At 68.6% G+C, this 57,009-nt stretch carries 50 protein-coding genes and 1 tRNA gene (2 of these 51 only partly in view); 27 read left to right on the top strand and 24 right to left on the bottom strand.

The features are described from left to right. The 5 genes from ftsH to serA all read left to right on the top strand — a co-directional run. Positions 1–1,792, top strand: the 3' portion of a protein-coding gene (ftsH, locus tag SLNSH_RS00785; RefSeq protein ID WP_106334737.1) for an ATP-dependent zinc metalloprotease FtsH. It extends 134 nt beyond the left edge of the window; the window shows 1,792 of its 1,926 coding nt (coding positions 135–1,926); the start codon falls outside the window, past its left edge; the stop codon is at positions 1,790–1,792. 211 nt (positions 1,793–2,003) lie between these two features. Beyond that, positions 2,004–3,347, top strand: a complete 1,344-nt coding sequence (gene glmM, locus SLNSH_RS00780) for a phosphoglucosamine mutase (RefSeq protein WP_106334736.1) — start codon at positions 2,004–2,006, stop codon at positions 3,345–3,347. 181 nt (positions 3,348–3,528) lie between these two features. After that, positions 3,529–4,350, top strand: a complete 822-nt coding sequence (locus SLNSH_RS00775) for an outer membrane protein (protein WP_106334735.1) — start codon at positions 3,529–3,531, stop codon at positions 4,348–4,350. A gap of 159 nt (positions 4,351–4,509) precedes the next feature. Continuing rightward, on the top strand, positions 4,510–5,682 hold the full coding sequence (locus SLNSH_RS00770; protein ID WP_106334734.1) for a phosphoserine transaminase: 1,173 nt from the start codon (positions 4,510–4,512) through the stop codon (positions 5,680–5,682). Positions 5,683–5,884: 202 nt separating this feature from the next. Continuing rightward, positions 5,885–7,465 (top strand): phosphoglycerate dehydrogenase, encoded by a 1,581-nt coding sequence (gene serA / locus SLNSH_RS00765; protein WP_106334892.1) that lies wholly within the window; start codon positions 5,885–5,887, stop codon positions 7,463–7,465. 144 nt (positions 7,466–7,609) lie between these two features. Here the strand turns inward: serA and SLNSH_RS00760 are convergent, their stop codons facing one another. Further along, positions 7,610–8,518 (bottom strand): DMT family transporter, encoded by a 909-nt coding sequence (locus SLNSH_RS00760; RefSeq protein ID WP_245421925.1) that lies wholly within the window; start codon positions 8,516–8,518, stop codon positions 7,610–7,612. 88 nt (positions 8,519–8,606) lie between these two features. On the opposite strand from SLNSH_RS00760, the gene SLNSH_RS00755 reads away from it, so the two are divergent. From SLNSH_RS00755 to SLNSH_RS00740, 4 genes are all read left to right on the top strand, one after another. After that, positions 8,607–9,464: a type 1 glutamine amidotransferase gene (locus SLNSH_RS00755; RefSeq protein ID WP_106334732.1), complete on the top strand. Its 858-nt coding sequence runs from the start codon at positions 8,607–8,609 to the stop codon at positions 9,462–9,464. 98 nt (positions 9,465–9,562) lie between these two features. Continuing rightward, entirely contained in the window at positions 9,563–11,245 is a 1,683-nt protein-coding gene (locus SLNSH_RS00750; protein WP_106334731.1) for a mucoidy inhibitor MuiA family protein, read from the top strand. A 161-nt stretch (positions 11,246–11,406) separates the two neighbouring features. Further along, on the top strand, positions 11,407–12,699 hold the full coding sequence (locus SLNSH_RS00745; protein ID WP_106334730.1) for an adenylosuccinate synthase: 1,293 nt from the start codon (positions 11,407–11,409) through the stop codon (positions 12,697–12,699). Positions 12,700–12,730: 31 nt separating this feature from the next. Beyond that, complete coding sequence (locus SLNSH_RS00740; RefSeq protein ID WP_106334729.1) at positions 12,731–13,981, top strand: histidine kinase; 1,251 nt, start codon at positions 12,731–12,733, stop codon at positions 13,979–13,981. A 126-nt stretch (positions 13,982–14,107) separates the two neighbouring features. On the opposite strand, the gene rpoH is transcribed toward SLNSH_RS00740, so the two are convergent. Together rpoH and SLNSH_RS00730 are read right to left on the bottom strand one after the other, a co-directional pair. After that, entirely contained in the window at positions 14,108–15,013 is a 906-nt protein-coding gene (rpoH, locus tag SLNSH_RS00735; RefSeq protein WP_106334728.1) for an RNA polymerase sigma factor RpoH, read from the bottom strand. 188 nt (positions 15,014–15,201) lie between these two features. Next, positions 15,202–16,227, bottom strand: a complete 1,026-nt coding sequence (locus SLNSH_RS00730; protein WP_280954441.1) for an RluA family pseudouridine synthase — start codon at positions 16,225–16,227, stop codon at positions 15,202–15,204. A gap of 47 nt (positions 16,228–16,274) precedes the next feature. Between SLNSH_RS00730 and SLNSH_RS00725 the strand changes: the two genes are divergently transcribed. From SLNSH_RS00725 to SLNSH_RS00715, 3 genes are all read left to right on the top strand, one after another. Beyond that, complete coding sequence (locus tag SLNSH_RS00725) at positions 16,275–16,667, top strand: DUF6476 family protein (protein WP_106334727.1); 393 nt, start codon at positions 16,275–16,277, stop codon at positions 16,665–16,667. A 104-nt stretch (positions 16,668–16,771) separates the two neighbouring features. Continuing rightward, positions 16,772–16,847: transfer RNA gene (locus SLNSH_RS00720), tRNA-Glu, on the top strand. A gap of 195 nt (positions 16,848–17,042) precedes the next feature. Then, positions 17,043–18,800, top strand: coding sequence for an ethylbenzene dehydrogenase-related protein (locus tag SLNSH_RS00715; RefSeq protein WP_106334726.1), 1,758 nt, complete (start codon positions 17,043–17,045; stop codon positions 18,798–18,800). 22 nt (positions 18,801–18,822) lie between these two features. Here the strand turns inward: SLNSH_RS00715 and SLNSH_RS00710 are convergent, their stop codons facing one another. Beyond that, positions 18,823–20,130: an Hsp70 family protein gene (locus SLNSH_RS00710; protein WP_106334725.1), complete on the bottom strand. Its 1,308-nt coding sequence runs from the start codon at positions 20,128–20,130 to the stop codon at positions 18,823–18,825. 88 nt (positions 20,131–20,218) lie between these two features. Next, the gene (locus tag SLNSH_RS00705) at positions 20,219–20,668 is read right to left on the bottom strand and encodes an FKBP-type peptidyl-prolyl cis-trans isomerase (RefSeq protein WP_196240195.1); all 450 of its coding nucleotides are present in this window, start codon (positions 20,666–20,668) and stop codon (positions 20,219–20,221) included. Positions 20,669–21,252: 584 nt separating this feature from the next. On the opposite strand from SLNSH_RS00705, the gene SLNSH_RS00700 reads away from it, so the two are divergent. From SLNSH_RS00700 to SLNSH_RS00690, 3 genes are all read left to right on the top strand, one after another. Continuing rightward, positions 21,253–21,753, top strand: coding sequence for a cold-shock protein (locus SLNSH_RS00700; RefSeq protein WP_342587848.1), 501 nt, complete (start codon positions 21,253–21,255; stop codon positions 21,751–21,753). A gap of 99 nt (positions 21,754–21,852) precedes the next feature. Then, positions 21,853–22,287 (top strand): EamA family transporter, encoded by a 435-nt coding sequence (locus SLNSH_RS00695; RefSeq protein WP_106334722.1) that lies wholly within the window; start codon positions 21,853–21,855, stop codon positions 22,285–22,287. Between the two features lie 71 nt (positions 22,288–22,358). Continuing rightward, on the top strand, positions 22,359–22,607 hold the full coding sequence (locus SLNSH_RS00690) for a hypothetical protein (protein ID WP_106334721.1): 249 nt from the start codon (positions 22,359–22,361) through the stop codon (positions 22,605–22,607). Positions 22,608–22,620: 13 nt separating this feature from the next. Here SLNSH_RS00690 and SLNSH_RS00685 read toward each other — a convergent pair whose 3' ends face one another. From SLNSH_RS00685 to SLNSH_RS00675, 3 genes are all read right to left on the bottom strand, one after another. Further along, positions 22,621–22,869, bottom strand: a complete 249-nt coding sequence (locus SLNSH_RS00685) for a hypothetical protein (protein ID WP_106334720.1) — start codon at positions 22,867–22,869, stop codon at positions 22,621–22,623. Next, positions 22,866–23,117: a hypothetical protein gene (locus SLNSH_RS00680; protein WP_106334719.1), complete on the bottom strand. Its 252-nt coding sequence runs from the start codon at positions 23,115–23,117 to the stop codon at positions 22,866–22,868. The genes SLNSH_RS00685 and SLNSH_RS00680 overlap by 4 nt, the downstream gene beginning before the upstream one ends. Before the next feature lie 306 nt (positions 23,118–23,423). Beyond that, positions 23,424–23,678, bottom strand: a complete 255-nt coding sequence (locus tag SLNSH_RS00675) for a hypothetical protein (protein WP_106334718.1) — start codon at positions 23,676–23,678, stop codon at positions 23,424–23,426. Between the two features lie 399 nt (positions 23,679–24,077). On the opposite strand from SLNSH_RS00675, the gene ade reads away from it, so the two are divergent. Then, positions 24,078–25,796 (top strand): adenine deaminase, encoded by a 1,719-nt coding sequence (ade, locus tag SLNSH_RS00670; protein ID WP_106334717.1) that lies wholly within the window; start codon positions 24,078–24,080, stop codon positions 25,794–25,796. A gap of 108 nt (positions 25,797–25,904) precedes the next feature. On the opposite strand, the gene SLNSH_RS00665 is transcribed toward ade, so the two are convergent. The 7 genes from SLNSH_RS00665 to SLNSH_RS00635 form a co-directional block, all read right to left on the bottom strand. Further along, positions 25,905–27,920, bottom strand: a complete 2,016-nt coding sequence (locus SLNSH_RS00665) for an ASKHA domain-containing protein (RefSeq protein ID WP_106334716.1) — start codon at positions 27,918–27,920, stop codon at positions 25,905–25,907. Between the two features lie 165 nt (positions 27,921–28,085). After that, positions 28,086–29,006 (bottom strand): dihydropteroate synthase, encoded by a 921-nt coding sequence (locus SLNSH_RS00660; protein ID WP_106334715.1) that lies wholly within the window; start codon positions 29,004–29,006, stop codon positions 28,086–28,088. A gap of 109 nt (positions 29,007–29,115) precedes the next feature. Beyond that, positions 29,116–30,147, bottom strand: coding sequence for a methylenetetrahydrofolate reductase (locus SLNSH_RS00655; protein ID WP_106334890.1), 1,032 nt, complete (start codon positions 30,145–30,147; stop codon positions 29,116–29,118). A 32-nt stretch (positions 30,148–30,179) separates the two neighbouring features. Then, positions 30,180–30,707, bottom strand: a complete 528-nt coding sequence (locus SLNSH_RS00650; protein ID WP_106334714.1) for a methylenetetrahydrofolate reductase C-terminal domain-containing protein — start codon at positions 30,705–30,707, stop codon at positions 30,180–30,182. A gap of 82 nt (positions 30,708–30,789) precedes the next feature. Next, on the bottom strand, positions 30,790–31,086 hold the full coding sequence (locus SLNSH_RS00645; RefSeq protein ID WP_106334713.1) for a virulence factor: 297 nt from the start codon (positions 31,084–31,086) through the stop codon (positions 30,790–30,792). A gap of 130 nt (positions 31,087–31,216) precedes the next feature. Next, a complete protein-coding gene (locus tag SLNSH_RS00640; RefSeq protein ID WP_106334712.1) occupies positions 31,217–31,840 on the bottom strand; it encodes a DUF1638 domain-containing protein in 624 nt (207 codons plus the stop codon). A 103-nt stretch (positions 31,841–31,943) separates the two neighbouring features. After that, positions 31,944–32,648, bottom strand: coding sequence for a corrinoid protein (locus SLNSH_RS00635; RefSeq protein ID WP_106334711.1), 705 nt, complete (start codon positions 32,646–32,648; stop codon positions 31,944–31,946). Between the two features lie 289 nt (positions 32,649–32,937). Here SLNSH_RS00635 and SLNSH_RS00630 point away from each other — a divergent pair, with 289 nt between their 5' ends. The 3 genes from SLNSH_RS00630 to flhA all read left to right on the top strand — a co-directional run bounded on the left by SLNSH_RS00630 (position 32,938) and on the right by flhA (position 39,373). Continuing rightward, on the top strand, positions 32,938–34,482 hold the full coding sequence (locus SLNSH_RS00630) for a trimethylamine methyltransferase family protein (protein ID WP_106334710.1): 1,545 nt from the start codon (positions 32,938–32,940) through the stop codon (positions 34,480–34,482). Between the two features lie 11 nt (positions 34,483–34,493). Next, positions 34,494–36,920: a GcvT family protein gene (locus SLNSH_RS00625; RefSeq protein WP_106334709.1), complete on the top strand. Its 2,427-nt coding sequence runs from the start codon at positions 34,494–34,496 to the stop codon at positions 36,918–36,920. A gap of 317 nt (positions 36,921–37,237) precedes the next feature. Further along, positions 37,238–39,373: a flagellar biosynthesis protein FlhA gene (gene flhA / locus SLNSH_RS00620; RefSeq protein ID WP_106334708.1), complete on the top strand. Its 2,136-nt coding sequence runs from the start codon at positions 37,238–37,240 to the stop codon at positions 39,371–39,373. A gap of 408 nt (positions 39,374–39,781) precedes the next feature. Here flhA and SLNSH_RS00615 read toward each other — a convergent pair whose 3' ends face one another. Then, positions 39,782–40,825 (bottom strand): lysylphosphatidylglycerol synthase transmembrane domain-containing protein, encoded by a 1,044-nt coding sequence (locus SLNSH_RS00615; RefSeq protein WP_106334707.1) that lies wholly within the window; start codon positions 40,823–40,825, stop codon positions 39,782–39,784. A 125-nt stretch (positions 40,826–40,950) separates the two neighbouring features. Next, complete coding sequence (gene copM, locus SLNSH_RS00610) at positions 40,951–41,313, bottom strand: CopM family metallochaperone (RefSeq protein WP_106334706.1); 363 nt, start codon at positions 41,311–41,313, stop codon at positions 40,951–40,953. A gap of 436 nt (positions 41,314–41,749) precedes the next feature. Here copM and SLNSH_RS00605 point away from each other — a divergent pair, with 436 nt between their 5' ends. Continuing rightward, entirely contained in the window at positions 41,750–42,361 is a 612-nt protein-coding gene (locus SLNSH_RS00605; protein ID WP_106334705.1) for a GNAT family N-acetyltransferase, read from the top strand. 148 nt (positions 42,362–42,509) lie between these two features. Here SLNSH_RS00605 and fliJ read toward each other — a convergent pair whose 3' ends face one another. Further along, a complete protein-coding gene (fliJ, locus tag SLNSH_RS00600; protein ID WP_106334704.1) occupies positions 42,510–42,929 on the bottom strand; it encodes a flagellar export protein FliJ in 420 nt (139 codons plus the stop codon). 63 nt (positions 42,930–42,992) lie between these two features. Continuing rightward, positions 42,993–44,306 (bottom strand): flagellar protein export ATPase FliI, encoded by a 1,314-nt coding sequence (fliI, locus tag SLNSH_RS00595; protein ID WP_425352964.1) that lies wholly within the window; start codon positions 44,304–44,306, stop codon positions 42,993–42,995. 388 nt (positions 44,307–44,694) lie between these two features. Between fliI and ctrA the strand changes: the two genes are divergently transcribed. Continuing rightward, entirely contained in the window at positions 44,695–45,396 is a 702-nt protein-coding gene (gene ctrA, locus SLNSH_RS00590; RefSeq protein WP_106334702.1) for a response regulator transcription factor CtrA, read from the top strand. A gap of 419 nt (positions 45,397–45,815) precedes the next feature. Here ctrA and SLNSH_RS00585 read toward each other — a convergent pair whose 3' ends face one another. The 5 genes from SLNSH_RS00585 to SLNSH_RS00560 form a co-directional block, all read right to left on the bottom strand. Further along, positions 45,816–46,181, bottom strand: a complete 366-nt coding sequence (locus SLNSH_RS00585; RefSeq protein WP_106334701.1) for a response regulator — start codon at positions 46,179–46,181, stop codon at positions 45,816–45,818. Then, positions 46,178–46,702: a chemotaxis protein CheW gene (locus tag SLNSH_RS00580; RefSeq protein WP_106334700.1), complete on the bottom strand. Its 525-nt coding sequence runs from the start codon at positions 46,700–46,702 to the stop codon at positions 46,178–46,180. The genes SLNSH_RS00585 and SLNSH_RS00580 overlap by 4 nt, the downstream gene beginning before the upstream one ends. Continuing rightward, complete coding sequence (locus SLNSH_RS00575) at positions 46,699–49,314, bottom strand: hybrid sensor histidine kinase/response regulator (protein WP_106334699.1); 2,616 nt, start codon at positions 49,312–49,314, stop codon at positions 46,699–46,701. Before SLNSH_RS00575 ends, SLNSH_RS00580 begins: the two co-directional genes overlap by 4 nt. Before the next feature lie 430 nt (positions 49,315–49,744). Further along, positions 49,745–50,392, bottom strand: coding sequence for a histidine phosphotransferase ChpT (gene chpT, locus SLNSH_RS00565; RefSeq protein ID WP_106334697.1), 648 nt, complete (start codon positions 50,390–50,392; stop codon positions 49,745–49,747). Positions 50,393–50,504: 112 nt separating this feature from the next. Then, positions 50,505–50,987 carry a YHS domain-containing (seleno)protein gene (locus tag SLNSH_RS00560; RefSeq protein WP_245421922.1) on the bottom strand — a complete coding sequence of 161 codons (483 nt, stop codon included), beginning with the start codon at positions 50,985–50,987 and terminating at the stop codon, positions 50,505–50,507. A gap of 141 nt (positions 50,988–51,128) precedes the next feature. On the opposite strand from SLNSH_RS00560, the gene SLNSH_RS00555 reads away from it, so the two are divergent. The 6 genes from SLNSH_RS00555 to betA form a co-directional block, all read left to right on the top strand. Continuing rightward, positions 51,129–51,713 (top strand): DUF1134 domain-containing protein, encoded by a 585-nt coding sequence (locus SLNSH_RS00555; RefSeq protein WP_106334696.1) that lies wholly within the window; start codon positions 51,129–51,131, stop codon positions 51,711–51,713. A gap of 121 nt (positions 51,714–51,834) precedes the next feature. Beyond that, a complete protein-coding gene (locus tag SLNSH_RS00550) occupies positions 51,835–52,905 on the top strand; it encodes a coiled-coil domain-containing protein (RefSeq protein ID WP_146140141.1) in 1,071 nt (356 codons plus the stop codon). A gap of 97 nt (positions 52,906–53,002) precedes the next feature. Further along, positions 53,003–54,055 (top strand): GlxA family transcriptional regulator, encoded by a 1,053-nt coding sequence (locus tag SLNSH_RS00545; RefSeq protein WP_245421920.1) that lies wholly within the window; start codon positions 53,003–53,005, stop codon positions 54,053–54,055. Next, complete coding sequence (locus SLNSH_RS00540; protein WP_106334694.1) at positions 54,052–54,456, top strand: GFA family protein; 405 nt, start codon at positions 54,052–54,054, stop codon at positions 54,454–54,456. The genes SLNSH_RS00545 and SLNSH_RS00540 overlap by 4 nt, the downstream gene beginning before the upstream one ends. 393 nt (positions 54,457–54,849) lie before the next feature. Beyond that, a complete protein-coding gene (locus tag SLNSH_RS00535) occupies positions 54,850–56,535 on the top strand; it encodes a formate--tetrahydrofolate ligase (RefSeq protein ID WP_106334887.1) in 1,686 nt (561 codons plus the stop codon). 141 nt (positions 56,536–56,676) lie between these two features. Then, on the top strand, positions 56,677–57,009 hold the 5' portion of the coding sequence (betA, locus tag SLNSH_RS00530) for a choline dehydrogenase (RefSeq protein WP_106334693.1). The gene runs 1,335 nt beyond the window's last position; 333 of the gene's 1,668 nt are visible here — the first part of the coding sequence; it begins with the start codon at positions 56,677–56,679; its stop codon lies beyond the right edge, outside the window.

Here is a 57,009-nt window from a genome sequence, read left to right as displayed (position 1 = left end):
GATCGACTCGGGCCGGGTGTCTAACGTCGTCATCCAGGGGCCCGAGATCCACGGGACGCTCTCGGACGGCCGGCAGTTCCAGACCTATGCGCCGAACGATCCCGGCCTTGTGCAGAAGCTGTCCCAGAAGGGCGTGAACTTCTCGGCCAAGCCGCTGCAGGAGAACCTGCCGTGGTTCCTGGCGCTGCTCGTGAACTGGATGCCGCTGATCGTGTTCATCGCGGCCTGGATCTTCCTGTCGCGCCAGATGCAGGGCGCGAGCGGCAAGGCCATGGGCTTCGGCAAGTCCAAGGCCAAGCTCCTCACTGAGGCCCATGGGCGCGTGACGTTCGAGGACGTCGCCGGCGTCGAGGAGGCCAAGGAGGACCTGCAGGAGATCGTCGAGTTCCTGCGTGATCCGCAGAAGTTCCAGCGCCTCGGCGGGCGCATCCCGCGCGGCGTGCTGCTTGTCGGCCCGCCCGGCACCGGCAAGACGCTGCTGGCGCGCGCGATCGCGGGCGAGGCCAACGTTCCGTTCTTCACCATCTCCGGCTCCGACTTCGTCGAAATGTTCGTGGGCGTCGGCGCCAGCCGCGTGCGCGACATGTTCGAACAGGCGAAGAAGAACGCGCCCTGCATCATCTTCATCGACGAAATCGACGCAGTTGGCCGGCACCGCGGCGCTGGCCTCGGCGGCGGCAACGACGAGCGCGAGCAGACGCTTAACCAGCTGCTGGTCGAGATGGACGGCTTCGAGGCGAATGAGGGCATCATCCTCATCGCGGCCACGAACCGCCCCGACGTGCTCGACCCGGCGCTGCTGCGCCCGGGCCGCTTCGACCGCCAGATCGTCGTCCCGAACCCGGACGTCATCGGCCGCGAGCGCATCCTGCGCGTCCATGTCCGCAAGGTGCCGCTGGCGCCGGACGTGGACCTCAAGACCGTCGCGCGCGGCACGCCCGGCTTCTCGGGCGCGGACCTGATGAACCTCGTCAACGAGGCCGCCCTGCTGGCCGCCCGCCGCGGCAAGCGCATCGTCACCATGACGGAGTTCGAGGACGCCAAGGACAAGGTCATGATGGGCGCCGAGCGCCGCACCCTGGTGATGAGCGAGGACGAAAAGCGCCTCACCGCCTATCACGAGGCTGGCCACGCCATCCTGGCCTTCAACGTCAAGGCCACGGACCCGGTGCACAAGGCGACCATCATCCCGCGCGGCCGCGCGCTGGGCATGGTCATGCAGCTGCCGGAGCGCGACAAGCTGTCCATGAGCTACGAGCAGATGACCTCGCGCCTCGCCATCATGATGGGCGGCCGCGTGGCGGAGGAGCTGATCTTCGGCCATGACAAGGTCACCTCGGGCGCGGCGTCCGACATCGAGCAGGCGACCCGGCTTGCGCGCATGATGGTGACCCGCTGGGGCTTCTCCAGCGAGCTCGGCACGGTCGCCTATGGCGAGAACCAGGACGAGGTCTTCCTCGGCATGTCGGTGTCCCGGCAGCAGAACATCTCCGAGGCGACGGCCCAGAAGATCGACGCCGAAGTGCGGCGGCTGGTCGAGGAGGGCTACAAGGAGGCCACGCGGGTCCTGACCGACAAGCGCGACGAACTCGAGACCCTGGCCCAGGGCCTGCTCGAATACGAGACGCTGTCCGGCGAGGAGATCCGCGACCTGCTCAACGGCAAGCCGCCCGTGCGGGACATCTCCGACGAGCCTCCGAGCCGAGGCGCCCCGGTGGTCCCGACGGCCGGCAAGGGCCGGCCGCGGCCGGAGCCGGACGCCGGTGGCATGGAGCCGCAGCCGCAGACCTGACGGCATTCCACCAGAACCGCATCAAGAACGCCCGGCCCTCGCGCCGGGCGTTGCTTTTAGTGGCTTGCGCGTCCACAAGTTCCCGAGCGCTTTCCGCCGCTTTCGGGCATGTTGCGGTTTGAAAAGATTTGTGAGTCACACTTTTCCCAATCTCGCGCCATAACAGGCGCAATGCTTCGGCCAAGCCGAAGCCACCGGGACAGGGACCAGCATGACCAGGAAGTATTTCGGCACGGACGGCATCCGCGGGCTTTCCAACCGGGTGATCACGCCCGACCTGGCGCTGCGCGTGGGCCAGGCGGCCGGATTGGCGTTCCAGCGCGGCGACCATGCCCACCGGGTCGTGATCGGCAAGGACACGCGCCTGTCCGGCTACATGATCGAATACGCAATGGTGGCGGGCTTCACCTCCGTCGGCATGGATGTGATGCTGCTCGGACCGATGCCGACCCCGGCGGTGGCCATGCTGACGCGATCGCTTCGCGCCGACCTCGGGGTGATGATTTCGGCCTCACACAACCCTTTTCAGGACAACGGCATCAAGCTGTTCGGGCCGGACGGCTTCAAGCTCAGCGACGAGACCGAGCGGGAGATCGAGGCGCTGATCGACGCCGATCTCGCGGCCAAGCTGTCGGCGCCTAAGGATCTCGGCCGGGCCAAGCGCATCGAAGGCGTCCACGCGCGCTACATCGAGTTCGCCAAGCGCACGCTTCCGCGCAACATGGACCTGGACGGGCTCCGCATCGTGGTCGATTGCGCCAACGGGGCGGCCTACAAGGTCGCGCCCGAGGCCCTTTGGGAGCTTGGCGCGGAGGTCATCGAGATCGGTGTTGAGCCGGACGGGTTCAACATCAACAAGGATGTGGGCTCCACCTCGCCGGAGGCGCTGAGCCGCAAGGTGCGCGAGCTGCGCGCCGATATCGGCATCGCGCTGGACGGCGACGCGGACCGGGTGGTGCTGGTCGACGAGAAGGGCCAGGTGGTGGATGGCGACCAGCTCATGGCGGTGGTCGCCAAGAGCTGGCGCGACGACAACCGGCTGACCCAGCCCGGCGTGGTAGCCACCATCATGTCTAACCTGGGGCTGGAGCGGCATCTCTCGGCGCTGGGGCTCACCCTGGCGCGGACGGCGGTGGGGGACCGCTACGTGCTCGAGCACATGCGCGAGCATGGCTACAACCTCGGTGGCGAACAGTCGGGCCACATCATCCTGTCCGACTACGCCACGACGGGCGACGGCCTGATCGCCGCCTTGCAGGTGCTCGCGGTCGTGAAGCAGCAGGGGAGGCCTGTGAGCGAGGTCTGCCACTGCTTCGAGCCGCTGCCGCAGATCCTGAAGAACGTGCGGTTCAAGAAGGGAGAGCCCCTCAAGGACGAGACGGTCGTCAGCGCCATCGAGGCGTCGCGCGAGCGTCTGGGCGCCAATGGGCGGCTGGTGATCCGGCCGTCCGGCACGGAGCCGGTCATCCGGGTCATGGCCGAGGGCGACGATCGCGACCTGGTCGAAAGGGCGGTGGACGACGTGATCGACGCGCTCACGTCCGTGGCCGCGTGAGGCCAGCAGCGGTGAATAAGGCGCCGATCATTGCAACCTTTGCGATTACTGGGGTTGTGTCTGCCTCGTAACCTTAATTCTTAGGGTTAAGCTCGCCTTAACTTTCCCGTGACATCGTCCCCCTGTCGCAGTGCGGCCGGACGGCTCAGGCCTGGTCCGGCCCCAGCAGGGAAATTGAGTCATGGGCAGCGTTAAGGTCATCGCTCTTGTCAGCGCCATGGCGATCGGGGCGATCGGCGTCGCCCAGGCCGCCGACATGCCGCTTCCGCCTCCGCCGCCGCTGGCGCCCACCATCGAGCCGGCTTCTGACTTCAGCGGCTGGTACATTCGCGGCGATGTGGGGGCGGCCTTTGCCCAGCAGTCCAGCTTTGAGGCGATCGCCACGCCGGCTGTCCCGTTCACGCATGATTACGATTCGGTGGGCAACGCCGCTATCTTCGGGATCGGCGCCGGCTACCAGTTCAACAGCTGGTTCCGGGCGGACATCACGGGCGAATACCGGACCGAGATGAAATATCGGGCCACGGACAGCTACGCTGATGCGACCAACTGCACCAATCGATGCCTTGATCTTTACACGGGCAAGCTGCGCCAGTCGGTCTTCCTCGCCAATGGATATTTCGACCTCGGCACCTGGTACAATGTGACGCCGTATGTCGGCGTCGGCCTCGGCACGACCTACAAACAGTTCGGCTCTGTCGATGACTACAATCCGCAAACCGGCGGTCACGGCGTTTCGCGCGCCTCCGACAAGTGGGGTTTCGCTTGGGCCCTGATGGCGGGCGCGAGCTTCTCGATGACGCAAAACCTCAAGTTCGACGTCGGCTATCGCTACCTGAACATGGGTGATTACAGCACGCTGATCGTCTGCGATTGCGGCAACTCGACCCAGGAGCACAAGTTCAAGCTCGCGTCCCATGATGTCCGCCTGGGCCTGCGCTACATGTTCACTGATACGGCGCTGCCGCTGGAGCCCGCTCCCCCGCTCGTGCGCAAGTACTGATCTCAGGAAGGCGGCCAATTAGCCGCCTTCCCAAAGGGCGGCCCGCGGATGCACCGGGTCGCCCTTTTCGTTTGACGACGCGCGCGCGCAGGCCTAACTCCGTCCGCGGGACACTCCTCCCCAACGAGGAGCGCCCATCTGGAAGGATGGAGACAATCAATGGCGAATGTCGCGCCCGGCCAAAAGCCGGCCAATCCCCTTTTCTCGTCCGGACCCTGCGCCAAGCGCCCCGGCTGGTCGCTCGAGGCGCTCAAGGACGCGCCGCTGGGCCGCTCCCACCGGGCCAAGGTCGGCAAAACCAAGCTGAAGCTGGCGATCGACCTCACCCGCGAGGTCCTTCAGGTCCCAGCGGACTTCCGCATCGCCATCGTGCCCGCCTCGGACACCGGCGCTGTCGAGATGGCGCTGTGGTCGCTGCTCGGCGCCCGCGGCGTCGACATGCTGGCCTGGGAGAGCTTCGGCGAAGGTTGGGTCACGGACGTCGTCAAGCAGTTGAAGCTGAAGGACGCGCGCGTCCTCAAGGCCAGCTATGGCGAGATCGTCGACCTGGCCTCCGTGAATTTCGACAACGACGTCGTTTTCACCTGGAACGGCACCACCTCCGGCGTGCGCGTGCCGAACGGCGACTGGATTCCGGCGGACCGCAAGGGCCTGACCATCTGCGACGCCACTTCGGCGGCCTTTGCGCAGCGCCTCGACTGGCCGAAGCTCGATGTCGTGACCTTCTCCTGGCAGAAAGTGCTGGGCGGCGAAGCCGCGCACGGCATGCTGATCCTGTCACCGCGGGCGGTCGAACGGCTCGAGAGCTATACCCCGGCCTGGCCGCTGCCGAAGATCTTCCGCATGACCAAGGGCGGCAAGGTCACCGAGGGCCTGTTCGAGGGCGAGACCATCAACACGCCTTCGATGCTCTGCGTCGAGGACTACATCGACGCGCTGCAGTGGGCGAAGCGGATCGGAGGCCTCGACGGCCTCGTCGCGCGGGCCGACGCCAACACCAAGGTCCTGGCGGACTTCGTCGCCCAGCATGACTGGATCGCGTTCCTGGCCAAGGATCCCGCCATCCGGTCCAACACGAGCGTGTGCCTCCAGTTCGTGGACCCGGCCGTGACGGCGCTGCCGGCCGACGCGCAGGCGGCTTTCGCCAAGGCCGTCGCCGGGGCGATCGAGAAGGCGGGCGCGGGCTTCGACATCGGCGCCTACCGCGACGCCCCTCCCGGCCTGCGGATCTGGTGCGGCGCAACGGTTGAAGCGTCCGATGTCCAGGCGCTGACCGACTGGATCGCATGGGCGTTCGCTGAAGCAAAGGCCGGGCTCAGCAAGGCGGCCTGACATCTTCCTCTCCGGCGCGAGCGGGGAGGGGCAGGGGGGAGGGCTGGTCCGACTGGGCCCGCCCTGGAGGGCTTCGGCCGTTGCGGCTGCCCCTCGACCCTGCCTCTCCCCCACGGGCTGGAGGGGCCCCTCACCTCTTCACAATCCGCAAGGCGCACTGCGCCGCCCCTCCCGCGGTGGAGGGATGAAGGAGACCTGCACCATGGCTCCCCGCGTTCTCATTTCCGACAGCCTGTCGCCCGCCGCCGTCGCCATCTTCCAGGAGAGGGGCGTCGCAGTCGACGTGAAGCCCGGCCTCGACAAGGACGAACTCGCCCGCATCATCGGCGACTATGACGGCCTCGCCATCCGGTCGGCCACGAAGGTCACGGCCAAGCTCCTGGAGGGCGCCAGCCGCTTGAAGGTGGTCGGTCGCGCGGGCATCGGCGTGGACAACGTCGACATCCCGGCCGCCACCGCCAAGGGCGTGATCGTGATGAACACGCCGTTCGGCAACTCCATCACCACGGCCGAGCACGCCATCGCGCTGATGTTCGCGGTGGCGCGCCAGATCCCGGCGGCCGACGCCTCCACGCAGGCGGGCCAGTGGGAGAAGAACCGCTTCATGGGCGTGGAGATCACCGGCAAGACGCTGGGCGTGATCGGCTGCGGTAACATCGGGGCGATCGTGGCCGAGCGGGCTCTCGGCCTGCGGATGCGGGTCATCGCCTTCGACCCGTTCCTGTCGCCCGAGCGGGCGCTCGACCTCGGCGTCGAGAAGGTTGAACTCGACGATCTGCTCGCGCGGGCCGACTTCATCACCCTCCACACGCCGATGACGGCGCAGACGAAGAACATCCTCTCGGCGGAGGCTCTGGCCAAGACCAGGAAGGGCGTGCGCATCATCAACTGCGCGCGCGGCGGGCTGGTCGACGAGGTAGCCCTCCGGGCGGCGCTCGACAGCGGGCATGTGGCCGGCGCCGGCTTCGACGTGTTCACGGTCGAGCCTGCGAAGGAGAACCCGCTTTTCGGCCACCCCAACGTGGTTTGCACCCCGCATCTCGGCGCGTCGACCACGGAAGCGCAGGAGAACGTGGCCCTGCAGGTGGCCGAGCAGATGTCGGACTACCTGATCCGGGGCGCCATCACGAACGCCATCAACTTCCCGTCGATCACGGCCGAGGAAGCGCCAAAGCTGAAGCCCTTTATTGCGCTCGCCGAGAAGCTCGGGTCTTTCGCGGGCCAGCTCACCGAGACGGACATCAAGGAGGTCCGGATCACCTACGAGGGTGGCGTGGCTGGCCTGAAGATCAAGGCGCTCACGGCTGCGGCCATTGCCGGCCTGCTGCGCCCGGCGCTGCAGGATGTGAACGTCGTGTCCGCCCCGATCGTCGCCAAGGAACGCGGGATCGTGGTGGAGGAGACCACGCGGGCGGCCGAGGGCGATTTCGAGTCCCTGATCACGCTCGAGGTGGTCACTGAGCAGATGACGCGCTCCATCAGCGGCACCGTGTTCCACGACGGCAAGCCGCGCATGGTGGCCATCAAGGGCATCAAGGTGGACGCGGAGTTCGCGCCCTCGATGATCTACGTCACCAATGAGGACAAGCCCGGCTTCATCGGCCGTTTCGCGAGCCTCCTGGGCAATGCCGGGGTCAACATCGCCACCTTTGCGCTGGGCCGCGACGCCCAGGGCGGTTCGGCGATCGCGCTGGTGGAAGTGGACGGCGAGGTTCCGGCGGATGTGCTGGGCCAGATTCCCGCCCTGCCCGGCGTGAAGCAGGCCAAGGCGCTGCGCTTCTGAAAAGCAAGCGGCCGGGTCGAACCGTCATCGCGAGGAGCCTGGCGACGAAGCGATCCAGTGGGGCGGACGTCCGCCGCCTGGATCGCATCGCCTTCGGCTCGCGATGACGGAGAGTGGCGCTAGCTGGCCGCAGACGGGCCTGGGCTAGCGCTTGCCGAGCCTTTCGGCGATGAAGATGCCGCCGAGGACCAGGGCGAGGGCGGCGGCGCTGGAGAGGCCGAAGGGCTCGCCCAGGATCAGAACCGCCAGGAAGGCGCCGAACACCGGCACCAGGTTGACGAAGAGCCCGGCGCGGCCGGGTCCTATCAACTGCACGCCCCGCATGAAGAAGATCTGCGCCAGGAGGGACGGGGCGATGCCCACATAGGCGGTCACCAGCCAGCCCTTTGTGGTGGGCCACTGGATCTGGCCGCGCCAAGCTTCGAGTCCCAGCAAGGGGAGGGAGGTCAGGAAGGCGACGCCGGCCATGAAGGTGAAGAGGCCGATGCCGGAGACATTGGGGCGCTGCCGCAGGCCAAGCGTGTAGAAGGCGTAGAACACGCAGGCGACGATCATCCAGAGGTCGCCGATGTTGAATCGCAAGGCCAGCAACTCGTCCAGGCTGCCGCGGCTGGCCAGCACCAGCACGCCCACGACCGTCACCACCATGCCGACCACCTGCATGGGGGAAATCGGAACGCCGAACGTAATCCTCGCGCCGATCAGGACCAGAACCGGGATGGCGCCCTGGATGATCGTGAGGTTCACCGCGCCCGTGTAGTGGGCGGCCTCATAAAAGAGGGCGTTGAAGGCGGTGAAGCCGAGCGCGCCCATGCAGGTCAGCATCAGCCAGCGCGGCTTCAGGGCGGGCCAGTCCTGGATGAACTGCCGGCGGGCGAAGATGAGCAGGATGACGCAGGAGATCACCCACCGGCCGGAGGTGAGCACCATGGGGGAGACCTGGCCGACCGCCATCCGGCCCGCGACGGCGTTCGCGCCCCACATCAGCATGGTGAGGCCGAGCAGCACGTAGGGCCGGCCCCAGAGCAGCCGGTTGACGATCGCCTCCTGCACGCATGCCTCCCCGTCCCTGATCATGCTTGATGACGTGACCGACCCTGCTATTCAAGTCGTCGATCCTTCACGCACTGCGGACCCTGCCATGCGTTTTCTGGTTGTCGAGGGCAACACCCGAGACGCTCGCCTCGCCCACCGCGACAGCTTCGGCCTGACGCCGTCCGAGTCCTACGCGGCGGTCCTCCAGAGCCTGGAGCCGCAGGCCGTGTGCGACATCGCGTTTCCGGCGGACGAGGGCGCCAACCTGCCGGACGGGGCGGGGCTCGAAAGCTACGACGCCGTGGTGCTTACGGGCTCGCACCTGAACGCCTACAACGTCGAGCCGGCGGTCGCGCGGCAGATCGCGTTCGCCCGCGCCGCCTACGCGTCCGGCACGCCGTTCTTCGGATCGTGCTGGGGCGTCCAGATCGGCGCGCTCGCAGCCGGAGGCGACGTGCGCGCCAACCCCAGCGGCCGGGAGATCGGCTTCGCCCGCCGTCTCGCGGCGACCGACGCCGGGCGCTCCCATCCGCTGCTGGCCGGCCGTCCGGCGGCCTGGGACGCGCCGGCCGTGCATCTCGACGCCGTGACCACGCTGCCGGACGACGTCACCGTGCTGGCCTCGAACGCGCTCACGCCCGTCCAGGCGGCGGAGATCCGCCATGCGGGCGGGACGTTCTGGGGCGTGCAGTACCACCCCGAGTTCTCCCTGGCGGAGTTGGCCGCCATCCTGCGTCGCTATGGCCGCTCCATGCTGGCCGAGGGCTTCTTCCGCACCGAGGCCGAGCACGCGCGGTATGTGGACGAGCTGGAGCAACTCGACCGTGCGCCGGGCCGCGCCGATCTGGCGTGGCGGCATGGCTTGGACGCCGAGGTGCTGGATCCCGAGCGCCGGCTGACCGAGATCCGCAACTTCCTGGATCACCGGGTGAAGCCGGAGCGCTCGCGTCGCGGCCGGGCGTAACGGCCCAGCCAAGGTCACGCTTGCGTCGCAAAGATTGCAAGATCGTCGTTTTCCTTCTTCGCTGAGCGGCGCATCGCCGCACCGAGAGGGGAATCACCATGCGTCGCGCCTTCGCCATCCTGTTGCTGTCAGGCGTCTCCACGACGGCGCTTGCCGCCGATGTGGAGGCTCCCTCCCGGGTCGACGCCGTCACGGTGTTTCCGGATGGGGCCAGCGTGATCCGCGTTTTGTCGGTGTCGTTGCCGGCCGGAGCCTCGACGGTCGTAGTGCGCGGGTTGAGCGCTTCGCTGGACCCCGCTTCCGTGCGCGTCCAGGGACAGGCGGACGGCGAGCTGGCGATCGGGGCCGTCGAGACCCGGCCGTCGCAGACTGACATCAGGCCCGCGCTCGATGCTGAGCTGGAGAAGCGGATCGACGCGCTGCGGGCCGAGCGGGACGGGATCGCCGGGCAGATCGAGGCCGCGGAGCTGAAGCGGAGGGCGATCGAAACCTACGCCACCGCCAGCCCCGAGAAGCTGGGGCCCGAGGCCAAGCCGCTCGACATCGCGCAATGGTCCGCCGCGTGGGACGCGGTTGGGGAGGGCGCGACGAAGGTGAACGAGGCGCTGCGGCAGCTGCGCGCCAAGGCGAAGGACCTCGACCAGCAGATCGCCGCGCTCGAGTCGGCGCGGCCGAAGCCCACGCCGCCCGGGGCGCCGCGACGGGATCTCACGGTGGCGGTCGAGACCGGGCAGGCCGTCTCCGGCGAGCTGCGGATCACCTACAGGGTGGCCGCAGCGAACTGGCGCCCCCTCTACGATGTCCGGCTGGACACGGGCGCGAAGGACCGCAAGCCGTCGCTGGAGCTGGCTCGCCGTGCGCAGGTGACCCAGCGCACGGGCGAGGACTGGACGGACGTGGCGCTCTCCGTCTCCACCACGCGCACGCTCCGCGGCACGGCGGCTCCGGACGTGCCGCCGCTGGTGGTCAACCTGCTCGAGCCGCAGGCCGTGGCCATGGACTCCGTCCGGGGCCGGGCGAAGCTCGCCGAGAGCGAACGGCAGATGGCGGCCCCCGCGCCGGGCGCTCCGGCCCGCATGGCGGCCGCGCCCCCGGTGGAGGCGGTCGAGCAAGTCGCCCAGATCGAGGCGGGGGATTTCCAGGCGGCCTTCCGGGTGCCCGGGCGCGTGACGCTCCCGCGCGACGGGGCGCCCAAGAGCTTCACCCTCGGCTCCCGCAAGGCCGAGCCCACCCTGCTGGCGAAGATCGCGCCGGCGCTGGACGAGACGGCCTACCTGGAAGCCTCCCTCGTCAACGAGGAGGAGGCCCCGATCCTGCCCGGCGAGGTCTCGCTGCACCGCGACGGCGTCTACGTGGGCAAGGGCCGCCTGAAGCTCGTCGCCCCGGGCGACCGCATCGAGCTCGGCTTCGGGGCGGACGACCGCATCAAGGTCACGCGCGCGCCGGTGAAGCGGAAGGAAAACGAGCCGGGTTGGATCGGCAATACGAAGACCGAGCAGCGCGAATTCAAGACGACCGTGCGCAACCTGCATGACTCGCCCCTGCGCATCAGCGTGGTCGACCGCGCTCCGGTGTCCGAGAACACCGCCGTGACCGTCGAGGCGCTCCCGGGCACGCCGCCGACCGAGAAGGCGATCGCAGACAAGCGCGGCGTGATGGGATGGACCTGGGACTACGCGCCCGGCGAGCAGAAGGAGATCCGCTTCGGCTATCGGCTGAAGTGGCCGGCGGACCGCGACATCGTCATGGACGGCGGCGGGCCCGTCCCGCTGGCGCGTTGAACCTTCAGCCTGAAGGCCCCTGGCGCTTTACGCCTCGGTCCTTTGCGGCTAATGCTCCCGCGCAAGCCCCGGCCGATCCGACTTGCGGACTCGCCGGGGCTTTTGGTTTTCAGGGACAGGGACGACGCGCCGCGCCGCCCCGCCGCGGAGGAGAGATCGACATGGCCAATGTCGTCGTCGTGGGCGCCCAGTGGGGCGACGAGGGGAAGGGCAAGATCGTCGACTGGCTCTCGGAGCAGGCGGACACCGTCGTGCGCTTCCAGGGCGGCCACAATGCCGGCCACACCCTCGTGATCGGCGAGAACGTCTACAAGCTCTCCCTGCTGCCCTCCGGGGTCGTGCGCCCCAACAAGCTGGCCGTCATCGGCAATGGCGTCGTGCTGGACCCGCACGCCCTCGCCGCCGAGGTCGAGAAGCTGAAGGGGCAGGGCGTCGCCATTTCGCGCGACAACCTGCGCGTAGCCGACAACGTCCCGCTCATCCTCTCCGTGCATCGTGAATTGGACGCTCTGCGCGAGTCGGGCGCGTCCGGCACCAAGATCGGCACCACCAAGCGCGGCATCGGCCCCGCCTACGAGGACAAGGTCGGCCGCCGCGCCATCCGGCTGATGGATCTCGCCGACCTCGACGCGCTGCCGGCCAAGATCGACCGCCTCCTGGCCCACCACAACGCGCTGCGGCGCGGCCTGGGACTCGACGAGTTCGACGCGAAGGCGATCTTCGAAGAGCTCGCCTCCGTCGCCCCCAAGGTGCTCCCCTACATGGACACGACCTGGCAACTGCTCGACGAGCAGCGCCGGGCCGGCAAGCGCATCCTGTTCGAGGGCGCGCAGGGCGCGCTGCTGGACATCGACTTCGGCACATACCCGTTCGTGACCTCGTCCAACACGGTGGCGGGCCAGGCGGCCACAGGCTCTGGCATGGGGCCGCGCGCGGTCGGATATGTGCTTGGGATCGCCAAAGCCTACACGACCCGCGTGGGCGAGGGGCCGTTCCCGACCGAGCAGGACAACGAAGTCGGCAACCTCATCGGTGAGCGTGGGCGGGAGTTCGGCACGGTGACTGGCCGCAAGCGCCGCTGCGGCTGGTTCGACGCCGTGCTGGTCCGCCAGACCGTCCGCACGTCGGGGATCGACGGCATCGCCCTGACCAAGCTCGACATCCTGGACGGCTTCAAGGAAATCCAGGTCTGCACCAAGTACCTCCTGGACGGCCAGGAGATCGACCACCTGCCGGCCAGCCAGGGCGCGCAGGCTCGGATCCAGCCCGTCTACGAGACCATGGAAGGCTGGGAAGGCTCGACGGCGGGCGCCCGGTCGTGGGCGGATCTCCCGGCCCAGGCGATCAAATATGTCCGCCGGCTCGAGGAGCTGATCGGCGCGCCGGTGGCGCTGGTGTCCACGAGCCCCGAGCGCGACGATACGATCCTGGTCCAGAATCCGTTCGAGGCTTGACCGCCGCGGTCTTCTCCGCCACTGAGGCGTCATGGCCGACTACTACCCGTTGATTTCGCGCGCTGTGGCCAATTTGGCCGAGAGCACGCCGGAGCAGCGGCGCGCTCTCTACGAGCGCGCCACCAACGCGCTGATCGGCCAGCTTCGCAACACGGAGCCTCCGATTGCGGAGGCGGACATCGACCGAGAGCGCGTCGCCCTCGAGGATGCGATTCGCCGGGTCGAGACGGAGTATGGCGGCGGCGTTCCGGCGACGTCCGACATCTTCGAGCCGAGCGTCCCGCCCCGGCCCGCCGAGCAGGCCGCCAGGCCTGTCCAGCAGACGACGGCGCATCGTCCGGCAGCCGAACCGGAGCCCGAGCATGAGGCTGAGCCGGCGCCCTCGCCGGAGCCGGCCTACGAGTTCGCCGACGAGCCTGCGCCTGTCGAGCGCCTTCGCCCCGCCGCGCCACGCGCGGCGACCGGCGATCGCCGGCTCTGGGTGCGTGGTGCGGTGATCGGCTCCGCCATCGCGGTGGTGGTGGGCCTGACGGCGGCGACGGCCATCTATCTCAAGCAGCAGCCGTCCGAGTTCGCGCCGGCCAAGCAGACGGCCGAGAACGCCCCCGCCGACCAGGAGCGCAAGTTCCAGGAACGGCTGCCCGGCGAAGGGCCCGCCCAGCCGGCCGAGCCCGCCCAGCCCCAAAGCGGGCAGCAGGGCCAGGCGCCGGCAGGCGCCTCGGCGGCGATCGGCGTCCTGCAGCGCGTGCTGCTGGTCGAGGAGGCGGCGGAAGGGTCCACGGAGATCAAGCAGACGGTTGGCCGGGTGCTGTGGCGCCTGGACAGCGTGCCGGCCGGAGCGGGCGAGCCTCTCGATGTCGCCGTTCGGGCGGACGTCGACGTGGCGGACGCCGGCCTCAAGGCGGACGTGCTCATCCGGCGCAACCGCGATGCGGCCCTGCCGGCTTCGCACACCATCGAAGTCCGCTTCACGGCCGGGCCGAAGGCCACGAACGGGGCCGTGCGCGACCTGGGCGTGCCGGAGATGCGCACCGAAGAGACGACGCGCGGAACACCGCTCGCCGGCATTTCGGTTCCGGTCACCGAGAACGTGTTCCTGGTCGGCCTGTCCAACTTGCCGGCGGACACCAACCGCAATCTCGAGCTCATGCGCCAGCGCAACTGGTTCATGACGCCGCTCCGCTTCGCCAACGGCCGGCGCGCGCTGCTGCTGTTCGAGAAGGGCCCAACGGGCGACCGTACGATCAGCGACGCTCTGTCGAGCTGGCAGCAGGGCCAGTAGTCATTCTTCCGTCATTACGAGGATCCAGCGACGAACCAATCCAAGGCGGCCTCGCTCATTGAGAGCGAGAGCCCGTTATGCTGGATTTCTTCGCTGCGCTTGCATTGAGGATTGAGGCGTCCCCGGTCACGCGTGAGCGGGGAGGGCGAGGCGGCCGGCTTCCTGCCTGGCGACCGCTTCGCGCACGGCTTTCTGAATCTTCTCGAAGGCGCGCACCTCGATCTGGCGCACCCGTTCGCGGGAGACGCCGAATTCTTCGGACAACTCCTCGAGCGTGATCGGGTCTTCGGCGAGCCTGCGCGCCTCGAAGATGCGACGCTCGCGGTCGTTGAGGACGCCCAGCGCCTCCTTCAGGGCGGCGTGCCGATTGTCCGCCTCTTCCTGCTGGACCAGCAGGGCCTCCTGGCTGGCGCTGTCGTCGGCCAGCCAGTCCTGCCACTCGCCTTCGCCCTCGCCGTCGGAGCGGATCGGCGAGTTCAGCGAGGAGTCGCCGCCCAGGCGACGGTTCATCTCGATGACTTCCTGCTCCTGCACGCCGAGCTTGGTGGCGATCTGCTTCACCTGGTCCGGGCGCAGATCGCCCTCGTCCAAGGCGGAGATCTGGCTCTTGGCCTTGCGGAGATTGAAGAACAGCTTCTTCTGGTTCGCGGTCGTGCCCATCTTCACGAGCGACCACGAGCGCAGGATGTACTCTTGAATCGAGGCCTTGATCCACCACATCGCATAGGTGGCGAGGCGGAAGCCCTTCTCCGGCTCAAAGCGCTTCACCGCCTGCATCAGGCCGACATTGCCTTCGGAGATCACTTCTCCGATCGGCAGGCCGTAGCCGCGATAGCCCATGGCGATCTTCGCCACGAGCCGCAGGTGGGAGGTGACGAGCTTGTGCGCAGCGTCGGAGTCCTCATGCTCGCGCCAACGCTTGGCGAGCATGTACTCCTCCTGGGGCTGCAGCATCGGGAACTTGCGGATCTCGTCGAGATACCGCGACAGGCCGCCTTCGGCGGCGACGATGGGAAGTGAGGCAGAAGCCATAGTTCCTCCTAGGCCCCTCGCAAGCAGGCCGTAACGGGCCGCCACGAAGCACGGCCACGACAACAGTCTATCATCGGCGTGACATTGGCCGAAAGAGGGCGAAGCGCGCGTTGCGCGCTGGGTCTCCGATGCAACGCATGCGGAGCGCCCGGGTTCTCGGTCGCGTCATTTTCGCAGGGCTGGCGCGATTATCCGCCGGCCCGCAGCGCCGCGATCAACTGCTCCATGTCTACGGGCAGATCGCTCTCGAAGATCAGTTCCTCGTCCGTGATCGGATGCGCGAATCCAAGGAGGGCTGCGTGCAGGGCCTGTCGGGGAAAGGCCTCGACGGCGGCCCGGGCCTGCGGCCCCAGCAGGCTCGCCTTCGTGCGGAAGCCGCCCGCGTAGACGGGATCGCCGATGAGGGGGTGGCCGATATGGGCCATGTGGACGCGAATCTGATGGGTGCGACCCGTTTCGAGCCGGCAGGTCACGAGGCTTGCCACGGCCTCGCCATTCGCGCCGGCGAAGACCTCCTCCGTCTCGTAATGAGTAATCGCCTCGCGCCCTTTCTCGCGGGAGACGACCGCCATGCGGTCGCGGTGCCGGGTCGAGCGGTCAAGGTTGGCGTCCACCGTTCCGTGCTTGCGGGGGAGCACGCCCCAAACCACCGCCCGGTAGGCCCGCTCCAATGGGCCGGTGCGGCCATGGTCGGCGAACTGGTCTGCGAGCGTCTTGTGGGCGCGGTCCGTCTTGGCGACCACCAGCAGGCCGGTGGTGTCCTTGTCCAGGCGATGCACGATCCCCGGCCGCTTCACCCCGCCGATGCCGGACAGGCTGTCGCCGCAGTGGGCGATCAGCGCATTCACCAACGTCCCACTGTCGTGACCCGCTGCGGGATGCACGACGAGCCCGGCAGGCTTGTCGATGACTAGGAGCTGGTCATCCTCGTAGACCACGTTCAGTGGGATGGACTCGCCTTCAGGCTCGGCCGGGACGGGCGGGGGCACGTCGACCGCGATCTCCTGCCCGGCGTCCAGCTTGCGGCCGGGATCGTCCACCCGCGCGCCATTCACGGTGACGCGGCCGTCGAGGATCAAGGCCTTGAGCCGCGTGCGCGACAGGCCAGGGACCATGGCGGCCAGGAAGCGGTCCAGCCGCTCGCCTTTGTCCTGCGGGCGGGCTAGATAGGCCTGAAGGCCTTCGACCGCCTCGGCGTGGTCGCCGTCCTGCACGTGTTCGTCCTTTCCGCTCGGCAGAGCGCGCGTTTCGATAGAGCCTCATGCACGCCGACCCGAAGACCGCCGCCGCCTCGCCCGATGACACGGCGAAGGCCAAGGAAGCCGCCCGGCTGATGGCGATGAAGATGCTGGTGATCACGCTGGGCGTGATCCTGGTGGCGCTCGCCGTGGTGGTCTTTTCGACGCTCGCCATACGCGCCGTCAAGGGCGGAGGGCAGGCGACCCCATCGGGGACGACCGCGGCGCAAAGCGAAACGGGCGTGCGCCGCCCCGTCCAGCTCTCGCTGCCGAGCGGCTCGAGAATCATATCCACCACGCTCGGGGATGGGCGCCTGGCGGTCACCACGGAGGGACCAGAGGGGGCGGTCATCGTGCTTTTCGACGCCCGCACCCTGGCCGAGACCGGCAGGATCCAAGTTCCGGCGACGCACTGAGGCGGTGGCCGATTTTCTCCCGCCGAGCTCACTTTGGGCTTGCCGCTCCGGAACGAGGCCGTTATAGGAGCGACACCCGCGGCGGACATGCCCGCCAGCGAGCCGCTCCCATCGTCTAGCGGTCTAGGACGTCGCCCTCTCACGGCGAAAACAGGGGTTCGAGTCCCCTTGGGAGCGCCAAACGGCTTCGGTGTTTCAGCCGTTCTTGCTTCTTCTTCTCACGGTTCATCGGCATTGGACGCGGGTTCGTCACTGGCCGCGATCGCAGCAACCGCGCTATGTTGGCCGTGGCATTGATTGAATTCTGCCAGTCATAAAACCTTAACCTTGTTCAGGCGAGGCTCCGGGGCGCCCCCCCCTCCACGAGAGCCAACCATGTCGGTCGCCTATCGAGAAGCCCCTGCCTCTTCCGATCAAACGAGGACAGGATCCACTTCGCTCGCCGCCAAGGCGCAGCGGCCCCGCTCGGACTACGGCACGATCATCCTGCACTGGCTGACCGTGATCGCGGTGTTCGCCAGCCTGCTCACGGGTCTACGCATCGCCGCTGACGCCCGGGACGCCGTCGTCTCCAAGTTCCTGGCGCCCATCCTGCCCCAGGGCGAAGTCTGGACTGTGCACTTCATTGCGGGGACGCTGCTGGTCCTCTCGGCCGGCGCCTACGCCATCTACATGGCCCGCGCCCGGCTCGGCGCCCGGATCGGGCTCGGCCGCGTGCGCGTGCTCATGATCCCGAGCTCGCCGCGCCTCAAGTGGCAGGGCGTCAACACGGTCCTGCACTGGCTGGTCTACGCCCTGCTGCTCGGACTGGCCGCGACGGGCGTGGCTCTTTATCTCGGGGTCGGCGGTTGGGTCGTGCAGGTCCATGACGTGCTGGCGCTGACCACGCTCGTCTACACGGTCGTGCACGTGGTCACCCACTTCATGTATGGCGGCCTGTGGCAGTTGCTGCGACTGTTCCGGCCGGCCGCCTTGCCGGAGAACGCCAAGAGCTCGCGCTATCCGCTGCTGATCGGCTCCGCCGCCGGCCTGGCGGTGGCCGGCGCCGCGGTGGCGCTCGACTTCGGCGCCAGGGACGTCCTCAACGTTCCGCTCGTCACCACGGCTCCGAAGCTCGACGGAGTCCTCGACGACGAGGCCTGGCGCGGCGCGCGGCCGGTTTCCATCCGGACGTCCCAGGGCGCCAACCTGGGAGGCACGGGCGAATCGCTGGTGGAAGTGCGCGCCGTGCGCACGCAGGACCGCATCTTCTTCGCCTTCCGGTGGGAGGATCCGAGCCACTCCCTCAAGCGCCTGCCCATCATCAAGGCGGCGGACGGCTGGCGCATGATCGGCCACGACGCCGGCAACGCCGATGTGGTCGACCTTTACGAGGACAAGTTCGCCGTGACCTTCGCCGACCGGGACGCCTTCGGGTCCGGCGGCGTGGCCCATCTCGGTCCGAAGCCGGTGGCGGACAAGCCGCCGTCCCTAAACGACCGTGGCCTGCACTACACCACGGACGGCGCCATCATCGACATGTGGCAGTGGAAGTCGTCGCGCGGCGGCGTGCTGGGGGCCATGGACGACATGTACATCGGCCCGCCCCAGGATCCGACGCCGGACCAGGCCGCCCGCCGGGCGCGCTACCAGGGCGGCTACTGGCCGGACCCCGGCCACGGCATCTACACCTACAACTTCCCCTTCGACGGGCCCGGCGGCTACACCAAGCCTTTCCAGCCCCAGCGCCTGCCCAAGGACCTGGCCGCCCTGCAGAAGTCCATGGGCAAGTACGACATCGCGGACCCGGACTCCAACGTGGAGGAGGGCTCCGTGTGGTGGCTCGACGACGCCAACTCGGTTCCCTACAGCAAGGAGTTGGACGAGAAGATCCCGGTGGGGACGATCCTGCCCGGCGTCGTGCTCTCCGGCGCGAACGAGGGCGACCGTGGCGACCTGACCACCGGCGCGAAGTGGAAGGACGGCCACTGGACCCTGGAGGTCAGCCGCAAGCTCAAGACGGGGTCCAAGTACGACCAGGACTTCATCCCCGGAAAGCCGCTCTACATGTGGGTCGCGGTGTTCGATCACACGCAGACGCGCCACACCCGGCACGTCCGGCCCGTCATCCTGAAGGTCGCCGGGCCGAACTGAGGCCCGGAAGGGCGGCGCGCCCCTAGTGCGCCGCCCAGCGGTCGAGATCGGGCTCGCGCCCGATCAGGGCCAGGCCCGTCGCGATGGACTCGAACTGGTCGGAGGCGGTGAGCTTCGCCTCGCCGAAGCGCTCGACGAAGAGGCGGCGGATCGCGGGGATGAAAGAGGAGCCGCCGGTGAGGAACACGCGCTCGACGCCGTCCGGCCGCGTCCGGGCCAGCGTCAGGGCGTCGTCCAGGGCGCCGGCGATGCGCTCGACGTCCGGCTCGATCCAGCCCTCGAACTGCGCCCGGGTGATCCGCTCCTCGATGGCGACGCCCGCTTCATGGAAGCGCAGCACGGCCTCCCCGGCGGAGGACAGGGCGATCTTGGCCTGGGACACGGCGCGGTAGAGCGGGAACCCGAGGTCCTGCTCGATGATCTCGATGAAGCGCTCCAGCGGCTCCGGATCCACGGCGACGCGCGCGAGCTGGCGCAGCTCCTTGAGGTCGCCGTTCGCCTTCATCATGGCGAGCTGATTCCAGCGCGCGAAGTTCGCGTAGTAGTGCGTGGGCAGCGAGAGCAGCTTGTCGAAGCTCTTGTAGTTCTGGCCCTTGCCGAGGCGCGGCGAGATCACCTTGTCGATGATGCGATAGTCGAACGCGTCGCCCGCGACGCCCACGCCCGCATGCCCCAGGGGCCGGGCGCGCCGGTCGCCGTCGCGGCCCTCGAAGCGGATCACTGAAAAGTCGCTGGTGCCGCCGCCGAAATCGGCCACCAGCACGGTGGCGTCGTGGCGCAGGCGCTGGGCGTAGAAGAACGCCGCGCCGACGGGCTCGTAGACATAGCGCGCCTCGCCCATGCCGAAGCGGGCGAAGGCTGAGCGATAGCGCTCCATGGCGAGCTTCTCGTCGGGATTGCCGCCGGCGAACTTGACGGGCCGGCCGACCACGAGCGCGGCCTGGGCGGGGTCGACCCCGGCGTGGGCGAAGACCCGGGCCAGGAAGGCTGCGAGCAGATCCTCGAACCGGTATTTCGCTCCGAAGATGCGCGTGTCCTGGAATGTGGCGCTCGCCGCGAAGGTCTTGAACGACTGGATGAAACGGTGGGCTGAAAGCCCCTCCAGGAACTCCTCCACGGCCCATGGGCCCGCCTCGTTGCGCGTCCGCTTGCCGCCCGCGACGCTCTCTTCCCAGAAGCACAGGGCCGAGATGAAGGCGCTCGAATCGCTCGCGTGGCGGCCCTCGTGGCGGAAGCGCACGACGTGGGCCGGCTCGCCCCTGGGCGCGAGCGCCAGGACGGTGTTGCTGGTGCCGAAGTCGAGGCCGATGGTGAGGGGCGGGGGCGTCATGTCGCGCTCCAGAACAATCAAAAGAAAAGCGGACGCGTCCAGCCGAACGCGTCCGCTGCCAAGGAGCCGCCCGAGGGGCGGCGCAGACTTACTTGCAGCCCAGCAACTCGACGTCGAAGACGAGGGTCGCGTTGGGCGGGATCACGCCGCCGGCGCCGCGGGCGCCATAGCCGAGCTCCGGCGGAATCACGAGGGTGCGGCGTCCCCCGACCTTCATGGTGGACACGCCCTCGTCCCAGCCGCGGATCACCTGGCCGCTCCCGATGGTGAAGGTGAAGGGCTCGTTCCGGTCCCGGGAGCTGTCGAACTTCTTCCCGTTCTCGAGCGTGCCCGTGTAGTGCACGGTGCAGGCCTGGCCGGGCTTCGGCGTGGCTCCGGTTCCCTCGACGACATCGGTGTAGGACAGGCCGGAAGGGGTCTTCGTCATGGTCTTCTCCGTCTGCGCCGCCGCGAGCGCGGGCGCAAAGGCGATGGCGAGCAGCGCGACGGCGCTCCTGCCGATGAGCGGCGCGCCGAGGCGCCTGATCAGGGTGGACATGCGCTGCATCAAACGCTCCCTCCGGGTCTGCCCCGTGGCAAGTAGTCCGAAGGCCGGCGCGCCGCAAGCGTGAGCGGGGAGGGGCTTTGCTCGCCCGGAATGGCCGGTATTCGCTTTTTCGATAGTCGCGGAACAGTTTTCTGGTAAACCGGCGGTCGTCGGAATCGGACGAATCGTCCGAAGCCACGCCTCGACGCGGATCGTCCGCATCTTTGGGCGGTTTGCGCCAGAAACCTACGCACTTCAGAGCCGAAATCGGCCCGCGGCGGCGTTCGTGGAGCCGGGAAATCGATCGATCGCGCCGGCGACGAAGGCCGGTCAGGGCGCTTCTTGTTCCAGGCTGGAACAGGATCGTCGCATTTTTCGTTCGCCCTTTTTGCGATTCCAGTTGACCCCAAGCTTCAGACCGTTCATTCACCTTGGGAGTTGAATGCGGCAGGTGGCGCACTATGGGCAAAGGTTGGGATCGCGGACCAAAGGGTGGGGGCTGGGGACAGGAAGAGTGGACGCCGCCGCGCCCCGCTCAGTCTCCTCGTCCTGCTCCGAGGGCAGCAGTGTCTTCGGGTCCGGAAGTCGAAGCGAAGGTGAAGTGGTTTAACGGCGAGAAGGGCTTCGGCTTCGTCGAACTGACCGATGGGTCGGGAGAGGCGTTCCTGCACATTCGCGCTGTCGAGGCGGCTGGTCATACGGCGCTCGAGCCCGGCACGACGCTGATGGTTCGCGTCGGCCAGGGCCAGAAGGGTCCGCAGGTCACCGAGGTGACATCCGTGGACGCGAGCACGGCGACCCCGCAGGCGCCCCGCGGCCCGCGCTTCGGCGGCGCTGGTCCCCGTCCTGGCGGCGGTGGCCGCTTCCAGCGCGACATGGGCCCGACCGAGCCGAAAAGCGGCGTGGTGAAGTGGTATTCGCGTGAGCGTGGCTTCGGCTTCGTCACGCCGGACGACGGCGGCCCCGAGATCTTCGTGCACGCCACGGCGCTCGAGCGCGCCGGCATCCCGGCGATCGACGTTGGCCAGCGCCTGCAACTCGATGTCCGCCAGGGCCAGAAGGGTCCTGAAGCGGCTTCGGTCCGCTCGGACGACTGATTCCATCGGGCCTCACGGCTCGACTTTCTAACACGACAGGGCGTCTCGCTTCGCGAGGCGCCCTGTTTTCGTTTCGCCGGCGTCGATCAGGAGCAACATATGTCGGCTTGGCTCTCCCATTGGGTGTTCTGGGCCCTGCTGTCCGCGGTGTTCGCCGCCCTCACCGCCATTCTGGCGAAGGTGGGGGTCAGCGAAATCGATTCCAATCTCGCCACGTTCATCCGGACGCTGGTGGTGCTGGCGGCCCTCGCGCTGATTCTGGCCGGCACAGGCGCATGGCGGTCTTTGCCGGACGTCCCCGGGCGCACGGCCCTGTTCCTGGTTTTGTCCGGCCTTGCCACGGGCGCGTCGTGGCTCTGTTACTTCCGGGCCCTGCAGTTGGGCCAGGCCGCGCAGGTGGCTCCCATCGACAAGCTCAGCGTCGTGCTGGTCGCCATCTTTGGCGTGGCGCTGCTCGGGGAGCGCATCTCGGCCTTGAACTGGGCCGGGGTGGCGCTGATCGGCGCCGGAGCCCTGCTTGTCGCGTTGCCGTAGCGCCCGCAACGTTCGCGCCGGAACCCGAGGCTTCGCCGCGGATTGACTCCCCCATCACGGGAGGAACAGCCATGGCCGGCGACAAGCGAGACGACCAGCAACCGGAAGCCCTGCGCACCTTCGAGGCTGCGAGCCGCTCGGGCGGCAAAAAGCCCAGCGGGCAGGGGCTCGAGGCGCGCGCAGACACGGGCCCTCTTCCGGACAGCACCGAGCGGAAGGCCCGCACGGCGGCCAAGGTGCTGCAGGCGGGCAACGACAAGGATCCCAAGGCCGCGACCAAGGCTGTCCAGGACAGCAAGGACCCGCGGCTGCCCCGGTGAATCCAGACACGCCTCAGTGGTGCGGGGCGGCCGAACGGCTGGCGCGCACCACCTGCTCCAGCGCAGTCCAGCGCTCGCGAATCTTTCCGTCCCAAGCCTCGGGGCGCGGTGAGCGCTCGGCTTCCTCGATCATCACGTGCAACTCCACGATCATGTAGCGCAGGCGCGTGGCGATCGCGCCTTGCTCCATCGTGGCCAGGATCGTGCGCAGCACCCCGTAGTCGATGGGGTCGGGGAGAAAGTCAGTGGACCGATCGCTCATTGGGCAGGCCCCATCGCGCGTGTGATCCCGCTGTCGACCAGCTCCTGCAGCGCCTCCGGATACGGAGCAAGCGTCGGAGCGGCCAACTCATAAAGAACCGGGGAGGCGTCCTTTGCTGCCTCCATCAGCGCGACAAGGGTTTCGATCCGCCGAAACTGGAACACCATGTACTGCGGGTAGCCCTTGATGCGCACATTCCATGCTGCCTTGTTGGCGTCATAAGCGACAAGCAGAACGAGGGGCGGCATCCATGTCGCTCCGTCCATCAATCAATTCCATCCAAACATCGAGGCCCCCTCCGGCTGCCCGGAAGGGGCCTCGGCGGCGTCTCGCCGGCGCCGTTTCAGTTTCGTCCCTCTGTGTACGCTCGTTAACGTTGCATGCTTGGGGTTGTTCCAGAGCACGAGAGCGAATTCTCGGAGCTTTGCAAGAATGACAGCCTCCCCGCGCTTCGACGTTGCTTGTTGCTGATTGCGCTGGTCGGGCGGGGCGCAACCGCTCTACGAAGAAGCGCCCCGAACGGGGCGCTTCGCGGGGGGCCTGCGCTGAAGGGCTCAGCAATTCGACTTGGTCTTCGAGACGGTGTCGCCCATCTCGTTCGTCTTCTTCACGGTCTTGGACTTGCAGCCCACTGTGCCGGTGTGGATGACTTCCTTGTGGCGGACCGCCACGCTGGTGTCCTCGCCGTTCCTGATGACGGTGGTCTTCTTGCCGCCGAACGCGCCTTCCTTATGGATGACGGTCGTGTCCTGGGCGTATGCCGCCGAGGCGCAAAGGGACGCTGCTATGGCAAGAGCGAAGATCTTCATGTGTGTCCTCCTTCGTTGATGCCTCTCAACGTCTCGCGAAGTTGAACTGTTCCCTGGAGAAAAGCTCGGCTCGCTGTTTGCTTGCTTGCTGCCTCCAGTCTGAGCAATTGGCGTGCATCGAACGCCGATAATTCTCTGTTCTGACTTGCGAGTTGGGCGAGCCTCCTGCTCAGGCCAAGCCTGGCTTCAGATCGAGACTTGAGAGATTGCGAAACAGTAACTTGGATCGAGCGGAAGCTCTGTTAGCCTCCTGGGTGTCACGGAAGTGGCGATTGCTTCAACTCCTCAAAGCCCTGCGCAAGCGGGGCTTTCCTTTTTTGGGCGGACCCTCCGTCTCCTGGTCTGGACGGGGCCCCGCCCCTTCGCCATCGTGACTCCCGCACCCAGAGCGAGGAGCCCATGACGACCACCGCCGCGCAACTCTTCCGCATGATCGAGCAAGGCCGGGGCGTCGCCGAGGCCGACCTGGTGATCAAGGGCGGCCGGATCCTCGATCTTGTCACTGGCGACATCGTCGAGGGCGACGTCGCGCTGTGCGGCGATCGCATCGTCGGGACCGGCGGTGATTATCGTGGCGCCAGGCAGGTGGACGCGCGCGGCAAGGTCGTGGTTCCAGGTTTCATCGACACGCATCTGCATGTCGAGTCGTCCCTGGTCACTCCCGGCGAGTTCGATCGCTGCGTTCTTCCGCGGGGCGTCACGACGGCCATATGCGACCCGCACGAGATCGCGAACGTGCTCGGGGCGGAGGGCATCCGCTACTTCCTGGACTGGTCCACGGAAACCGTCATGGACCTGCGGGTGAACCTGTCCAGTTGCGTCCCGGCCACCCACCTCGAGACGGCGGGCGCCGCCCTCGAGGCTGACGAACTCGTGCCGTTCGCGTCGCACCCCAAGGTGATCGGCCTGGCCGAGTTCATGAATTTTCCGGGCGTTCTGTTCGGGGATCCGGGATGCCTGGCGAAGCTCGCCGCTTTCCAGGGACGCCACATCGACGGCCACGCGCCGCTGGTGACCGGGCGCGACCTGGATGGCTATTGCGCGGCCGGCATCCGGACGGACCACGAGGCGACCAGCGCCGGAGAGGCGCGGGAGAAGCTTGGCAAGGGGATGACGGTGCTGGTGCGCGAGGGGTCGGTCTCCAAGGACCTCCATGCGCTCGCGTCGCTGATCACGCCCGACCACGCGCCCTTCATGGCGTTTTGCACGGACGACCGGAACCCGCTCGACATCGCCGAGGAAGGGCACCTCGACTTCATCATCCGCACCGCCATCCGGCTGGGAGCGCGGCCGCTGGACGCCTACCGGATGGCCTCCATCTCGGCTGCGCGCGCCTTCGGGCTCCGCGACCGCGGCCTCGTCGCGCCCGGATGGCGCGGCGACCTGGTTCTGCTGGACGATCTCGAGAGCTGCGCCGTGAGCAGCGTGATCTGCGCCGGGCGCCCTGTCGGCGAGGACCTGTTCGCGGGGCGGCGGGAGGTGGCGCCCGTGGGCCGGCGCAGCGTCAAGGCGCATCCCGTGGAAGCCGCCGATTTCACCTGCCCGGGGCCGGGCCCCACGACCCCGGTGATCGGCGTCATTCCGGGCAAGATCATCACGGAGCATCTCACGCTCACGCTCCCCTACGCTGACGGCGAGCGCCGGATCGACCTCGCCCAGGACGTGGTGAAGGTCTCCGTGGTGGAGCGGCACGGCCGAAGCGTGCGCGGCTACGGCATCGCGCGGGGCTTCGTGACGGGCTTCGGCATGCAGCGCGGCGCGATTGCGTCGTCGGTCGGGCACGACAGCCACAACATCTGCGTGGTGGGCGCCGATGACGCCGACATGGCCGTCGCGGTGAACCGGCTCTCCGCCATCGAGGGCGGCTTCGTGGTGGCCGCGGGCGGTCGCGTTCTGGCCGAACTGGCGCTGCCGGTGGCTGGCCTCATGAGCCTGCTGACCTTCGAGGGCGTACGGGACGCGCTGATCCCGCTCCGCGCCGCGGCGAAGAGCCTGGGCGTGACCCTGCCGGAGCCGTTCCTGCAGGTCGCCTTCCTGCCGCTGCCGGTGATCCCGCACCTGAAGATCACCGACAAGGGGCTGGTGGATGTGGACAAGTTCGCGCTGATCGAGGAGTGAGGCGTTTCACCTCCGCCGTCATTGCGAGCATAGCGAAGCAATCCAGAGGCGCCGGGGCCGCTATGCTGGAGTTCTTCGTCGCGTCGCTCCTCGCAATGACAGTTTGAGCTAGCCCTCGCGTCGCCGGCGGCGGCGGCCGCCCTCGTCGGCGGAGGCCAGGACCTTGGGCTCCGGGAAGCGGACCACCTTCTCCAGTTCGGGGAACGCGTCCTGCTTGTTCGGAATCGCCATGGCGTTGACGAAATGCTCCTGGAAGGCGGGCTCCAGGGCGGTCTCGATCTTCTCGATGCGGCGGACCACGTCCTGGATCTCGGCCCGGGAGGCCGCGTTCAGGAGGGCGATGCGGGCGCCGGTGCCCGCCGCGTTGCCGGCCGAGGCCACCTTGGCGAGGTCGCAATCCGGGATGAGGCCGAGCACCATGGCGTAGGTAACGTCGATGTGGCTGCCGAAGGCGCCGGCCAGCGTGATTCGCTCGACCCGGCTCACGCCGTAGCGGTCCATGAGCAGCTTGACGCCAGCGTAGAGGGCGGCTTTGGCGAGCTGGATGGCGCGCACGTCGTTCTGGGTGATGGCGAGGCGGGGCTCGCCGTCGCGCAGCAGGTAGGAGAAGGTCCGGCCGTTGGCCTCGATGCGCGGGGTGCGGGCGGCGAGGGAGCCGTCGATCACGCCGTCCTGGGTGATGATCCCGGCGAGCCACATCTCGGCGATGATCTCGATGATGCCCGAGCCGCAAACGCCGGTGACGCCTGTGGCTGCCGTGGCTCCGGCGAAGCCGGCATCGTCGGACCAGAGGTCGCAGCCGATGACCTTGTAGCGCGGCTCCAGGGTGTCGCGGTCGATGCGCACGCGCTCGATAGCGCCGGGCGCGGCGCGCTGGCCGCAGGAGATCTGCGCGCCTTCGAAGGCCGGGCCGGTGGGCGAGGAGCAGGCGAGGAGGCGCGAGCGGTTGCCCAGCACGATCTCGGCGTTGGTGCCGACATCCACCAGCAGCGTGAGCTCGTCCTTGAGGTATGGCCCCTCCGACAGCACCACGCCGGCAGTGTCGGCGCCCACGTGACCGGCGATGCAGGGGAGGGCGAACACGAAGCCGCCGGGCGCGATGGACAGGCCGAGGTCGCGGGCCCGGGCCTCGTAGGCCCCGTCGATGGTGAGCGCGAAGGGCGCGCCGCCGAGCTCGACCGGGTCGAGGCCGAGGAAGAGGTGGTGCATGATCGGGTTGCCGACCACCGTCACCTCCAGCACGTCCATGCGCTCGACCCCGGCCTCGCGGGCGACCTCGCCGACGAGGTCGTCGAGCGCGCCGCGCACGGAGGCGGTCAGTTCCCGCTCGCCGCCGGGGTTCATCATGACGTAGGAGACCCGGCTCATCAGGTCTTCGCCGAAGCGGATCTGCGGGTTCATGAGGCCGGCCGAGGCCACGACCTCGCCCGTCGTCAGATCCGTGAGATGGGCCGCGATGGTGGTGGAGCCGATGTCGACGGCGAGGCCGTAGGCCCGTTCGCGGAAATCGGGATAGAGGGCGACGAGCTCGCCGCCGTTGCGGACCGCGGCCGTGACTTTCCACGCGCCGGCGCGGAGCGTCTTCTGGAGGCCGGCGAGAACGGCCAGGTCGGCGCGCACGTTCTCGACGCTCCACTGCCGCGCGAGGGCGAGCTGGAGGCGGCGGAAGTCGCTCGCCGGGTCGTGCATGTCGGGCTCGTCCACCTCGACGTAGTAGAGGCGCACGACCGGGTCGATCTCGATGGGGTGGGCCTCGGCGCGCTTGCGGACGACCTGGCGGTGCACCTGCGAGTCCGGTGGGACGTCGACCACGAGGTCGCCGCAGAGGCGAGCCTGGCAGCCCAGGCGGCGGCCGTCGGCCAGAGGGCCGCGTTTGGTCGCGTAACGGTCCTCGACGGCGTTCCAGGGCGTGACGTGGTCGGCGTGGCTCTCGACGCCATGCTTGGCGAACGAACCCTCGGCCACCTGGACCTGGCAGCGCCCGCAGATGCCGCGGCCGCCGCAGACCGAGTCGAGGTCCACGCCGAGCTTGCGCGCCGCTTCCAGCACGCTCACGCCGTCGGCGAAGCGCCCGCGCTTGCCGGATGGGGTGAAGACGACGAGATGATCGGGGGCGTCTGTCACGGGGCTTCTCGAAGGGTATCTGTGCTCATCGTGGAACCCTCTCCCGCGCAGCGGGGGAGGGCAGGGAGGGGGAGGGCGTGCGCCGGGGCGTTGGTCGCGTCGGCGCTGCCCCCCTCTGTCGGCTGCGCCGACATCTCCCCCGCTGCGCGGGAGAGAGCTATGGGCTCACGCCTGCTCGCGCGCCCTCCGGCGGCCACCCTCGCGGCGACCGCGGGCGCCTTCGGCGGCGGCGCCTTCCGGCGCGGGCTCGCGGAACTTGCGGATCCAGGCGCCGCAGTTGGGGTCGTTGCCCATCACCACGTCGGCCCCCAGGATCGCCTGGATGTCCTCCAGGTGGAGCGGGTTCATGATCGCAGAGGTCATGCCCGCGCCGATCATCATGGGCAGGAACGCGGCGTTCAGCCCGCGGCGGTTGGGCAGTCCGAAGGAGAAGTTGGAGGCGCCGCAGGTGGTGTTCACCTTCAGCTCCTCGCGCAGGCGACGGAGCAGGTAGATGAGGCGCCGGCCGGCGTCGTTGATGGCGCCCACCGGCATGACCAGCGGATCCACGACGATGTCCTCCCGGGGGATGCCGTAGTCGGCGGCGCGTTCGACGATTTTCTTGGCGACTGCGTAGCGGACGTCGGGATCCTCGGAGATGCCGGTCTCGTCGTTGGAGATGGCCACCACGGCGGCGTTGTACTTCTTCACGAGCGGCAGCACCTGCTCCAGGCGCTCCTCCTCGCCGGTGACGGAGTTCACCAGGGGCTTGCCCTTGTACACCGCGAGCCCTGCCTCCAAGGCCGCGACGATGGAGGAGTCGATCGAGAGCGGCACGTCGACGGCGCCTTGCACCAGCTGCACGCATTCGGCCAGGATCTTGGGTTCGTCGGCCAGCGGGATGCCGGCGTTGACGTCGAGCATCTGCGCGCCGGCCTCGACCTGGGCCACCGCGTCCGCCAGCACGCGGCTGTAGTCGCCGGCCGCCATCTCGGCGGCCAGCAGCTTGCGGCCGGTGGGGTTGATGCGCTCCCCGATCATGACGAAGCGATGCTCGAACCCGATCACCACCTTCTTCTTGTCCGAGGTGATCACAGTCTCCGTCATTCCATCCTCCTTTGGGCCCGGCAGGCGGGCGCTGTGTATCACAGGTCGTTCGCTATGAGAAACGTACCGTTTGTTTTGTCATTCCGTGTCTTCGCCTTTCGGGCGAGGCTCAGGCGCCCAGGCTCTCCACCGCCTGCAGGCGATGCTGGAAGTCGCGCCGCCAGGGCGTGCGACCGCGCAGCACCCCCGATTCGTGCACGATCTCCGATACATACTCCTCCTGCCGGTAGGCCATCACGTGGACGCCCGAGACACCCTTGATCTCGCGGATCTGCTGGATGAGCTCGATGCAGATCTTCTTGCCCTCGGCCTTCTGGTTCTGGGCGCCTTCGAGCCGCGCGATCACCGCGTCGGGGATATGGACGCCGGCAACGTTGGCGCGCATCCATTTGGCGGTCCGGGCGGAGGCGAGGGGGCCGACGCCGACCAGGATGAAGCATTCCTGCTCCAGCCCGTCGTCGCGCACCCGCTGCATGAAGCGCTCCAACAGGGGAACGTCGAAACAGTACTGCGTCTGGCAGAACTGGGCTCCGGCGGCGATCTTCTTGGCGAGGCGGATCGGCCGGAACTCGTAGGGCGGCGCGAAGGGGTTCTCGGCCGCGCCGAGGAACAGGTCCGGCCCGGAGGTGAGCTTGCGGCCGGAGAGGAAACGCTTCTCCTCCCGCATGGTGCGGATCACGGACAGCAGCGACGTCGAGTCGAGGTCGAAGACGGGCTTCGCCTCCGGGTGGTCGCCGCACTGGACGCCGTCGCCGGTCAGGCACAGCACGTTGCAGACGCCGAGCGCGGCGGCGCCGAGCACGTTCCCCTGGATGGCGATCCGATTGTAGTCGCGGCAGCTGATCTGCATGATTGGCGAGTAGCCGATCCGCGTCAGCAGAGCGCAGATCGCCACGCTGGACATATGGCAATGGGCGCCGGAGCCATCGGTGGCGTTGATGCCATCCACCCAGCCCTCGAAGATATGGGCGCGCTCGTAGACCTCCTCAGGGTCGGCCGAATCCGGCGGGTTCAGCTCGGCCGTCACCGCGAACTCGCCCCGGCGCAGCACGCGCTCCAGCCGGCCGCGGGACGAGTGGCCCGGCAGCGGCGGCAGGGGAGCGTGGGGCTCGGGGCCGATGTCGTCGGGATGGGGCGCCATGGGGGCGTCTCCGTCGCGCAGCATGGCTCGTCTCAGTGGGGCTTGGGTGCTGGCGCAACGGCGCCATTCTTCTCGCGGGCGACGCGCAGCCAGGACGATTCGCCCTTGCGGCGGTGGTCGATGGGCGGCTGCACCTCGGCGATGCGATCGCCGTCGCGCATCAGCCGGCTGCCCTCCCAGGCCTTCACCCAGACGCAGGGCATCTCGGGATAGACCTCGCAATGGCCGTCCTGGCGCACGCCCCCGCAGGGCCCGTTGCGCAGGTTCTTGGGGCAGTTCATCGGGCAGGACATGCCCGTGGAGGACAGGATGCACTGGCCGCACATGCGGCAGTCGAACAGCGCGCCCTTCACGGCCGACTCGACGGCCGCCACGGGCCTTTCGAGCCGCGTATAGCCGATCCTGGCCCAGACCGGATGAAGGCGGACCAGAATGGGCTCGAACGCCGCATACAGGTTCTCCATCAGCCGGGCGTGGCGGATGGAGAAAAAGCGGAGGCGGCCGTGGTCGCCGGCGGGCGGCCTCTTGCCTGGTGGTTCGAAAGCGGCGGGAATCTGCATCGGGTCTCTCGCGGCCTTGTCGCGCGAAAGAGTTGAGCCGATCCGGCGCTGAGCGCCGACGCCTGATGCGCTGGAAAATGCTCTAGGCGCGACCTTGGTTCTCGATCAGCGCCTTCAGGGCGTCCTTGTCGTACTGCGCCTCGAGCCGGTCGGCTGTGGCCTGGGCCTCGGCTTCCAGGTCGTCGCCGCACTCGGCCGGCTCGCCCTTGCGCCAGTCGGCCAGGTAGTCGTCCGTGCTCGCCGCGCCGGAGCGCATGGCCGCCATGTCCACCGCCTCGATGAAGCGCTTGGACAGCTCCCGCTTGGCTGTGGTCCGGCCCGCCTTGGCGATGACCTGGGTCGGGATATCGCGCCAGTAGAGGATGGTGATCTGGGGCATGCTGTCGGTCTCTCCATCATTGCGAGGAGCATAGCCCAGAAGCAATCCAGGGGGCTTGGCGCCTCGCCCCCTGGATTGCTTCGCTTCGCTCGCAATGACGGAGGGTGGATCGTTGGCGCCCAGGCTCGATTCAGGACTGCTTGGCCGCCGCTCTCTCCAGGAATTCCTCAATCCCGCCCAGGCCCGTGACGCGCTTCTCGTAGGCCAGGCCCAGCCGCTCGGCCGCCCTCCGGGCCTTGGCGTCGAGGGCCGGGTCCTCGATCTGCGCCAGGTAAACCACGCGCTTGTAGTTGCCGAAATACATGGGCAGCAGCTCGGGGAAGCGGTCGAGGCCGAGGCCTTTGATCATGAGGCGTTCGAAGTGACGGACGAGGTAGTCCGTCAGGTAAAAAGTCGCTGGCTCGGCGTCGGCCAGCGCCGCGAAGTCCGGGCCGCCCATGAAGAACTCGTAGCAGTGGGTCCCCTCGATGCGCGCCACGCCCTCTTCGCGCAGCACCTCGTCCAGGAGGCCGCCGGTGCCGCAGTCGCCATAAAGGCAGAGGATCTCGTCGTAGCGGTCCCGGTTCGCGCGAATCTTGCGCCGCACCTCGCCGGGTATTTTCTCGGGCCGGTTGTGCAGGATGCCAGGCAGGCAGGTGACGGCCAGGTGCGTCAGCCGGTTCGCCTCGATCACCGCCAGCAGTTCGCGCGCCAGCGCCCCGCAGGCTATCACGAGGGTCCTGGGCGGAGCAGGGGCCGTGTTCACGTCCGTCATTGCGAGGAGCGCAGCGACGAAGCAATCCAGGGGGAAGTGGCCTCCCGTCCGCCTGGATTGCTTCGCCTTCGGCTCGCAATGACGGACAGGAGGAGACGCATGGTCACACCGCGCGGGACTGGACCGAGCCCTGCCGCTTGGCCATGAAGCTCTTGGCGGTTTCGACCGCCACGGCGGCGTCGCGGCAATAGGCGTCGGCCCCGATGGCGTTGGCGAAGGTCTCGTTGAGAGGCGCGCCGCCGACCAGCACGACGTAGTCGCTGCGCATGCCCTTCTCGCTGAGCGTGTCGATGACGACCTTCATGTAGGGCATGGTGGTCGTCAGCAGGGCCGACATGCCGACAATGTCGGGCTGATGCTTGTCGATCGCCTCGAGATAGTTCTCGACCGGGTTGTTGATGCCCAGGTCGATCACCTCGAAGCCGGCGCCTTCCATCATCATGCAGACGAGGTTCTTGCCGATGTCGTGGATGTCGCCCTTCACGGTGCCGATAATCATCTTGCCGATCTTCGGCGCGCCGGTCTCGGCCAGGAGCGGGCGGAGGATCGACATCCCGGCCTTCATGGCGTTGGCCGACATCAGGACCTCGGGCACGAACAGGATGCCGTCGCGGAAGTCCTCGCCGACAATGCGCATGCCCTCGACCAGCGCCTGGGTGAGCACGTCGTAGGGCGTCCAGTTGCGGCCGAGCAGGATGCGGACGCCCTCCTCGATCTCCTCCTTCAGCCCGTCGTAGAGATCGTCGTGCATCTGCTCGACGAGTTCGTCGTCCGAGAGCGTGTTGAGGTCGAGATCGTCGCCGGCCATCAGCCCATTCTCCTGGCAAGCGGCCCGGGGGCGGGCCTGCTCCTAGCTTGTCGGCGTTCGATATAACGCATTGTCGCGCGCAAGACACCCGGTGGCGCGCCCGCGACGCGCCTTAGAAATCCGTGCTTGAAGAAGAGCGGGGCCCCCCATCCGGGCCAGCCTCGCCGGAGTCGAAGGGAGGCCAGCACAAGTCGGATCGAGCGCAATCGGCCGCAACGGCTTCGTCGAGACTGACCCCCGTCAAGGGATCGCGCTCCTTCAGTCGGGCGTGTTTCGGCGGGGTGAGCGCATGGCGGACGCTGCGATGGAAGCCCGGGGACGGCGGCGCCGCGGGCGCGGCGAGGCCGACTCGGCCGCACCCGCGATCAGGCCGCAGCCCCGCTTGCCGTTCGCGCCGGTTCCCGCCGTTTCCGCCGACGAGCTCGAAGCCATTCACGAGGCGTCGCTGACCATCCTGGAAGAGATCGGGATGGACTTCCTCCACGAGGGCGCCCGCGACCTGCTGAGGGAGGCCGGGGCGGAGGTGGAGGCCGGTTCGCCTCGGGTTCGCATCCCTCGCCAGCTCGTGGAGGCGCAGATCGGGCTCGCGCCCCGGAGCTTCACGCTGCATGCGCGCAACCCGGCTCGCAACCTGGCCATCGGAGGCGACGCCGTTGCCTTCTGCGCCGTGGCGAGCGCCCCGAACGTGGCCGACCGCGACGGCGGGCGACGGCCCGGCAACCGGACGGACTACCAGAACCTGCTGCGGCTGGGGCAGTCGCTGGACGCCGTCCACCTGTGGGGCGGGTACCCGGTGGAGCCCGCGGACGTGCACGCCTCCGTGCGGCATCTGGACGCTCTGTTCGACATGCTCACGCTGTCGGACAAGGCCATCCACGCCTATTCGCTCGGGCGCGAGCGCAACCTCGACGCCATCGAGATGATCCGCATCGCCCGCGGGATCGATGACGCCACGCTGGAGCGTGAGCCGTCGGTGTTCACCATCATCAACTCGTCGTCGCCGCTGCGTCTCGACGGGCCGATGCTGGAAGGCGTTATCCAGATGGCCAGGCGCAACCAGGTGGTGGTGCTGACGCCCTTCACGCTGGCCGGCGCCATGGCCCCGGTGACGATCGCCGGCGCCGTCGCGCAGCAGAACGCGGAGGCGCTGGCGGGGCTCGTGGTCGCCCAGCTCACCCGGCCGGGGTCGCCCTTCGTGTATGGGGGCTTCACCTCCAACGTGGACATGAAGTCGGGCGCGCCAGCCTTCGGCACGCCGGAATACATGAAGGCCTGCCTGCTCGGGGGCCAGCTGGCGCGGCGCTACGGGCTGCCCTACCGATCCTCCAACGCCAACGCGGCCAACACGGTGGACGCCCAGGCGGCCTACGAGAGCGTGTTCTCGCTCTGGGGCGCGATCATGGGCGGGGTGAACCTCCTCATGCACGGAGCGGGCTGGATGGAGGGCGGCCTGCAGGCGAGCTTCGAGAAGATGGTGCTCGACGCGGACCTCCTGGACATGGTGGCCGAGTTCCTGCGGCCGGTGAAGGTCGACCCCGAGGAACTGGCGCTGTCGGCCATGCGGGAGGTGGGGCCCGGCGGGCATTTCTTCGGCTGCGCGCATACGCAATCCCGGTACAGGACGGCGTTCTTCGCCCCGATGATCTCCGACTGGCGCAACTACGAGAGCTGGCGCGAGGCGGGCGCGCCGGCCGCCTATGACACGGCGAACCGCCTGTACAAGCAGCGGCTGGCCGCCTACGAGCCGCCGCCCATGGATCCCGCCATCCGGGAGGAGCTCGAAGCCTTCGTCGCCCGCCGCAAGGCGGAGGGCGGCGCGCCGACGGATTATTGAGGGGCGACGCCATGAAATCCCATGCCCAGGCGGTCATCATCGGCGGCGGCGTCGTCGGGTGTTCCGTGCTGTACCACCTCGCCAAGGCGGGCTGGACGGACATCGTGCTCGTGGAGCGCGCGGAGCTGACCTCCGGTTCCACCTGGCATGCGGCGGGCGGGTTCCACACGCTGAACGGCGATCCGAACGTCGCCAAGCTGCAGCAGTACACGGTTGAGCTCTACCGCGAGATCGAGGCGCTGTCGGGCGTGTCCTGCGGCCTGCATCTCACCGGCGGGGTGATGCTGGCGGGTACGCCAGAGCGCATGGACTGGCTGAAGATGGCGCACGCCAAGGGGCGTTATCTCGGCATGCACACGGAGATCATCTCGGCCGCCGAGGCCAAGAGGCTGATGCCGCTCGTCGACGAGAGCCGCTTCGTGGGCGCCATGTACGACCCGCTGGAGGGACACCTCGACCCCTACGGGACGACGCACGCCTATGCGCAATCCGCCAAGCTGAAGGGCGCGCAGATCGTGCTGCGCAACCGCGTGGTGGACACCGTGCAGCGGCCGGACGGAACCTGGGATGTCGTCACCGAGAAGGGGACCATCCACGCCGAGCACGTCGTCAACGCCGGCGGCCTCTGGGCGCGCGAGTGCGGGCGCATGGCCGGGCTGGAATTGCCGGTGCTCGCCATGGAGCACATGTACCTGCTCACCGAGGACATGCCCGAGGTGGCCGAGATCAACGCCGCCACCGGCAAGGAGGTGATCACGGCGCTCGACTTCGAGGGCGAGATCTACACGCGCCAGGAGCGCGGCGGGATGCTGCTCGGCACCTACGAGAAGGCCGGCAAGCCGTGGTCCGAGACGGAAACGCCCTGGGACTTCGGGCAGGACCTGCTGGAGCCGGACCTCGACCGCATCGCTCCGTCGCTCGAGGTCGGCTTCGAGCACTTCCCGGCCTACCAGAAGGCCGGCATCCGCAGGATCATCAACGGCCCTTTCACCTTCGCGCCGGACGGCAACCCGCTGGTCGGGCCCGTGCGGGGGTTGAAGAACTACTGGGTGGCCTGCGGCGTGATGGCCGGCTTCAGCCAGGGCGGCGGCGTCGGGCTGGCGCTCTCCAACTGGATGGTCCACGGCGACCCCGGCTTCGACGTGTGGGCCATGGACGTGGCGCGCCACGGCGACTGGGCGACGCTCGCCACCACCAACGCGCGGGTGAAGGAGAACTATTCCCGCCGCTTCCGCATCCGCTTCCCCAACGAGGAGCTGGTGGCCGGGCGGCCGCTGCGCACCACGCCGCTCTATGACCGGCTGAAAGCCGACAACGCCGTCATGGGCGAGAGCTACGGCGGCGAGTACCCGCTCTGGTTCGCGCCGAAGGGCGCGGAACCGAAGGACGTGTTCTCCTTCCGCCGCTCCAACAGCTTCGGGCCGGTCGGGGACGAGTGCCGGACGGTGCGCGAGCGGGTCGGAATCGTGGAGACGTCGGGCTACGCCAAATACGAGGCGACGGGGCCGGCGGCGGAGGCGTTCCTGTCCACCGTGCTGGCCGGCAAGATGCCGGCGCAGGGCCGCATCTCGCTGACCCCCATGCTCAACCCCAGGGGCAAGCTCATCGGCGACTTCACCGTGGGCCGGCTCGGGCCGGAGCGCTTTCTCGTCATCGGGTCGGGGCCGGCGGAGCAATACCACATGCGCTGGTTCCTCCAGCACGCGCCGGCCGCCGGGGTGCGGATCAAGCCGCTGGGCTCGCGGCTGCAGGGTCTCAGCATCGCCGGGCCGAGGGCGCGGGAGCTGCTGCAAGGCCTGGTGCGCCGGGACCTCTCGACGGAGACGTTTCCGTTCCTCTCCATCGCCACCATGGATGTCGGGCCCGTACCGGCGATCGTGGGGCGCATCTCGTTTACGGGCGATCTCGGCTACGAGATCTGGGTGGAGCCGGACTGCCACCGCGCCCTGTTCGAGGCGCTGTGGCGCGCCGGGCAGGCCTACGGGATCGGCCATTTCGGGCTTCGCGCCCTCAACAGCCTGCGGCTGGAGAAGAGTTTCGGGACCTGGGCGCGGGAATACCGGCCGATCTACGGGCCCGTCGAAGCTGGCCTGTCCCGTTTCATCCGCTGGAGCGATCCCACCTTCATCGGCGCGGAGGCGGCGCAGATGGAGAAGTCCTCCGGCGGAGCGCTTCGACTGGTCACCTTCGCGGTGGACGCGAGGGACGCCGACTGCATCGGCGACGAACCGATCTGGCGCGACCGCCAGGTCGTGGGCTGGATCACCTCCGGCGGCTACGCGCACGCCGCCCGCGCCTCGGTGGCGATGGGCTACGTGCCCGCGGCTCTCGCCGGCGCGCGCGACGGCTTCGAGGTCGAGATCATCGGCGAACGGGTGCGGGCGACGCCGCTGGCGGAGCCGCTCTTCGACCCGAGCGGATCGCGCATGCGGGCCTAGCCCGGGCCGTCATCCCCGGCCGGAGCGGCGAGCCCGCGGAAGGGAAGGGGATCCCGGAGACTGGGTCCCACCGTGAGAGCCTCAGAGCCGTATTGGACCGTGAGCCCGGGAAGGCGTGCGCCGCCCCTGGATCACCTTCCCGGCGCTGCGCGCCGCCGGGGATGACGGGCATTCCTGAGCCGCAGGCCGCGGCTGGACTTCCTTACGCCCAGATCGGGACGGGCTCTCCGCCCCCGTATTAACCAAGCCTTCACCATGAACCCGGCAGAAATTGCCCAGGTGCGCCCGGCTCCGGCCGGCGCGGGATTCGGTGGGGCATGACGGACATCTCGGCAGTGGACGGCAAGGCTGCAGGCGCCAAGGGCGTCTCCGTGCCGTCGCTCGGCCAGATCGGCGCGCTGCTCGGCCGCTCGGACATTGCGCTCGCCATTGCGGTGATGGGCATCCTGGTGGTGCTGATCCTGCCGCTGCCGGCGGTGCTGCTGGACCTGATGCTCGCGGTGTCGATCATCCTGTCCGTGCTGATCCTCATGACGGCGCTGTTCATCGAGGCGCCGCTCGAGTTCTCCGCCTTCCCGACGGTGCTGCTCATCGCCACCATGCTGCGGCTGGCGCTGAACCTCGCGTCCACCCGCCTCATCCTGTCCAACGGCCATACGGGCACGAGCGGCGCCGGCCACGTCATCGAGGCGTTCGGCGCCTTCGTGATGGGCGGCAACTTCGTCATCGGCATCGTGGTGTTCGCCATCCTGCTGGTGGTGAACTTCGTGGTCATCACCAAGGGCTCGGGCCGCATCGCCGAGGTGGCGGCGCGCTTCACCCTCGACGCCATGCCCGGCAAGCAGATGGCGATCGACGCGGACCTCAACGCCGGGCTCATCGACGAGGCCACGGCCAAGAAGCGCCGCAAGGAGCTGGAGGACGAGTCGTCCTTCTTCGGCGCCATGGACGGCGCCTCCAAGTTCGTGCGCGGCGACGCCATCGCGGGCCTGCTGATCACGTTCATCAACGTCATTGGCGGCATCATCATCGGCGTGGTGCAGCACGGCGTCAGCTTCTCGCAGGCGAGCCGGTCCTACACGCTGCTGACGGTGGGCGACGGCCTCGTGTCGCAGATCCCGGCGCTGATCGTGTCCACGGCGGCCGGCCTTCTTGTGTCCAAGGCAGGCGTCAGCGGCTCGGCCGCGAAGGCGCTCTCCCGGCAGCTCGCCACCATGCCGAAGGCGCTCGGCATGTCATCGGCCGTGATGGCCATCCTGGGCCTGCTGCCCGGCATCCCGATGCTGCCCTTCTTCGGGCTTGCGGCGGGCGCCGCCTGGTTCGCCCGCAAGCTGCACCAGACCCAGGCCGTCGAGGCCGCGGCCGGGGCGCCGGGCGCGCCAGGGGCGCCCGGCGCCGAAGGGCAGGGGCAACGCGAAGAGACCATGGCGGAAGTGCTCAAGATGGACGATCTCAAGATCGAGATCGGCTATGCGCTGCTGCCGCTGGTCAACGACCCGAACGGGGGCGACCGCCTCACTGAGCAGATCAAGGCGTTGCGGCGCACACTCGCCCAGGAGATGGGCTTCGTGATGCCGTCCGTGCGCATCCTCGACAACGTCCAGCTCGAGGCGAACCACTACATCGTCAAGCTGAAGGAGGTCGACGCCGGCCAGGGCGTGGTCTATCCGGGCCAGTTCATGGCCATCGATCCCATGGGCGGGGCCATCGACCTGCCGGGGCAGCACACCATCGAGCCCACCTTCGGGCTGCCGGCCACCTGGATCGACGCTTCCCTGCGCGACGACGCGCAGATCCGCGGCTACACGGTGGTGGACGCCGCGACCGTGATCTCGACCCACCTGACCGAGATCCTGAAGGCGAATGTCGGCGAGTTGCTGTCCTATGTTGAGTTGCAGAAGCTCCTGAAGGAACTGCCCAAGGAGCACGCGGACCTCGTCAAGGAGCTGGCGCCGCAACAGATCCCGATGACCTCGATCCAGCGCGTGCTGCAGATCCTGCTGGGCGAGCGCGTCTCCATCCGCGACCTCGGCACGATCCTGGAGGGCGTCGCCGAGGCGGTGAACATGACCAAGAACCCGCGCGACATCGCCGAGGTCGTGCGCCAGCGCATCGCCCGCCAGATCTGCGCGCAATACACGAACCCGCAGGGCCAGCTGCCCATCATCACCCTGTCGCCCGCATGGGAAACGGCTTTCGCGGAGTCCATCGTCGGCCAGGGCGACGAGCGCCACCTCGCCATGCAGCCCTCCAAGCTGCAGGATTTCGTCCTGGTGGTTCGCGACCGCTTCGAGGACGCCGCCCGCATGGGCGAGATGCCGGTGCTCGTGACCTCCGCCTACGCCCGGCCCTTCGTCCGCTCCATCATCGAGCGCTTCCGCCGCGAAACGCCGGTGATCTCCCAGGCCGAGATCCACCCCCGCGCGCGGCTGAAGACGGTGGGGAGCGTGTGAGGCGATTGTTCGCCGTCATAACAGGGCAAAACGGTCGTGTGGTTGGCGCGGGATGCCCCGCAGCCCTCATCCCTGGTTCCTCTCCCGCCTTGCGAGATGGAAACCCGCGCCGTCATCCCCGGCCGGAGCCGCGCAGCGGCGGAGGGGAAGGGGATCCAAGGGCCACGCGCGCCCGGGCCTGTCGGGATCATCGCCTCAAGGCTTCGCGAGCCTGCGCGTTTGAAGGGGCAAGACGTGCACCCAGTCGCCTGGATCCCCTTCCCGGCCTGCTTCGCAGGCCGCCGGGGATGACGGCGCGAAGTCCGCCGCGACGTGGGGCCGCGAGCCACGACGAGGCCTCGCCGTCGGCTTCTCAGACATCTCTCCCGCCGCGTGGGAGAGAGTTGCGCATCCTGTGGGCGGGCGCTCTTAAACCGGCGGGTTGGGCTGGATGGGGGCGGCCGCCCTGGCAAGCTGGGAGCGCTCGAACAGGAGCACCACGGGAAGGGCGAAGATGAGGGGCAGGATCAGGTAGAACAGGCGCCACACCAGCAGGGCCGCGACCACGGCGGGAGCGGGGACCGTCGGCATGATGGCCAGGAACACCGCCTCCATGACGCCCACGCCGCCAGGCACCTGGGAGAGCAGGCCCGCCGAGAAGGACATCAGGAAGGCGCCCAGCACGATGAAGAAATGCGGGCTGCCCTCCGGCAGGGCGAAATAGATGATGCCGGCGGCGCCCATCAGCTCCAGGGGCGCGGCGAGGTACTGCCGCAGCACGATGGGCAGGCGCGGGTAGACGATCTCGAAATGGCCGAAACTCACCGGCTTGAAGTGCAGCCAGGAGCCCAGGGTGTAGAGAAGGCAGAAGGCCAGCAGGCCGGCGCCCGCCAGCTGCGCCGCCGTCTCGTTGACGGCGAACCAGGGCGAGAGGCTCGCCAGCGGGCGCAGGATCTGCGGCTCACCAACCAGAACGAGGCCGAGCAGCAGGACCGTGCCGAAGGCGAATGTGAAGGAGCAGAGCGCCACCAGGATGGCGACATCGGCGGCCGAGAGGCCCTTCGCGGTGTAGGCCCGATACCGCACCATGCCGCCGGAAAAGACCGAGGCGCCGATGTTGTGGGAGAGCGCGTAGGTCACGAAGGAGCACGTGGCGATATAGAACCACGAGATGCCCTTCTGCTTCTTCAAGTGGATGAGGGCGATGCGGTCGTACCAGGCGAGGGCCCCATAGGCGACCAGCGTGGACAACGCGCACATCAGGTAGGCGTGCGGCGGGATCTCGACGATCTTGCCGGCGATCACGGAGGCGATCGTCTTGACGTTCTCCCACAGGGAGCCGTGGTCCAGGAGCGCCCGCACGGCGGGGTCGGCGCCAGCCTCGGCCTTGAGCTTCCTGTAGAGAAGATCGATGGACCAGACGACCGCGGCCAGCCCGACGAGCGGCCAGATAAAATCCATGATGCGCTTCATGCGGGTCGCCTGGCTCGCCCCCTCTCAGGCCACGTCCCGCCTCTCCTGCACGAAGCCGTGAACGGCCGCAAGCGTGATCGCGGGCGGGCGGCCGAATGCCATGGCTCCCGGCCGCCCTTTCACGACTATTTGCCGTGCTTGGCGAGCCACGCCTTCATGACCGCGATCTCGGCCTCCTGCGTCTTGACGATGTCTTCCGCCATCTTCCGCAGCTCCGGGTCCTTGCCGTGCTGGAGTTCGACCCTGGCCATGTCCACGGCCCCCTGGTGGTGGGGGATCATGCCGCGGACGAAGTCGACATCCGCGTCGCCGGTCAGCGGCGCCGCCATGTCCTTGTGCATCTTGTCCATGGCGGCCTTGTAGCCGGCGTCGGCAGGGCCGCGGCCCATCGGCATGGCGCCGTGGTTCATGTGCGTCTGCTGGGCCAGGGCCGAGGAGACGGAGAGAAGGCCGCAGGCCAGGGCCGCGGCGACGAGCTGGATCTTCATGATGTTGTCCTTGATCGATGATTGCCGGTTTGCGGCGAAGCCGCGTCTCGATCAGGCGCGGGGAGGGGGCGGAGAGGGTCCGTTGGCGACTGTCGCCGGCAAGATGTCGGACGGGATGGCGAGCCCCCCACGCAGCATCGGTCCCGGCGGCGAAAGGGGCTCCGCCAGGCTGGGGGCGGGAGCGCAGTGCATAAGGCAGCACATCGCCGCTGCAGGCGCGCGACCATGCCGGTCGGCGTGCTCCTGGCAAGGCTCCGGGTCCGACACGATGAGGGCCGTGGGCGCAATCGTCCCGGCGCTCGCCGCGACGGCGCAGGCCTGCTCGCCGGCCTGCGGACAGAAGACCTTGGCCCAGCCTTGTCACGATGTCAGCGAACTTGTGAATCGGATCGAGGTCCCTAGGATCGCGCTCCCAGCTTCAGGAGCCCGCCCGCCCATGTCAACCGGACCGACCCTGCCCGATGGCTATACCGACGTGCCCGCCGGCAAGATCGCGTCCGTGGTCACTTATCTGGAGATGCGGGAGCGGCCGGCAAGAGCGCGGGGGCCGGAGAAGCCCGAGCTGTCCGTCGAGCGGATCGGGCCAGCGGACACGGCCCGCTACAAGGAGGTGTACCGGGCCATCGGCGAGCGCTGGTTCTGGTTTTCTCGCCTGGCGATCCCGGACGCCGCTCTGGCGCAGTTCCTCTCCAACCCCCGAGTGGAAGCCTATGCGGCCGTGCGGGAGGGGCGGGATATCGGACTCATGGAGATCGACTTCCGTGGGAAGGGCGAGGCCGAGATCGTGTATTTCGGCCTGGTCGACCGCGCCGTGGGGCAGGGCGCGGGCCGCTGGCTGATGGACCAGGCGCTGGCCGTCGCCTGGGCCCGACCGATCCGGCGCTGCTGGCTGCACACTTGCACGCTGGACCACCCCGGCGCCGTGGGCTTCTACCGTCGCTCGGGCTTCACGCCCTACAAGCTCGCCATCGAGGTGGCGGATGACCCGCGGCTGACGGGGGCGCTGTCGCCGGATGCTTTTCCGGATATCCCGCTCGCCAAGCCGTAATCCGCCGTCTTCGCGAGGAGCGGAGCGACGAAGCGATCCAGGGGGCCGGGCGCCAGGGGCCTGGATCGCTTTGCTTCGTTCGCGATGACGAAAAACGGAAGCCCGGCCGCAGGGGCCGGGCCTCGATCATGGCCGGTGCGTGGGTCGATCAGGCGCGGGCGAAGCCCGCCCGCATGGCGAGGCCGATGCGGTCGAGGTCGGACTGCTCGCGGGCCGCCTCGGCGGCGCGCTCGCGGGCCTGCTCGCGGTCGTCCAGGATCTCGAACTTCTTCAGCTCCTGGAAGGCGCCTTCAAGGTCGGCGCGGGCGTCCTCGAGCTGGGTCTTCAACTCGTCCGCGGAGCGCTGGAGGTTCTCCTTGCGCGTGAAGGCGGCGCGCGCATAAGTCGGATAGGCGAAGTGAGCCTTGTCCGAGATGCCCGACTTCTGCTCTTCCGCCGCAATCTCGCGCTCGAGCTCATGCACCATGCGCTCGAAGTCGGCGATCATCATTTCGATCTGCGCGACCCGGCGGCGCTTTTCGTCCACCTGGAAGCGCTTGAGGCGCATCACCGTATCCCGCGATTTCATTCCCATCTACTCACGCTGCGGCGCCGGTCGGGACAGCGCCGAGTTACACTGGCGATCAGGGCGTCAGGCGCCGGCCATGATCCCCGCGAGACGGGCATAACCATCGCGCAACGAGGTTGCTTCTTCCTTACTTTGACGAAGAAAATCCTCCAGAGCGGGATTGAGCCGAATGGCGCGGTCCACTTCCTCGGAGGAGCCGGCCCGGTACGCGCCTAGGCGGATGAGCTCCTCCATGTCCGAATAGGTCGCCATGGCCTGCCGGGCCTCCTGCACGACAGGCCAGTATTGCGGGTCGCAGGAGCGGGGCATGGTGCGCGACACGGACTTCAGCACGTTCACGGCCGGGTAGCGGCCGCGCTCGGCGATGCCGCGTTCCATCACGATGTGGCCGTCCAGGATGCCGCGCACGGCGTCGGCCACGGGCTCGTTGTGGTCGTCGCCGTCCACCAGCACCGTGAAGAGGCCCGTGATGGCGCCGTCGCCTACGCCAGGGCCGGCGCGCTCCAGCAGCTTCGGCAATTCCGTGAACACCGTGGGGGTGTAGCCCTTGGTGGTGGGCGGCTCGCCTGCCGCCAGCCCGATCTCGCGCTGGGCCATGGCGAAGCGGGTGACGCTGTCCATCATGCACAGCACGTCCATGCCCTCGTCGCGGAAGTGCTCGGAGATCGCCATGGTGAGGTAGGCGGCCTGCTTGCGCATGAGCGCGGGCTCGTCGGAGGTGGCCACGACCACGACCGAGCGTGCGAGCCCCTCCTCGCGCAGGTCCTCCTGCAGGAACTCCTGCACCTCGCGGCCGCGCTCGCCGATGAGGCCGATCACGGCCACGTCCGCGCCCGCGTTGCGGGCGAGCATGGACAGGAGCACGGACTTGCCCACGCCCGAGCCCGCGAAGATGCCCATGCGCTGCCCGCGCGCGCACGTCACGAACGTGTTGAGCGCGCGCACGCCCAGGTCCAGGGGGGCGCCTACGCGCATGCGCGCGTGCGCGGGCGGGGGCTCCTGCCTGTAGCGCACGAGCGCGCGGCCCGCCGGCAGGGGCCCGCGCCCGTCCACGGGCTCGCCCATCGCGTTCACGACGCGCCCGAGCCACCCGCGCGACGGGCGCACGCCGCCCGGGGCCGCGCGCACGATGGCGCGGCACCCGCGCCTGAGCCCGTCCACGCTCCCGAACGGCATCACGAGCGCGCGCTCGCCCGAGAACCCCACCACCTCGCACGGCACCGCGCGGCCGGGGGCGACCTCGATGTCGAGCAGGCCGCCCACGTGCATGGCCGAGAGGGGACCGGCGACCTCGATCATGAGGCCGCGCACGCTCGCGACGCGACCGTAGACGGTGAGGTCGTCCAGGTCGGCGAGGTCCGCCCGCAGGGCGTGCAGGCGGTCGTGTTCATGAACGGGCATGCCTGATCCGTAACGATTCGTTTACCGGTCCCATTAACAATGCATGGGCCGAACCCGCATGTCGCGCCGTTTCCGAAACGCTCTGCGAAAGGGCGAGTCCTGCGAGTCTGTTACGCCAGCTTCTTCATCCGCCACATGAGATCCAGCGTTCGCCTTTTCTGCTTCAAGAGCAACATTTTAGCCCGATTCGTGGAGATCGGGCCGCATGGCGCTTGCGGATCAGAATCAGGTTTTGTTAACCATTACGGCGTAGCGTTGCGAGTCGAAATCAACAGGGCGCCTGCGAGGGCGTTTGAGAGCTTCAGCCGGGTCCCGCCGGTCGATGCTGCGGTCGCGGACCAAGGGACGAGCTTGGAGATCTGAAATGCGCATACTTCTCATCGAAGACGACAGCGCTACAGCCCAGAGCATCGAACTGATGCTCAAGTCCGAGAACTTCAACGTCTATACGACGGATCTCGGCGAGGAAGGCATCGACCTCGGGAAGCTGTACGACTACGACATCATCCTGCTCGACCTGAACCTGCCGGACATGTCCGGCTACGAGGTGCTGCGCAGCCTGCGCGTCGCCAAGGTCAAGACGCCCATCCTGATCCTCTCCGGCCTGGCCGGGATCGAGGACAAGGTCCGGGGGCTCGGGTTCGGGGCGGACGACTACCTCACCAAGCCGTTCCACAAGGACGAGCTGGTGGCGCGCATCCACGCCATCGTGCGCCGCTCGAAGGGCCACGCGCAGTCGGTCATCACCACAGGCGACCTGATCGTCAATCTCGACCAGAAGACCGTCGAGGTGTCGGGCTCGCGCGTGCACCTGACCGGCAAGGAGTACCAGATGCTGGAGCTCCTGAGCCTGCGCAAGGGCACCACGCTCACCAAGGAGATGTTCCTCAACCATCTCTACGGCGGCATGGACGAGCCGGAGCTGAAGATCATCGACGTGTTCATCTGCAAGCTGCGCAAGAAGCTCGCCAACGCCTCGCAGGGCAAGAACTACATCGAAACGGTCTGGGGCCGCGGCTACGTGCTGCGCGAGCCTTCGGAGAACGACGAGCGCATCCCGGCCTGAGGCCACGGGCCATCCGAGACGATCAGCCCCGCTTCGGCGGGGCTTTTCGTATGTGGCGCTCCCCGACGCCAGCGGGACGGCCATCCCGTTCCGCATTCGCTTTGAGCCACGGTCTTGGCGGGCGCCCCGTCATTCCCGGCTGGAGCCGCGCGGCGGCGGAGGGGAAGGGGGCCTAGGGCCATGCGCGCCTCGCCTCGGATCCCCTTCCCGCGCCTTCGGCGCGCCGGGGATGACGGCCGCGTTCCTGCGGCGCAGCCCTCGTTCGAATGATTCAAGGGCCAGGACACGCGGCCTCGTCATCCCCGGCCGGAGCCGCGCAGCGGCGGAGGGGAAGGGGATCCAGGGCAGTGCGCGCCTTGCCCCTGGATCCCCTTCCCGCGCCTGCGGCGCGCCGGGGATGACGGAGTTGAACTCGTTCTTCAGGCCAGGCCGACGCCTTCGAGCTTCTGGGTGATCTGGGACCTGTCGAAAGGCTTGAGGACGACGTCGTCCGCGCCGGCGTGGATGGCGCGGGCCATGATGGCGACGTCGTATTCGGTGTTGAGCAGCAGGATCTTCGGCGCGCCGCCGCCAGGGGTCTGGCGCAGGGCCCGCACGAAGGCGAAGCCGTCCATCTCGGGCATCAGGCTGTCGACGATGACCGCCTCCGGCATGCGGCGCCGGCAGCTATCGAGGGCCTGCTGGCCGTCGTCCGCCTCCTCGATCTCGAAATCGAGGGCTTCCAGGATGCGGCGGGTCACCTTGCGGATAACAGGAGAGTCGTCGACGATCAGGCAATGCTTCACGGCTGAAATCCTTTTTGCGGCGGAAAGGCAGAGGCGCGCGGGGCCTCGGCGGACCCGGACCCGAGCACGGCTTCGATATCGATGACGACCAGCAACCCGTTCTCCAGCCAATGCACGCCCTTGGCGATGCGGGCCCAGCGCGGATCGAGGTTGATGGGGTTGAGCTGCAGGTCGGAGACGCTGAGGCTGAGCACCTCGCCCACGCCGTCGACCGCCAGCCCAAAGGATTCGCCGGCGTATTCGACGCCCACCACCATGCGGCCGGGGCGCGCTTCGCCTTCTTCCAGGCGCAGGATGCGGCGCAGGGACAGGGTGGTCACGACCCGGCCGCGCAGGTTCAGGAGCCCGGCGACTTCCGGGGGCGCCAGGGGCACCGGCGTGATCTCCGAGGCGATGAACACGTCATGGACGCATTCGATGGGCAGGCCGAACAGCTGTCCATCCACCAGCACCGTGACGTAGTCGCGGGTTTCGGCGGCGGCTTCGGCATCTGCGAATCCGGAACGGGGCATCAGGGTCATGCGGCCTCCGCCTCACGCTGCTGGATGGCTTCGCCGATCGCCTCGATGAGGCCGTTGCGGTCGAACTTGGCCACCACGTCGAAGACGCCGAGCGCCCGCGCGCGCTCCAGGGCCGCGGGCTGCAGCCGCGAAGCCATGCCGATCACCGGCAGATCCGCGGTCCGGCTGTCGACCTGCAATCCCTCCACAAGGTCGAAGCCGTTGCGGCCGCGCGACTCGATGTCGGCGACGACCACCGCGAAGCTTTCGGCGCTGCGCTGAAGCACTGTGAGCGCCGCATCGAACTCGGCCAGGGCGACCACGTCGTAGCCGGCCGCCTTGAGGGCAGGGGCCAGCATGCCGCGGAAAAAGGGCGCCCCGTCCACCAGCAGAACGCGGTTGGACCTGGCGCGCGAGGGCTGGGCGGGAGTTTCGAACCAATCCGGGTGGGCCTGGCGCAGAAAATGGGCGACGTCGATGATCTCGGTGGCCCGGCTCCGGATCACGGCGGAGCCGATCACGCCCGGCGCCTGCCCGGTCGACTTGATCTCCAGGTGGTCCTCAACGATGTCGACGATCTCGTCCACCGCGATGCCCGCCGTCCGGTCGCCCTCCGAGAAGACCAGCACCGGCTGGATGCCGCTCTCATGAAGTGGCGCGCCCGGCACGGCCGGGACGATGGGAATGAGGTCGCCCCGGTACTGGGCGACGATGCGTCCCCCGATCGCCTCGATCTTGGAGACCTCGAATTCCTCCAGGCGGGTGACGGCGGCCAGGGGCACCGCCTTGAGCTCGCCCTCGCCGGCGCGAAACACGAGGAATGAGCTCTTGTCTTCCTGGACGCGGCGGCGAGGGGCCATGTCCTCGCGCTCCTGGCGGCTCGCCGCCGGGCTGGGGCCGATCCTCTGGACGACGCCATTGGGGTCCAGGATCAGGATCACCCGGCCGTCGCCCAGGATCGTGTTGCCGGAGAAGATGTTGATCGGCTTCAGGATGTTGGAGATCGGCTTCACGACGATCTCCTCCGTGTGGAACACCTTGTCCACCATGAGGCCGAAGGAGCGCTTGCCGAGCTTCAGCACCACGACGAAGCCGTCCTCGGGATCGAGCCGCTGGCCGGGCTTGTCGAAACCCAGGATCGAACTCAGGCGGACCACCGGAAGCAGGGTGTCGCGCAGGCGCAGCAGGGAGGCCCCGTTGATGGACTCCAGCCGGTGCTCGGAGGAGCCGCGCGGCTGCACAAGCTCCACCACGGCGACCTGCGGGATGGCGAAGCGGTGGCCGCCGGATTCGATGATCAGGGCCGCCACTATGGCCAGGGTGAGCGGGATCTTCATGGTGAAGGTCGAGCCCTGGCCCGGCGTCCACCGGATGTCGACGGAGCCGCCAATGAGCTCGATATTGGCGCGCACGACGTCCATGCCGACGCCGCGCCCGGACACATGGGACACGTGGTCGATAGTCGTGAAGCCCGGCTCGAAGATGAAGCGGGCGATGCGCTCGTCGCTCATGCGCTCGAGCTCGGCGGGCGTGACGAGACCGCGTTCCAGGGCCTTTGCGGCGACGCGGGCCACGTCCAGCCCGCGCCCGTCGTCCGCCACCTCGATGGTGATCGTGCCGCTCTCGTGAGCGGCGGAGATCCGGATCGACCCGCGGGGCGGCTTGCCGGCGCGGCGGCGCTCCTCCGGCGTCTCGATGGCGTGGTCGGCCGCGTTGCGGATGAGGTGGGTGAAGGGGTCCTTGACGAGCTCCAGCACCTGCCGGTCGAGCTCGGTGTCGGCGCCGGTGAGGATGAGCTCGATGTCCTTGCCTAGCTCGGCGCAGAGATCGCGCACGAGACGCGGCAGCTTCTGCCAGGCCGTGCTGATGGGCTGCATGCGGGTCTTCATGACCCGCTCCTGCAACTCGGCGGTGACGCTCGACAAGCGTTGCAGGGGGGCCTTGAAGGCGCTGTTCTCGTCGTGGCGCGCCAGTTCGACCAGCTGGTTGCGGGTGAGCACCAGCTCGGACACCATGGTCATGAGACCTTCCAGGGTGTCGAGCCCGACCCGGATGGATTGGGCGATCCCGGTCCCCTGCGCGCCATTGCGAGCGGGGGCCGGCCGGGCCGGGCTGGCCTGCCGGGCGCGGGGCGGCTCGTCCGGTTCCGCCTGCGGCGCCGGCTGCTGGACCCGAGGAGGCGCCGCCGCTGGAGCTTCCGGCCGGGGAAGGGGCGGGAGGGGCGTCGGCCTGGCCGGCTCGGGCGCGTGTTCCTGAACGCGTCCGTCGGCCTGCGCGGTGAGTTCGGCGATCAGATCGGCGTCGCCGCCCTCGGGCTCGGCCTGGGTCTCCTCCAGGACCTTCAGGATCATCTTGATCCGGTCGATCGTGCTCAGGATCAGGGTCACGGCTTCCGTGGTGACCGGAGCGCCCTCGCGGAAGCGGCTAATCAGGGACTCGGCGGCGTGGGAGAGCGCCTCCAGCCGCGGCAGGCCCAGGAACCCACAGGTGCCCTTGATGGTGTGCACCAGGCGGAAGATGTGCGCGAGCATGGTCGCGTTGTTGGGCTCGCGCTCGAACTGGACGAGTTGGCGATCGACGTTCTCGACCGTTTCGAAGGTCTCGGTCAGAAATTCGCGGAGAACGTCGTCCATGGGGCTTCCCGGTTCGGCGCCGCGTCCGGCGCCAAACCCATTCATGCCCCATCAACCGTTGATGATCGGTTGAACAGATGTCGAGCAAATGCCGGACGCGCGGTCGCCTTGAAGCCCCGGCCGTCCTTGCGAGGAGCGCAGCGACGAAGCAATCCAGGAGCCGGGCGGTCCACTGGATCGCTTCGCTTCGCTCGCAATAGCGCAAAACACGCCGTCGTGGCCGGGCTTGTCCCGGCCATCCACCGCGCCGTCCCGGGCGTGGATCCCCGGGACGAGCCCGGGGATGACGGTCAGGTGGACGCGCCGGTTGACCTGAGGATGCAGACGCGCGTGCGACCGGCCTTGGAGGCCCTGGATCGCTTCGCTTCGCTCGCAAGGACGGGGGAGGCCGATCTGCAGCCTCCAGGAGGCGGTGATCCGCCTGCGTCGCTCAGGCGGCCTTGGGCTTCGCCGAGATCGTGACCGTGTCGCCCTCGATCGACAGGTCGACGGTCATGTTGGCGGCGCGGGCGATCAGCCCCGTGTAGAAGGGCTGGATGCCGTGGGCGTCCACCGTGCCGCTCTCCGGGGCGCCCGCCAGCAGCGAGGGCGCGGCCGAGGGAATGCGCGCGTTGATGCCCTTGGCGGTGATCAGGAACGTGCCGATGTCGCCCTCCACCGTCAGGGTGACGCTGATCACGCCGCCGCGTGGAACCGCGGTGGTGGCGATCACCAGGAGATTGAGGAGCAGCTTGACCTGGTTCTTCGGCAGGAGAACCCGCGGGGCGGTCCAGTTGAGGGTCGTGCGGTCGTCGGCGATGAATCCGCGCGCGACCTGCTCGGCGTCGCCGGTGTCGATGGCGGCGCCGGCCGACCCGGCCGCGCCGAAGGCGAGGCGGGCGAACTGGAGGCGGGCGGAGGCCTGCCGGGCGCTCTTCTTGATGAGGTCCTGCGCGAAGCCGCGCATGGACTCGTCCTTCTCGTCCTCCAGGACCTCGAGGCCGTTCACGATCGCCCCGACCGGGCTGATGACGTCATGGCAGACGCGGCTGCACAGCAAAGCCGCGAGGTCGAGAGCGTCGAGGGTGATGGCCGTCATGTCCTGTTCTCCGCCGTCCGCCGCCGAATCGGCAAAGGCCGCCTTCCTGCCGATACACCGCATGGCGCTTCGATGAAAGGCGGCGGCGCCCACAAGCAAGGGAGCGCCCCCGTTACGGCGACAATTCGGCCAGGAGCCCGGGCCAGATCTGGTCCGCCGCCGCCGGCCCGCCCGTGGCGAAGAAGGCGTCCCGGGCCTCGGGCGAGCGGAACAGGAACAGCCGCTCGTCCCGGACGGCGAAGACGCTGGGGTCGGCGGCGACCGGAGACCGCCTGAGCACGGCGTCGGCGTCGTAGCCGCCATAGGCGGGCGCGAAGGACTCCGGCGCGCGCTGGAATTCGGCCTTGTTGGCCGCCGAGGCGAAGCGCCAGGTGGCTCCCGACCAGCGCCACTCGTGGTCCGGGCTTCCCGGGACGGGCTTGCCATCCACGAAATAGGCCACCGGGTCGTAGCCGAAGAGCGCGATGCCGGAGAGCGGGTCCACGACGACCCGCTGGGTGGTGAGCCCGTAATCCTGGGCCGCGCCGGCGGCCGCCGGCCCGAGCGCCAAGGCCAGGGCCAAGATGGCGGCGCGAAAGGGCCTTGCCTGCGACACACTTCGTCCAGAGTCTAACATGTGGGTGATTCGATCCATGCGGCCGTCCGGCCGCATCTAGCACGACGGCGCTTGCGGTTGGGTTGACGCGGTCCTTGGCGGCCGGTCGCTCGACCCCTGCGCGCGAAGCGGAGGAGCTTCATGACATCCAGCATGCGCCTTCTGGCCCGTGCCGCCCTCGTCATCCTCGCCCTGGTCTCGGCCGATACGGCCTTCGCCCAGTATCGCCACAGCCCTCCGCCCAGCACCTATTCGTCGGACGAGCTGGTCAACTCCGGCCACCGCTTCTTCGGCAACGTCAGCCGCGGGCTGGCGCTGACCATCGAGGAAGCGACGCGGCGCTGGGGCCAGCCGAACGGCTACATCCTCGGCCAGGAGGGCGGGGCGGCGTTCGTGGGCGGCCTGCGCTATGGCGAAGGCGTGCTCTACACGCGGAACGCCGGCGACCGTCGCGTGTTCTGGCAGGGGCCGTCTTTCGGCTTCGACTTCGGCGGACAGGGCGCGCGCACGATGATGCTGGTCTACAACATGCCGTCCACGGAGGCGCTGTTCCAGCGCTTCGGCGGAGTGGACGGCTCGGCCTATTTCGTCGGAGGCTTCGGGATGACCGCGCTGGTGGCGGACCAGATGGTGGTCGTGCCGATCAGCGCGGGCGTCGGCGCCCGGCTCGGGGTCAATGTCGGCTATCTCAAGTTCACGCCCAACGCGACGTGGAACCCGTTCTGACGCCCTTGCGGCGCCTTGGCGCTCACCGGATGCGCGTTCCGGGTTGGAAACATCGCCCGAGGCGTGCCATGCTCGCGGGCGACAGTGATCGGAGAGGCCCCCGGCGGTGATCGAAACGGGCATGATCTTCGCCCTGGGCTTCCTCGCGGCGGCCCTGCTGGCGATCCTGGTGTTGCCCGCGCTATCCCGGCGGGCCGAGCGGCTCGCGCGGCGGCGCGTGGAGGCGCGGCTTCCCCTGTCCATGGCGGAGATCGCGGCGGAGCGCGACCACCTCCGCGCCGAAATGGCCGTGGAGGCGCGGCGCGTCGAGATGCGCGCCGAGGCGGCGGCGCGGGCGCATGCGGAGGACATGGCGGAGCTCGGCCGCAGGGCCGTGCGCATCGCCGACCTGCAGGCGGAGGTCGACGCGCGGGCGCAGGCCATCGCTGGGCTGGAGGCCGATCTCGCGGCGACGCGCGCCTCGCTGGAGGCGGCGTCCGCCAATCTCGAGGCCGCCACCGGGCAGCTCAAGGCTGGCGGCGAGGACCTTGCGGCGCGGCGCGGGGAACTGGAGGCGCTGCAGCGCGAGCACGCGGCGCTCCAGGAGCTCTCGGAGGAGCGGCGGCTCGTCATCTCCACGCTGGAGACCTCCCTGGAAAGCTTCAAGGCGCGCCTCGCCGACGCGGAGCGCGGGCTGGCTCAGGCGCGGGTCGAGGTGGCCGAGCGCGACGCGCGGCTCAGCGAGCTGGAGTCCCGGCGGGCGGCGCTGGACGAGCGCGCGCAGGCGCTCGCGCAGGAGCGCGACGAGCGCGACCGGCTGGTCGAGACGCTGCGCGCGGAGGCGCGGCAGGGCGCCGAGGCGACGGCGGCGCTGCGCGGGGATCTCGACCAGGCCAAGGCCAGGCTGGAGGCCGAGTCGCTGCGGGCCGAGGCGGCGCTCGCAGCCGCGGAGCGCGTCCATGCGGTCGACATCGCCGCGGTGTCTGACCGGGCGGAGCTGGTCGAGAAGCTGCGGAGCGAAAAGGCCGCGGCGGACACGGCGCTCGAGGCGGCGCGGGCGGATCGGCGCGCGCTACAGCAGGAATTGGAGACGCTGCGGCGCGGGCCGGAGGGGCCGGCCGGCGAGGGCGAGGCCCAGCCCCGGCCCGAGCGGCGCCGGGCACGCCTCACGGCTGTCGGATCCGACGCATCCAAGCCGGCCGCGTCGGGCTGACGCCACTCAGAAACCTGCATCGACTGTTCCCCGGGCGACATGAAATGTCGCCAAACGATAGGCCGCGTGCTTCAATCAGGCGGAAGCTGAGGCCGTGATGTCGCTGAGGGGAAACGTCACGATGTTCCGCACGCCTGGTTTGTCGCCGTCTGGCGAAGCCCCGCCCGCGCCCGCATCGGCGCCGTCCACGGTCGGAACGCCCGACAGCGTCCACACCTTCGGCTTCCTGATGACGCCGGATTTCTCCATGATCGCCTTCACGTCGGCGATCGAGCCGCTGCGCCTGGCGAACCGCTGCGCCGGCAGGACGCTCTACGGCTGGCGCATCTTCTCGCCGGACGGCAAACCGGTCACGGCTTCGAACGGCGTCAGCATCGCGGCGGACGGCAGCTACCACGACGTCGGGCCCATGCCGGCCGTGGTAGTGTGCTCCGGCCTCGACGTGCATCGTTTCGACCACCGGGAGCTCATCTCCAAGCTGCGGACGCTCGCCTTCTACGGCGTGCAGATCGGCGCCGTGTGCACGGGCACCTACGTGCTCGCCAAGGCCGGGCTGCTGGCCGGCCGCCGATGCACAATCCATTGGGAGAACCACGACAGCTTCCGGGAGGAGTTCGCCGACATCGACGTGACGCAGGAGCTGTTCGAGATCGACCGCAACCGCTTCACCTGCGCGGGCGGCACCGCCGCGATCGACATGATGCTGTCGATGATCGCCAAGCAGAAGGGGCCGGAGATCGCCGCTCAGGTCACGGACCAGCTCATTCACCACCGGCAGCGCGACGCGCACGAGCGGCAGCGGATGGAACTGCGGGCGCGCCTCGGCGTGGCGCATCCCAAGCTGCTGGCGGTGGTGTCCGAGATGGAGAAGAGCCTGGAGACGCCGCTCTCCTGCGCCGAGCTCGCCGACGAGGTGGGGCTGTCGACGCGCCAGCTCGAGCGGCTTTTCCGCAAGTACATCGGCGAGGCGCCCACGAAGTACTACCTGGGCCTGCGCCTCAATCGGGCGCGGTTCCTGCTGCGCCAGACGTCCATGCCGATCCTCACCATCGGGCTCGCCTGCGGCTTCGTCTCGGCCTCGCACTTCTCCAAGTGCTACAGCGAGCATTTCGGCCGCACGCCCTCGCACGAGCGGCGGGGCCTGCAGTGAGTGGATCCGAGAGGACGACAGGCTCCTGCCTGTGCGGCGGCGTCGCCTTCGCGGTCCACGGGCCCCTGCGGGACATCGTGGCCTGCCACTGCAGCCAATGCCGCAAGACCTCCGGCAACTTCGTAGCGGCGAGCCGGGCGAAGACCGCCGACATCGCCTTCAGCGCCGACGGCACGCTCGCCTGGTATCGATCTTCCGACACGGCCGAGCGCGGCTTCTGCAGCCGTTGCGGCGGCAACCTGTTCTGGCGCCCCACCGCCGGCGATACCACGAGCATCATGGCCGGGGCCCTCGATCCGCCCACGGGGCTGCTCATCCGCGAGCACATCTTCTGCGCCGACAAATCGGACTTCTACGAGATCACGGACGGGAAGCCCTGTTCCGCGGGGGACGACGAGTAGGCCGTCGCGCGAAATCAAAGGTCCCGCGCGTCACCCCCGGCGGCCTGCGCATCAGGCCGGGGGAGGGGATCCAGGAGGACCGGGCGTTCGGCCTGGATCCCCTTCCCCTCCGCCGCCTGCGCGGCTCCGGCCGGGGATGACGGAGGCTTATGCGTGGCCGGCTCGCTTTGATGCATTGAATCGGCCCCCCTGGATTGCTTCGCTGCGCTCGCAAGGACGGGAGAGGTGTGGGTGCGAGCGCTCATCGTGTCCGGTCAGGGGCGGCGCGTCCGGCGCGAAGCGCGCGACGGTTTTTGGCCAGAAGGAGGCGCATCGGCTCACGGCGGGGCGACATCGGCCCTCCAGAATGCTGTCCCGGAGCCGCCCGCATGAGGCGGCCGCGGGGGACGCATGATGGCCTCAGACCTCGAGATCGCCCGGGCGGCGAAGCTTCGGCCGATCGAAGCGATCGGCGAGCGGCTCGGCATTCCGGCGGATGCGCTGCATCCTTACGGACGGCACATCGGCAAGGTCGGCTTCGACTTCATCGAGAGCCTGGAGGGACGCCCTGACGGCAAGCTGATCCTGGTCACGGCCATCAGCCCGACGCCTGCGGGCGAGGGCAAGACGACCACGACGGTCGGCTTGGGGGACGGGCTCAACCGCATCGGCCGCAAGGCGATGATCTGCATCCGGGAACCTTCGCTCGGCCCCTGCTTCGGCATGAAGGGCGGCGCGGCCGGCGGGGGCTACGCCCAGGTCGTGCCCATGGAGCAGATCAACCTGCATTTCACGGGCGACTTCCACGCCATCACGGCGGCCAACAACCTGCTCGCCGCTTTGATCGACAATCATGTGTACTGGGGCAACGAGCTCGGCCTCGACCCGCGGCGCATCAACTGGCGGCGCGTGCTGGACATGAACGACCGCGCGCTGCGCGAGATCGTCTCCTCGCTCGGCGGCGTTGCGAACGGCTTTCCGCGCGAGGACGGCTTCGACATCACGGTCGCGTCCGAAGTCATGGCCATCTTCTGCCTGGCGCGCGACCTCAGGGATCTGGAGGAGCGGCTCGGGCGCATCATCGTGGGCTACACCCGCGACAAGACGGCGGTCACGGCGGCAGCGCTGAAAGCCGCCGGCGCCATGACCGTTCTGCTGAAGGATGCGCTGCAGCCCAACCTGGTGCAAACGCTGGAAGGCTCGCCGGCCTTCGTGCATGGCGGGCCTTTCGCCAACATCGCGCATGGCTGCAACTCTGTGGTGGCGACGCGCACGGCGTTGAAGCTCGCCGACTACGTGGTCACCGAGGCTGGCTTCGGGGCGGACCTCGGGGCGGAGAAGTTCTTCGACATCAAATGCCGCAAGGCCGGGCTCACGCCGGCCGCGGCCGTGGTGGTCGCGACGGTCCGGGCGCTTAAGATGCATGGCGGCGTGCCGAAGGACCAGCTCGGGCCCGAGAACCTGGAGGCCGTGCGCAAGGGGCTCGCGAACCTGGCCCGGCATGTGGGCAATGTCGGCAAGTTCGGCGTCCCGACGATCGTCGCCATCAACCGCTTCCATGCGGACACGGAAGCCGAGCACCGGCTCATCCAGGAGTTCTGCGCTTCGCAACTCGGGGTGGACGCGGTGATCTGCAACCACTGGGCCGAGGGTTCGCACGGCGTCACGGAACTGGCCGAACGGGTGGTGGGCCTGGCGGAGAGCCGCCGGCGGCTGGACGGACACGGCTTCCACCCGCTCTATGCGGACGAGCTGCCGCTTTGGGACAAGATGAAGCTGATCGCGACGGAGATCTACGGAGCCTCCGACATCATCGCCGACCAATCGGTTCGCAACCAGTTCCGCGACCTGCAGGCGGCGGGCTTCGGCAACCTGCCAATCTGCGTGGCGAAGACCCAGTACTCCTTCTCGACGGACCCGAACCTGCGTGGCGCCCCGAGCGGGCACGTGGTTCCGATCCGCGAGATCCGGCTGCGGGCGGGCGCGGGGTTCCTGGTGGTGATCTGCGGTGAGATCATGACGATGCCGGGCCTGCCGCGGGTTCCGTCCGCCGAGCAGATCCGGCTCGATCGCGATGGTCAGATCGAGGGCTTGTCGTAGTGGCGCGCCTGATGAAGCGGCGTCGCGCAGTTCGCCAATTGAGCCGTCATTGCGAGCGCAGCGAAGCAATCCAGATGCCGCCAGACGCCCCTGGATTGCTTCGTCGCTTCGCTCCTCGCAATGACGGCGAGCGAGCGGACCATGCCTGACAGCTTCGACTACGTCATCGTGGGCGCGGGCTCGGCCGGGTGCGTCATCGCCAACCGGCTGACGGAGGACCCCTCCGTGACCGTCGCCGTGCTGGAGGCGGGCGGAAACGACTGGTCGCCGTTCATCCAGATGCCGAGCGCGTTGTCGATCCCGATGAACTCGGCGAAATACGACTGGCGCTACGAGACGGAGCCGGAGCCGCATCTCAACGGCCGGGTGTTCCACGTGCCGCGCGGCAAGGTGCTGGGCGGGTCGTCGTCCATCAACGGCATGGTCTATGTGCGAGGCAACGCGCAGGACTTCGACGGCTGGGCCGAGCAGGGC

The sequence above is a fragment of the Alsobacter soli genome, from assembly GCF_003004785.1.
Lineage (GTDB): Bacteria > Pseudomonadota > Alphaproteobacteria > Rhizobiales > Beijerinckiaceae > Alsobacter > Alsobacter soli.
The sequence above is the reverse complement of the archived record's forward strand: the minus strand, read 5'-3'. Positions and strand labels throughout refer to the sequence as shown.

Coding starts and splice junctions, on each gene's coding strand:
- glmM (WP_106334736.1), top strand. CDS start 2,004: ATGACCAGGAAGTATTTCGGCACGGACGGCATCCGCGGGCTTTCCAAC.
- SLNSH_RS00775 (WP_106334735.1), top strand. CDS start 3,529: ATGGGCAGCGTTAAGGTCATCGCTCTTGTCAGCGCCATGGCGATCGGG.
- SLNSH_RS00770 (WP_106334734.1), top strand. CDS start 4,510: ATGGCGAATGTCGCGCCCGGCCAAAAGCCGGCCAATCCCCTTTTCTCG.
- serA (WP_106334892.1), top strand. CDS start 5,885: ATGGCTCCCCGCGTTCTCATTTCCGACAGCCTGTCGCCCGCCGCCGTC.
- SLNSH_RS00755 (WP_106334732.1), top strand. CDS start 8,607: ATGCGTTTTCTGGTTGTCGAGGGCAACACCCGAGACGCTCGCCTCGCC.
- SLNSH_RS00750 (WP_106334731.1), top strand. CDS start 9,563: ATGCGTCGCGCCTTCGCCATCCTGTTGCTGTCAGGCGTCTCCACGACG.
- SLNSH_RS00745 (WP_106334730.1), top strand. CDS start 11,407: ATGGCCAATGTCGTCGTCGTGGGCGCCCAGTGGGGCGACGAGGGGAAG.
- SLNSH_RS00740 (WP_106334729.1), top strand. CDS start 12,731: ATGGCCGACTACTACCCGTTGATTTCGCGCGCTGTGGCCAATTTGGCC.
- rpoH (WP_106334728.1), bottom strand. CDS start 15,013: ATGGCTTCTGCCTCACTTCCCATCGTCGCCGCCGAAGGCGGCCTGTCG.
- SLNSH_RS00725 (WP_106334727.1), top strand. CDS start 16,275: ATGCACGCCGACCCGAAGACCGCCGCCGCCTCGCCCGATGACACGGCG.
- SLNSH_RS00715 (WP_106334726.1), top strand. CDS start 17,043: ATGTCGGTCGCCTATCGAGAAGCCCCTGCCTCTTCCGATCAAACGAGG.
- SLNSH_RS00710 (WP_106334725.1), bottom strand. CDS start 20,130: ATGACGCCCCCGCCCCTCACCATCGGCCTCGACTTCGGCACCAGCAAC.
- SLNSH_RS00705 (WP_196240195.1), bottom strand. CDS start 20,668: ATGTCCACCCTGATCAGGCGCCTCGGCGCGCCGCTCATCGGCAGGAGC.
- SLNSH_RS00695 (WP_106334722.1), top strand. CDS start 21,853: ATGTCGGCTTGGCTCTCCCATTGGGTGTTCTGGGCCCTGCTGTCCGCG.
- SLNSH_RS00690 (WP_106334721.1), top strand. CDS start 22,359: ATGGCCGGCGACAAGCGAGACGACCAGCAACCGGAAGCCCTGCGCACC.
- SLNSH_RS00685 (WP_106334720.1), bottom strand. CDS start 22,869: ATGAGCGATCGGTCCACTGACTTTCTCCCCGACCCCATCGACTACGGG.
- SLNSH_RS00680 (WP_106334719.1), bottom strand. CDS start 23,117: ATGCCGCCCCTCGTTCTGCTTGTCGCTTATGACGCCAACAAGGCAGCA.
- SLNSH_RS00675 (WP_106334718.1), bottom strand. CDS start 23,678: ATGAAGATCTTCGCTCTTGCCATAGCAGCGTCCCTTTGCGCCTCGGCG.
- ade (WP_106334717.1), top strand. CDS start 24,078: ATGACGACCACCGCCGCGCAACTCTTCCGCATGATCGAGCAAGGCCGG.
- SLNSH_RS00660 (WP_106334715.1), bottom strand. CDS start 29,006: ATGACGGAGACTGTGATCACCTCGGACAAGAAGAAGGTGGTGATCGGG.
- SLNSH_RS00655 (WP_106334890.1), bottom strand. CDS start 30,147: ATGGCGCCCCATCCCGACGACATCGGCCCCGAGCCCCACGCTCCCCTG.
- SLNSH_RS00650 (WP_106334714.1), bottom strand. CDS start 30,707: ATGCAGATTCCCGCCGCTTTCGAACCACCAGGCAAGAGGCCGCCCGCC.
- SLNSH_RS00645 (WP_106334713.1), bottom strand. CDS start 31,086: ATGCCCCAGATCACCATCCTCTACTGGCGCGATATCCCGACCCAGGTC.
- SLNSH_RS00640 (WP_106334712.1), bottom strand. CDS start 31,840: ATGACGGACGTGAACACGGCCCCTGCTCCGCCCAGGACCCTCGTGATA.
- SLNSH_RS00635 (WP_106334711.1), bottom strand. CDS start 32,648: ATGGCCGGCGACGATCTCGACCTCAACACGCTCTCGGACGACGAACTC.
- SLNSH_RS00630 (WP_106334710.1), top strand. CDS start 32,938: ATGGCGGACGCTGCGATGGAAGCCCGGGGACGGCGGCGCCGCGGGCGC.
- SLNSH_RS00625 (WP_106334709.1), top strand. CDS start 34,494: ATGAAATCCCATGCCCAGGCGGTCATCATCGGCGGCGGCGTCGTCGGG.
- flhA (WP_106334708.1), top strand. CDS start 37,238: ATGACGGACATCTCGGCAGTGGACGGCAAGGCTGCAGGCGCCAAGGGC.
- SLNSH_RS00615 (WP_106334707.1), bottom strand. CDS start 40,825: ATGAAGCGCATCATGGATTTTATCTGGCCGCTCGTCGGGCTGGCCGCG.
- copM (WP_106334706.1), bottom strand. CDS start 41,313: ATGAAGATCCAGCTCGTCGCCGCGGCCCTGGCCTGCGGCCTTCTCTCC.
- SLNSH_RS00605 (WP_106334705.1), top strand. CDS start 41,750: ATGTCAACCGGACCGACCCTGCCCGATGGCTATACCGACGTGCCCGCC.
- fliJ (WP_106334704.1), bottom strand. CDS start 42,929: ATGAAATCGCGGGATACGGTGATGCGCCTCAAGCGCTTCCAGGTGGAC.
- ctrA (WP_106334702.1), top strand. CDS start 44,695: ATGCGCATACTTCTCATCGAAGACGACAGCGCTACAGCCCAGAGCATC.
- SLNSH_RS00580 (WP_106334700.1), bottom strand. CDS start 46,702: ATGACCCTGATGCCCCGTTCCGGATTCGCAGATGCCGAAGCCGCCGCC.
- SLNSH_RS00575 (WP_106334699.1), bottom strand. CDS start 49,314: ATGGACGACGTTCTCCGCGAATTTCTGACCGAGACCTTCGAAACGGTC.
- chpT (WP_106334697.1), bottom strand. CDS start 50,392: ATGACGGCCATCACCCTCGACGCTCTCGACCTCGCGGCTTTGCTGTGC.
- SLNSH_RS00555 (WP_106334696.1), top strand. CDS start 51,129: ATGACATCCAGCATGCGCCTTCTGGCCCGTGCCGCCCTCGTCATCCTC.
- SLNSH_RS00550 (WP_146140141.1), top strand. CDS start 51,835: ATGATCTTCGCCCTGGGCTTCCTCGCGGCGGCCCTGCTGGCGATCCTG.
- SLNSH_RS00545 (WP_245421920.1), top strand. CDS start 53,003: ATGTCGCTGAGGGGAAACGTCACGATGTTCCGCACGCCTGGTTTGTCG.
- SLNSH_RS00535 (WP_106334887.1), top strand. CDS start 54,850: ATGGCCTCAGACCTCGAGATCGCCCGGGCGGCGAAGCTTCGGCCGATC.